We start from the raw sequence: 57,671 nt of genomic DNA on the forward strand, positions 1-57,671 counted from the left end.
CTTGCTGCAAATATTGATCCATTTGCTTTGATGTCGCCTGATCAATGACTGCATTCACTTGAGTCATTTGATTTTTTAGTTGCTGTTGTAATTCAATATTATTTTCAGATTGCACCGGTATATGTTGCTGAAAATTTTGAATAAAGTGATTCCCTGTCTGATCGTTATTACTTTCTATAACGATGGGTTCAGATGCAGTATTGGATGGGGCTATGAAATAACCCAATCCAAAACAGACGAGGCCAATCGCTATTGGCATCAAAAATTTCATCGTTTTTAATTACACGTTATTGTTTCAGTTACATTATTAGCGAGCGTTATTTTCAGACTTCCACTGGTAAATAAAGCCCCCTTATTCAGTTGTTCTTTGGTTAGATTACTACCTGACAACAATCTTAATCCTTCTGAGGTACAAATACCTGTCTGAGTATCATTCGTGAGCTTTAATACACAGCCAGCTGTTGTCACTTTATGGGTATTTGCTATAGGCTCAGCACATACTGCTGTAATCACGTTTGTAGATGGTGTTTTAAGATCACATGCTGAACAATCTTGACTCGCACCACCACACGCATTTGCTGCTTTTTCACTGCGACAAATATATGTCTGAGTACCAAAAGTAAATTCTTTTTCATATGAAGAATTAAAACTGCCACTACTTCCACCACCACATGCCGTTAATACAGCACTTGTCATTACGGTTAAAGCCATTACTATTTTTTTCATATTCATCGTCATACCTTATATTTTTTAAAATTTTTTAGCTATCGGTCAAATTATATTCGGTCGATTGTATTAGTTGCATTGCACAATTGATCAACAAAACTAAATCTGAGACGAAAAAAAACCTCAAACAATGTTTGAGGTTTTTTTGAATATGGTGGCGAGACCCAGGATCGAACTGGGGACACACGGATTTTCAATCCGTTGCTCTACCTACTGAGCTATCACGCCGATGCGGTGTATTAAGCCGTATCTCAGTTAATTAGTCAATCATATTTATAAAAATATTTTTTGTATGCATAAATTTTAGGCAAAAAAAATCCCTGATGGGATCAGGGATTGATAAACTGAAAATCAGTTTTGAATATGGTGGCGAGACCCAGGATCGAACTGGGGACACACGGATTTTCAATCCGTTGCTCTACCTACTGAGCTATCACGCCGATGGGGCGTATTAAACAATTTAAGCTGGATGCCGTCAAGCATAAGCATGGGCTTTTTTCTCAAATGTTTATTTTTAAATCAATATTTCACACTAATCGCTTACTTTTTGTCTTATTTACATTTAAATCTGAGTTAATTTAATTATTCAGCTGCGTCAATTTTACCAATGTGTGCTAAACAACGATGAATCGCGCCACAACCTGGCTCGAAGGTTTTTACACCTTTTTCTTCTTCCATACGTGTCGCTTCACTCACTAGACGTTCTGCAACACCGCGGCCTCGGTTAGCTGGATGTACTACGATATATTCCAAGGTTTTACTTTCACCTTGGCCGCTACACCAAATGGCACCAATCAATTTTGTATTAAATTCTGCAGTGTAAACTAAGGTATACTGAGCTAAGTTCTGCTCAAGTTGTTCAATGGCATCTGAACCGTCGCTAAATTCTGGGCTCGTGTCATACAGTCGCTCAAGCTGGCTGCGCACTTCATCATTTTCTAAAGAAGTATAGGCATGTACGGTAATAGGCATTGATAAACCCTCCTGAGCAATCTAATATGCGGTGACTTTTCGTCACGGCGAAAACATTTTTACATCAATCATTTTGACGTATTTGAGGAACGTGTCTATGACCGATCGTATCAGTGAAGTAGTAAGAAACACTAACGAAACCAAAATTCGAGTTCGCGTGAATCTTGATGGTTCTGGTCAAGGCACTTTAAACACTGGTGTTCCATTTTTAGATCATATGATTGATCAAATCAAGCGACATGGTCTGTTTGATATTGATATTCATTGTGATGGTGATCTTGAAATTGACGACCATCATACCGTAGAAGACTGCGGTATTACACTCGGACAGGCGTTTGCACAAGCACTTGGCAACAAAAAGGGCTTAAAACGCTACGGTCATTTTTATGCACCGCTTGATGAGTCGTTAAGCCGTGTTGTGGTTGACTTATCTGGTCGTCCAGGCCTATGGATGGATATTCCATTTACACGTGCTCGTATTGGTACATTTGACGTTGACTTATTCTCTGAGTTTTTCCAAGGCTTTGTGAACCACGCGTTAATGACGCTACACATTGATAACTTAAAAGGTAAAAACAGCCATCACCAAATTGAAAGTGTGTTTAAAGCATTTGCACGCGCACTTCGTATGGCATGTGAAATTGACCCTCGTGCAGAGAATACTGTCGCTTCAACCAAAGGAACATTGTAATGACCCGTATTGCCCTTCTTGACTATGGCATGGGAAATCTTCACTCAGCTGCAAAAGCACTCGAACACGTCGGTGCAACGGTTGATGTGACCAATGATCCAAAGCTGATTGCTCAAGCAGATAAAATTGTATTTCCTGGTGTAGGCGCAATGCGTGATTGCATGCAAGGGATGCATGAAGCGGGTATTGATGAAGTTGTTCGCAATGCTGCATTCAATAAGCCTGTACTCGCAATCTGTGTGGGTATGCAAGCCTTGATGCAACACTCTGAAGAAAATGGTGGTGCAGATGCACTCGGTATTTTTGAAGGTGTGGTAAAACGTTTTCCTGATGTAGACGGTTTAAAAGTTCCACACATGGGCTGGAACCAAGTACATCAAGCTGATCCAAGCCATCCAATGTGGAAAAACATTGAACAAGATGCACGTTTTTACTTTGTACATAGCTTCTATGTTGAACCGAAAGATCCAGCTATTGTTGCTGCTACCTGTGACTATGGTTTGCAATTCTGTACCGCAATTCACAAGGAAAACTTGTTTGCGACACAATTCCACCCAGAAAAAAGTCATACAGCGGGTCTACAATTGCTGAAAAACTTTGTGGAATGGGATATTTAAAGTTCCGTCCCATCCAAAAAAGCCCGCACCTTGCGGGCTTTTTTGTACTGTTTATTTTTCATCCTTTTATTTTCTACATATTCATTTTAGAATTTGCCTACTTATAAAAATACCAAAGCCTAGGAATAATAATGAATACCTTCACATCTGACTCACCTACCCAAGCCAGTGGTCGCTTTAGCCGTCGCGCTTATCTTGCTTGGAATCTACTCCTCGGCATTATTTTTATGCTGATTGCTGTTGTGGTCGCCCTACTCACTCCCGGCGCTCAAAATAGCCTTACTGAAGGAGCAATGTCGACGCCACTCATGATTATTTTCTTTATCATGTACGCCATTGCGATTTATTACAGCGTCATTTTCTTAATTCGACGTTTACATGACCGTGACCATTCTGGATGGCTTGCCCTACTAATATTAGTCCCTGTGCTGAATATTTTGTTTGCGCTCTATGTATTATTTGCCCCTGGTAATAGCGGTAGCAATACATTTGGACAACCACGCCCGACCAAAGGCTGGGAAACAGTGCTGGCAGTTTTGTATATTGTCGTGTTTGTTATTGGCATACTCGCTGCGATCATGGTTCCGTCTTACCAAGACTATGTGATCCGATCACAACAAGCTACGATTCAAGAATAATCCTTATATGTCGTGTATATCTGCATAAACAGCAACACATATTCTAAGACAAGCTCACTCAGGTGAGCTTTTTTATACTTTGCCTTTATAATCAACGCGCTTTTTATGTTCAGGATAAATCCTGCCATTTTCACATTTTTATGTCGTTTTTAGCTCATTAGTTGTGTCTAAAAATGAATGATAACAATACTTTTTAAGATAATTTAAGATCATTAAATATGAATAATTCACCCAATATAAACTCTGGCTGGAACCGTGACGGTCGGTTTAATCGCATGTCATTTATCGGTTGGAATACCTTTTATGGTCTGATGCTGACGTTAGTCATGCTGGTCATTGTTATTATGATGCCAAATACCATGAATGCCTTAATGGCTTATGCTGAAAATCCGATATTACAAGGCTTTGCACTTGGTTTTAATATTTTACTTTTAATTCCTTTGATGATTTTCTCAGCGCGTCGTTTACATGACTTCAATATGTCGGGCTGGTTTGCGCTTTTACAGCTGATCCCATTGCTCAATATTATTATATTTATTGCAATCATACTCATCCCGGGTACTGCAACTGCCAATCAATATGGCGAGCCACGTGAATCAAAAACATGGGAAGTGGTTTTGGCCTTTTTATTTTTAGGTCTATTCTTCTTAATATTGGTTAACCTACTCTTTACCCTTAAATATTTCTTTTAATTAACCTACTTCATTGATGTAAATATATACCGCTTTGAATCACCTTCAGCGCGGTATAAATGCATTTAGTATGTAAGTTTCACCCACAACAGCTTGATTGCTTTTCAGGTTTAAACTGACTAGGCTCAACAGATAAAATCTTGAACGAATACTCATGAACGATGCTGTACAACCGCAAATTTTGCCATCTAAAGAACAAATTAAAAGCTTTCCACTTTTTCAAAATTTAGCTTTCGAACAAATTCATGTAATTCACTGCTTAGAACAGTGTCTAACTTGGGCAGAACAACTAAATACAGCAGCCGTACTGGGTTTTGATTCTGAGTCAAAACCAATCTTCAATAAAGGCGAGGTTTCAACAGGGCCTCATTTAATTCAATTGGCAACTGCACAGTATGCGTGGCTATTTCAAATGAATGAAGAAACATGGACATTTTTAAAACCGATTTTTAGTAATCGCGATCAAATCAAAGTTGGCTTTGGCTTAAAAAATGATGCACATTTATTTCGTAAAAAAAGTGTTGAGCTTAATAGTGTCTTAGAACTTTCTAAGTGCTTTACATCTTTTGGTTTAACCCAGCCTGTAGGTTTAAAAAATGCCATGGCGTTGCTTTTTGCGGTCAATTTTCCGAAGTCTAAATCAGTCAGCACTTCTAATTGGGCCAAAAAACGCTTAAGCCCAGAACAAATTCGTTATGCAGCAGCAGATGCCTATGCACCAGTACTGGTATTCGAAGAATTATTACAACGTGGACTCTTGCCTAAAACCATTCCAAATACCTCTTTAAAGCTACGTATTAGACCCAACAAATCAAATAAACCATAATAAAAATAAGGATTTATTGCACCCACCAAATGTAATTGCCCTGTAACGGCAATTTGCACCAGCTTATTGCACTCACACTAATCTGAACTCAGTCGAGTTTTATTCTGCAATGCCGTATTTACGTTGTATTCGGACCAAGACAATTATATTTTGCTTTGCCATGAATCATGTATGGGTTAATAAAAATGTCCGCATGCACCATTTAAGTACAATTATATGATTGATTTTTATTAAATAAATTACATTAATATACACTTGTATTTAAATTCACATAATCTCTTGATCGCATTGAATTTTCCATCCTAATCACATGATTTTTCTTCTACTTTATATATTTTTATAATTTGTTTTCACGCTTCGCATTTTGCTAAAACAAGTCTGCCAAATAGATAACAACATTTTATTTTAAAGACTTGGAGAACCATCACATGCTGAACTTATTTACAGGAAAAATTAGCGGTGTATTAAGCCTGACTTTACAAGGTATTAGCAAAGCTGTCGGTTTAGTTTTAAATACAGTCTTGGATACTGTAGATACCGTTTTAGACACGGTCAGCCACTTAACAGCGCCTATAACTGAAGCACTGATTGAACTGCCAATTATTGGTAGCAGCATTGAAAAAGTCTTAACTATTGAAAACAATTTAGTGAGCACACTCGGTGATGGCCTGCATGCTGTGGCAGATCAATTGGCAACGGGTGACTTAATTGGAGGCGTACAAACAACGCTTAATGGTGTCACTGGCCTTGTGGGACAGACAGTAACAGAAGTCGCGGGCTTAGTAGATCATATTGCTGGTGTTGCAGCACCAATCACAGACAGTCTTGCTGACGTTCCAGTATTAGGAGGAATATTGAATGCTGTCGGCGAAACCACAGAGAATTTGACTGGCTTATTGGCGGAGACAGGCAATTATGTTGCCAGTATTGATCCCACTGAATTATTAACAGGGGTATTAAGTGATCCTTTAGGCAGTGTTGGTGGCGTCGTACACGATGTATCAGGTACCGTAGATGCTTTACTTGACGACCTTGCACCCATTACCTCAGTTGCATCTGAACTTCCAGTAGTCGGTGACATTGTCAATGTTGTAGGCGAAACCTCCACTGCTCTCAATCATGCCTTATATGACGTCGGTTCACTACTTCAATCGCTCAATACAGATTTGTTGCAAACCACAAGCTACACCTAACCGATCAGAAAGAAATATGCGCCTTTTGCGTGAATAAAAATAAAATCAAAGAATAACTTTCCATCCGCCTGACATCGTTCAGGCTTTTTTAATTGTGCAATTCTGATATTAGCCTTTAGTGAATCAGCGTTTATTTGATAAGATTAAGCACAAATTCATTCTTATTTTGATTGAGCAAGGAGCGAAAGCATGCTGATCATCCCTGCAATTGACCTGAAAGATGGCAAATGTGTCCGTTTAAAGCAAGGTCGTATGGAAGACGATACCGTATTTTCTGACGATCCAGTGGCAACTGCACAGCATTGGGTAAATGAAGGCGCGCGTCGCTTACATTTGGTTGACTTAAACGGTGCTTTCGCTGGTACACCAATTCATAAACCTGTAGTTGAAGCCATTGCGAAAGCTCAGCCTGAACTGCCAATTCAAATTGGTGGTGGTATCCGCTCACTCGAAACCATCGAACATTACTTAGATGCTGGCGTATCATTTGTCATCATTGGTACAAAAGCAGTAAAAGAACCTGAGTTTGTCGAAGAAGCATGTAAGAAATTTGCCGGTCATATCATTGTTGGTATCGATGCCATGAATGGCATGGTTGCAACGGATGGTTGGGCAAATGTGACAGATGTGAAAGCAACTGATCTTGCAAAACGTTTTGCCGATGCTGGCGTTTCAAGCATCGTTTATACCGATATTGCACGTGATGGCATGATGCAAGGTGTGAACATTGAACAAACTGTGAATTTGGCTACATATTCAGGTTTACCTGTGATTGCATCAGGTGGCGTAACTAACCTTGATGATGTCCGCAATTTAAAAGGCCAACCGGGTATTTTAGGGGCGATTACAGGTCGTGCAATTTATGAAGGCACATTAAACCTACGTGAAGCGCAAGCTTTGTGGGATGACCAAGCGTTCTAAGCATTGCTTATGTAAAAAAGAGGTCTTTTGACCTCTTTTTTATGCCAATAATTTAACTTTATACTCAATTTGAATGGCTTAGGCTTAATTCACGCAATTTCGCATAAAACGTACGACGGTCGAACCTGAATTGATATAACGATAATTTACATCACTGGCATAGACGTGACTTTGACCTGCACTGAATGTGACAGGTTGATTATTGAGATCCAAGGTTAATTGACCTTCAATCACAAAGATCATTTCATGCCAACCAGCCGGATCAGGTTCAGCACAATAAATTTCATTGGGTGCTAAAGACCATTCCCACATTTCTACATGCTGTTTAGCCTGACAGCTCGATAGAATTTTGGCATAACTCTGACTGGTTTGCCCTTGCCAAAGTTGCTCATGGATCCTTTCAGCAGGTTGTTCGGCAGCACGAACCAAGTCCACAAAACTGACTTCTAACGCATCTGCCAGCCAACCCAACTTCGCCAAACTAATATTGTCCTGACCCGACTCTAAACCTGCGATGGTACGTCGGCTCACGCCGGACAAATCAGCCAATTGTTGCTGCGTAAGATTCTTAGCATCTCGGTAATGTTTTAAATTAGATGCAACATGCTTTAGCACATGCGTTGAATTGGTCATCGGATCAATCTTTATGAGAATTGTGCAATATATTGCACATTTAATAAAAATAAGACAATATGTGCCTTAAATTTTTATCAGCTTTTCACTATGTTTCCCGCCACGCTCTCACAGAAAGCACCACAAATTGCGCTCATTTTAATTACTGTCATATGGGGTGCGAGCTTTATTACGGTTCAATATGGCTTAAATTTTAGTAGCCCAGTCTTGTTTGTTGGGCTGCGATTTGCTGCTGCCACGATTGCGGTGAGCCTGCTTTCCTTAAAATATCTGAAGCATTTTTCTAAACAGGATTTGATTGCTGGAGCGAGCATTGGTGCTGTTATTGCCATCGGCTATGCCACACAAACTGTAGGTTTACAGACGATTAGCAGTAGTGAATCAGCTTTTTTGACCGCGCTATATGTCCCTTTAGTACCATTTTTTATGTGGCTTTGTTTTAAAAACACCCCACATTTAATGACGTGGTTAGGTGCAAGCTGTGCTTTCGTCGGTTTAGTGTTTTTAACGGGTAATGGCTTTGGCGCACTCCATTTAAGTTTTGGCCAACTGATTACCCTATTCGGCTCAATTGCGATAGCATTTGAAATCATCTTGATCAGTTACTTTGCAAATCGTGTGAACCTACGCCGCGTAACCGTCTTGCAATTGGCATTTGCCTCTCTATTTTGTTTTTGCTTTGCCCCGATGATTGGTGAAACCACATTACCCGTTTTTGAATGGAAGTTAATCGCGGTTTTATGTGCTTTAGGACTAGCGAGTGCAGTTATTCAATTGGTCATGAACTGGGCGCAGCGCATAGTTGATCCTGCTCAAGCTGCGATTATTTATGCCGGTGAACCCGTTTGGGCTGCCATGATTGGACGGATTGCCGGTGAACGCTTAACTCCTTTGGCTTTACTTGGTGGCTTGTTTGTAGTGTTCGGCGTGATAGTTAGTGAATGGCGACCTAAGTGGTTAAAGCGTAAGTAGCTCAAATCTCTCACCTTTAAAATGAAAAAAGCGGCCCATCAGCCGCTTTTTTTGAATATACCGAAATTTTTTAATCATACATTGGACGGTTATCATTCACACGAATTAAACCTTTAATGGCACGGTAGACAATCCAAATCCATGACAAGCCAATCACCGCAACACAGAATGTACTCGCTCCTAAAGCAACACCAGCAAAGGCGTTGGCATTATTGCCGGTAAAGAATAGGAAAATAAATGGTACAAAAGCAATAATGTTCCAAATCAGATACCACCAAAACGTACGAATTTGCCAAGTAAAATGACTTTCAAAAATTGAACCACGGACATCACTACGTTTCACATAGTTAATAATCAATGCCAAAATAGCCAATAGCCCAGCAGAAAAAATCGCAACAATATAAAGAATGTACAAAATAATAGTTAATAGGCGGTTTGGATCTTTATCAATGGAATAGTTCATTTGACTCCCCGTCATTTTATTTTTAAGTCCATTTCACCTTAAATATGTAGCAAGTTAAAAGGTGAAATCAGCCATAAAATCAGTAATATATTAAAGACTATGGTACAGAAATAAATTTTACGAAACGGTTGTTTTTGTGTTTTATGTCGCAAACGTTGCTGCGCCAACCAGGCCGCAGGCCAGCCACCTAAAAATGAAAGGATGTGTAAGGTATTTTCTGGAACACGTCGGTTCCCCAACTGTGCAGCCTCTTTGTCTTGCGCATAAAACCAGTAACTAAGCGCATTCATAATACTGATGAATAACAGCACCATGCCACTGAGCACACCTGCAACACATAAGCCAGCCAGTGCCAAAATATAGATAACACAGACAATTTGCATCGGCGCAGCTTTACGCGGCATGTTGACGATATTTTTTTTCTGCGGACGTCGACTTGGCTGTGTTTGTGATGCCTTTAAATAATGCACTTGCTGTGCACGAAAGCGTCCACGCTCATCTAAAATCACCACGTAGTCCAAGGCACAGCCCACAATAGGACGTGGCCCTGGACGGGAAAAGTCTTTGATATGCAAAAATACGCGATCTTTGGTGCTGTCGTTGGGTTGAATAAAACCATAGCCTTTATCATCAAACCACTCTACTAAGCGCCCCTGATCACGCATACTTTTCCCTCACGTTATTTTTAAGTTTAAGCAGTTACAAATTTTAGTCGTTCAATCAACATATTACGCATTTCATCTGGGTTTTTCTGCAAAATATCATTTCCAGTACGCCCTTGCGCTGCATTTTTCTGTGCCACTTGTAAACGCATCATCCAGAAACGGCCTGCGGCCATCGCCAGATATAACTCAAGACATGACTTTTCATCTGCTGTTAATGGACGCACTGTTTCATAGGCATTTAAAAAGGCAATGGCTTTTTCTTCATTCAAATGTACATCTGGATATTCAGTACAGAAGTCATTTAAGGTAATGGCAATATCAAACAGCAACTCATCTTTGTTTAGTTCGTAAAAGTCTAAAATACCGTTGAGTTGATCACCGTCAAATAAAGTGTTGTCGCGGAACAAGTCAGAATGGATAAAACCTTTCGGACGGTTTGGATACATGGCTGTGAGCACATCATACAAACCTAAAAGATTATTCAACAACATGGTATCGGCGTCGTTCAAGCTTGGACGAATATCTCGTGATACCTGTAACCAATAGGCATGATCCCGATATTCAGCACGTTCTAAAGGAAAGTCTTGTAATGCCACATGCATTTTCGCTTGTGCAACTGCAATCGCTTCAGCTTGTGCCAACGTTGCTGGCATCGGGTGTTGACCCTGCATACGCGGCGCAATCTGAGCCGGTTTATCTTTTAAGCTATGAATCGCTTTACCTGAATGACTCAATGGCACAGGTACGGCTAAACCGGCTTGCCCCAAGTGCTCAAGTACCGGCACCAACTCGCCTGCACCCTGCTCATCCATTTCTTCAAACACGGTTAAAACATACTGACTGCCATTTTTACAGACAATAAAATAGTTGGTATTTTGAATACCCCCTTGAATCGGAATCAGGTCAATCACCTCCAATTGATAAGGCGCTGCAAAATCCTGAACTTCCTTTAAAGTCAAAGTGGTATAAACCGACATAGAAAACCTGCGAAAAAACTTACATATTTTTGATAGAATAACCGCTCCGACTACTAAGGTGTAGCATCTAAGTCGCGAAGTTTCATAATCGGCTGTTATTTTTGGAAAAAATTATGCTTGCTAAACGTATTATTCCTTGCCTCGACGTAGACAACGGTCGTGTAGTGAAAGGTGTTCAATTTCTTGATATTCGTGATGCAGGCGATCCAGTAGAAGTTGCTCGTCGATATAATGAACAAGGTGCAGATGAAATCACCTTCTTAGACATTACTGCTACTTCAAATGGCCGTGATACCACTTACCGTACGGTTGAGCGTATGGCGGAATCTGTGTTCGTTCCACTGACTGTCGGTGGCGGTGTCCGTAAAGTTGAAGATATCCGTTTATTGCTAAATGCTGGTGCGGACAAAGTGAGCATTAACTCTGCCGCTATTTATAACCCAGAATTCGTACAAGAAGCATCTCAACGTTTTGGTGCGCAGTGTATTGTGGTTGCCATTGATGCCAAGAAAACGGCTGAAAATAAATGGGAAATCTTTACCCATGGTGGCCGTAAAGAAACAGGTATTGATGCTATTGAGTGGGCTATAAAAATGGCTGACTTCGGTGCGGGTGAATTATTAGTAACCTCAATGGACGCAGATGGTACCAAAGCGGGCTATGATCTTGAACTGATGCGTAACATCAATGACCGTGTCACCATTCCTACTATTGCCTCAGGTGGTGTGGGTAACTTGCAACATTTAGCCGATGGTATTTTAAAAGGTGGTGCAGATGCGGTTCTGGCTGCTTCAATCTTCCACTTTGGGCAACACACCATTCCAGAAGCTAAGAAATACCTTTCAGAACAAGGGATTGAAATGCGTCTTTAATTGACCCTTGCTGTAAATCTGTGTAAAAAAGAGCGTCTATACGCTCTTTTTTTGATTCATCATGTACTTAGACACTGCACTATTTCTTGCGGGCTTAGGTAGCTTGCTGTTGTTTGGCCTAGTTGCTTATGGACTTAAAATAAGCCAAAACACGCAATCTATGATCATCTTGCTGATGATCTGCGGTTTTATGTATATGTATTTATTTGGCTTAGATCAATATCTTGAGTCAAACTATCAAAAAGCATTAGATACACCTCAACAAACAACTACATGCGCTGTATTTGTTCGACAAATTCAATTCAATATTAGTCGCAAACAGCAATCTGAAACAGCATTTCAATTCAAAACAGCACATTCTGAATTTTTAGAATTTAATGGTGATCCGATCGCCTTCCAACACATTCCGCAGTTGCAATATTTACAATCGGGTCATTCTTATTGTTTTCGTTATGCAAGCGACATTCATGATTGGAATGGACGCTTAATACTCACAGAATTACACCCTTCCCCAAATTAATCATAAAAAAAAGGAGCCTCAAGGACTCCCTATAAACCAAGAAAAACTACAGCACTTGGTTCGGTACTTAAACAACTAAAAAATATACATAGCAACATCATCCGGCCAGTCGTGTCTCGCCTTCTGATACTTCAAATATAAGCAACTTTGTCTAGTAAAGATTGACAATAGATTCATATTTTATTGACAAATCACGACAGTACAGCACATGAGTGCTAATCAATTTCACGATTTTTTAAACAATACTAGAAATGATTCAAACCGTTTCAACTTTTACTGCAGTCACAGTTTTGACCTGTTTTGCTTCTACCCACTTTGCAGGGAAAATACGCTCAACCACTTTATTTAAAGGTTGAGCAAGTATTGTAGGTAAAGCAATGCCCGAAGGGTTCTGTTCTTTTAAGTCAGCTGATGAAATTACTCGCGTCCCTAAAATGTAATCAAACCAAGGCTTAGTCACACACCAATTAGCATCCTGATTTGAGTTCATATGATGATCATAATGCCACGGTATTTTGCGTTTCGCCCATTCAGGTTCCAAATGTGCGCGGCGATGAATATAGTAATAATTGCCTGCACAATACAGAACAGACAAACTCATCCCTTTTGAAACAGGATAAAATAAAGGTACAAATACACCTGCAACAGCGACCAAGGACAATATTTCATTTTTGGTTCGCCAATTACTGATCCCTTCTACATAACCATAGTCTTCAAAATCGGTCTTACGCACTTCACGATGATGTTCCCAGTGGGATTTCATACTGTTGGGTACGGGACTATAGCGTGGTTGTCCCGCACGATGGGTACCATGTAATACATATTTATGCGCAACCCACTCAAAGGCATTGGCAACCACTAATCCTGCAATAAATCCTTTCCACATGGCTTTCATCTCCTCGTCTTCTTTTGACTATAGGCAATGAAAAAGTCTAGATATTGACCATTTTTTTCAATATTATTGACAAAACACGACAAAATTTAGAATTAGAAAAACATGCAACAGCTAAAGGACTACACTGGCTCGGTCTATGGTGGGCTTGGGCATTTACTCTATGCTTACCATCAAGCCAATGGCATTGCCATTACTGAAAAATTAAAAAATATCCAAAACTTAGAACGTTTTGAATATGTAGTATGGCGTGATTTATTAATGGAATTAGATCAGCAATTAAATAAGCCTGCATTGGGTTTAGAGATTGCCGAACTGGTTCAACCCAAACATATTGGCATTATTGCCTACATTGCCTTGTCATGTGAAAATCTCGGCGAAGCCATGTTGCGCTATCACGATTTTCACCGTTTGATTTTTGATGGTAGCCCTTTGCAGGTCGAGGTTCAAAATGATTATTTCTCTATTGGTTGGAATGATCTGCCTTTAAATATGGCCAATCAATTAACCGACGAAGTCGCCATTGCCCTCATGCTGCAATTTTTAAAACACTTCATGAGCTTTGAAGACATTTGTTTGCATGAAGTTCATTTTCATAATCCTGCACCTAAAAATGTCGCACAATATGAACAATATTTTCGCTGCAAGGTTCGCTTTTCCCAAGAAAAGTCCAAAGTCATTTTACCGATTCAAGAGCTTTCTCGCCCCTTTGCTCAAGGCGATCAGACCTTACAAAAGTTGCTGATGCAACAAGCTCAATCGCTGTTAGAAAAACTGCCGAATACCACGCAAATTGACCAACGTTTGCAGCAAGCCATATTAATGGGCTTACAAAAAAACTTATTTCAAATTGAACATATTGCACTACAACTGAATTTATCTGTACGTCAATTACAACGCCATTTACAACAACAAGGCACCACCTATCAACAACGTATGCAAGAAGTTCGCTGCATGATGGCAGAAGCGTTTCTGCGTGACCCACATTTAAGCTTACAAGAAATTGCGCTACTACTCGGCTATTCAGAACAAAGCGCATTTCAACGTGCATTTAAACAATGGCGAAGCCAAACACCACAGCAATGGCGACAGCAGCAGACTAGACCGCACATGCAATAATGTGACACAGTTATCATTTTTTCATTGAGATTTAGCTAAAAATCCGTTAAACCTATGCGCATTACGTTGCGTTAGAAACAGCTGCAGCAGCTTTTTATGTTTTTAAAAACATGAGAACGAAACAAAGATAAATGACAAAAACAATTGGAGTCAGCAATGAATAAATATTTAGCCGAATTAATCGGTACATTTTGGTTAGTGTTTGGTGGTTGTGGTAGTACGGTACTCGCGGCTGCATTCCCAGAACTGGGCATCGGCTTTGCAGGTGTATCCCTTGCCTTCGGTTTGACCGTGCTTACAGGTGCTTATACACTCGGTCATATCTCAGGTGGACACTTTAACCCTGCAGTCAGTATCGGCCTTTGAGCGGGTGGTCGCTTCGAAGCAAAAGAGCTTGCACCCTACATTATTTCTCAATTAATTGGTGCTACCTTAGCGGCATTTATTCTATACATTATTGTACAAGGCCAAGCAGGCTTCACAGGCGTTGGTGGCTTCGCAAGCAATGGCTTCGGTGAATTATCTCCAGGTAAATATTCAATGATGTCTGCCTTGGTGATTGAAATTGTACTGACTGCCATGTTCTTGATTGTCATTATGGGTGCAACAGATAAGCGAGCGCCTACAGGCTTTGCACCAATCGCGATTGGTCTTGCACTTACCCTCATTCACTTAATCAGTATTCCTGTGACTAACACCTCTGTGAACCCTGCACGTAGTATGGGCGTTGCATTCTTTGCAGAAACTGCTGCACTGTCTCAGGTTTGGTTATTCTGGGTTGCACCAATTGTGGGTGCTGTGATTGGTGCGGTCATTTATAAAGTGATGGCCAAAGAGTCTTAAAGTAAATTTACACTTTTTATAATGTCACGACACATCAAAAACGCTCACTTTCAGTGAGCTTTTTTTTCAATTAGGAATTCAATCTATTTAAATCTCTGACTTATAAAAATGGATTTTCCACTTCATTGTCATTTTCGCCTTGCTGTATTTTTTCAGGCAAGTCTGTCTGTGCTTCAAGAGCTGATACCACTTGATTAATAAACTGTTGTAAGGCTTTGGCCGCTTGCAAACCGGCCTGATCCTTGGTGAGTTGTAAATTACCGTAGAGGTTAATCCGGTCTTCACCATTTTCTAAGGTTAAATCATGAATCGAATGGGATTCACTGCCATTTTCATAGGGTTTAAACATCTAATTGTTGTCCTTATTATCGTGTTGCCACTTGAAATGTGCGTACCATGAAAGCGGATTAAGCCCACAGTTTTAGAAACTTGAATGTCCAATTTAGCGTTAACTTGGCATTGTATTCAAGTCTGAAGCATAAAAAGTCTGGTAGAAAATACACCGCTTTATTTCAAAATTTGCAGCAGATATTGCAATAATTCTTCAATCAACTGTTTCAAAATTGCATCTTGGCTGCTGTTGTTATTGGACGCATCACTACCCGTGTCTGAAGTTATACGGCCCCCACTCGATTTAAACTCTTTTTGCAGCGCTGTTATTTTATCGGGACTGACTTCATCGGCACACGAACTTTCAGCATCCCAATGTAAATATGCAATCTCTTGGTTCTGTTTGACTTGAGTTGCTTTCAATGGCAAACGATAGGTATTGCGCTTTTGGTCTTCAGTCAATTCAGGGAAGACATTAATACCCGTTAATTCCTCTAAGGCACAGATACTCATGATCTTGACTGTGGGAGCCGTATCTCTAAGGGTATTATCTGCATAATACACGCCAGCAACACCTTTTTTCGGCAAGTAGATGGCCTTGTAGGTTGCCGTAGGAACAATCACACCCTTACCGATCGTCTTCAGTTTTTTCGCGCTATAAACTGGCCCAGTCACAACGTAAACATCTTGCTTCTGTTTTGTGACCAATGCACGTGTTGCTTCTTCCAATTCACGCCATACTTGCTGATTATTTTTTGGCGCTTGTGGCACCATATTTGCCAATGAAAAACTATCTAATTGAGCCGCTTTGTTTGGCATATCGGCATTCGGGGCCATATGCCCACGGTCATAGCCTGTCGCTTTATAATCTGCAAGTGTCGCGCGGTATTCTGAAGGGACTCGAGTCTCTTCATGGAAATTATCTTCACGGGGAATTTTTTGGCTTAAGCGCACAGGTGTCAGTGATTCAGCGACCCAAAGCGGCGTTTTGGAAATGCCAGAATACATGACATTAAAGCCGTTAAAACACAGTGGAAAACTGTTTTTATGTAAACTGTCACGAACTAAATATGGCGGTACTTCACGATAAAACTGATCCAAACAAGCACTATTCGATGATGAAGACATCGAAACCAATTGTTGTATTTTTTCTTGTCCAAAGGCAATTGCGAAACTTCCTGTCGCCACCAACCCCAGCAGCACTTTTATGCCGTTCTGACCAAACAATTGAGACAAGGGATTTGATGAACTACTTTTCTTTTTTGCCATGGTTTACAACAATTACATCTAAAAAGGACTATTTTTCCGCAGCTTAACAAGGGTACGAATTTTAGTACACTTTTCTTTTTTAATTTGCTTAACAATTGAACAAATATTGCTTAACAAAGCAACAGTCGATGTAACGTTTTGTCGCAGTTGTACAAGCCTTTATAAGAGGTCGTTAAACAGTTCCGTATGTTTGATTGAATTTACACAGAAAAATATGACAAGGTAAAAATACGAAAAATTGCGATAAAAATATACGGAGTGATTATGCATTCTAAGATTTTAGGTTTAGGTTTGATTTCAGGTTTAATGAGTGCCGCCGCTTTTGCAGAGCCACCGATTCAACCAGGCGATACTTTAGAAAGCTTATCTAAAGTGAAAGTGGTGACCACAGTCAATGGTCAACCCGGTTCTATTGAAGAGCTAGTGGCAAGTGGTCAAATTAAACTTGCTGAAGCTGCTGACGTGACTGCATCCTCTGCTGACCAAACATTAAACCCTGATCAAGCGCAAGCAAACCAAATTGATCCGAATGCAACTGCCGTTGAACCTGCTCAAGCAGAACCAACAACAGCTGACGCCCAAAATAGTCTTCCTATAGAGGATCAGAACTTAACGGCTGTACCACAAACTGATGTAGCTCACCAAGAAGCTGCCATTGCCGCTAGTCAACAAGCTGAAGCTGTAGTCAATGAAGCGGCTCCTGAGTTAGCACAGCAACCAGCACCTGCTGCTACTGAAGCGAATGCAGCACCGATTATTGCCTCATCAGCAAATACTCCAGTAAATGCTGATGTTGAATCTGCTGCGTTACCAGAAGCTCCTCAAGCACAGCAAGATGCATTTATGGCTGCACCTGAAGCACCAAATGCAGCAACTACTGAGAGTGCAATTCAAGCTCAACCACAAACTGATGTAAGCGATGATGTCATTCAAGCGTCACCAGAAGCACCACAAGCAGATGAATCTATTCAAGCAGCACCTGAATCTGCTGATATCGATTCAACAGTGAATTAAGATCCGCTTTGATACTTTTAAAAATATTGCATTAAGCAATTTACCCTATTCATTCTGTTGCCTTGCTCGCATACTCCTCCCAGGAAAAGGCAACAGAATGAGTCCAATAAAAAAGCCAGGAAAACCTGGCTTTTTTATTACTCAAATCTAAATACAGATCAGATTTCGATTTGACTGCCTAACTCAACCACACGGTTGGTTGGAATTTGGTAGAAATCGCTGACTGGACTGGTATTACGTTGCATAGATATAAATAATTTTTCACGCCAAGGTGCCATGCCCTCGCCCAAGGTATGAATGATTCGATCACGCGAAATAAAGAAGCTAATTTGCATCAAGTCAAATTCAAAACCCAATTCCTCGTATGCGTGTTGTAATGCTGCAGGAATATTAGGTTGATCTTTAAAACCGTAATACATGGTAATGCGATAGAAGCGATCATCCAATTTTTCAGTTTGTACGCGTTCTGCTGCAGGCACATAAGGAACATCACGGGTATTTACAGTGACCATAATGTTGCGTTCATGCAGCACTTTGTTGTGCTTAATATTATGCAGCATGGCATGCGGTACAATATCTGGCGTCCCTGTTAAGAATACGGCATCACCCGGAACAAACTTGGTTTCTTCACCCATGCTTACACTACGAATGAACAAATCGATTGGTAATGCATCTTTACCTAGGCGTTTCAAGACCAATTCACGACCATCTTTCCAAGTCATTAAAATGGTAAACAATACCGCACCAATCAAGATTGGCACCCAACCACCCGCTGCAATTTTTAAAGATGTTGATGCTACGAAGATCAAATCAATCAATAAAAACGGTACTGCAAAAATAGCCACTTTCCATACCGGCCATCGCCATAAACCATATGCCAAAACCGATATCAAAATAGTACCGCATAACATTGTCATGGTCACAGCTACACCATAAGCACTGGCTAAGTTAGCACTATTTTCAAACAGCAAAATCAAAATCAGTACAGATATAAATAATGCCCAGTTAATGAAAGGCAAATAAATCTGACCACGTTCAACTTCAGACGTGTGACGTACAGTTAAGCGTGGTAAATAACGTAATTGAATCGCCTGATTGACCATTGAAAATACGCCAGTAATCACCGCCTGTGATGCAATCACCGCTGCTGCCGTTGCTAAGGCAATCATCGGATACAACGCCCACTCAGGGATGAGCATATAAAATGGATTGGCGAGTGCTTCTGGATCACGGAGTAAAAGCGCGCCTTGACCTGCATAGTTCAACAGCAAACACGGCATCACCACAATGAACCATGCCAATCGAATCGGTAAACGACCAAAATGCCCCATATCGGCATAAATAGCCTCACCACCGGTCATGGTCAAAATCACCGCACCCATTGTTAAGAACGCCACATAAGGCTGATGTACAATGAAATTAATTGCCCAATGTGGACTAATCATGGTCAAGACAAATGGCGTTTGAGAAATACTCCATAGACCAAAGCCACCAATTGATAAGAACCACAATAAGGTTAATGGGCCAAAGAATTTACCCATCGTTCCTGTACCATGGCGCTGCACAAGAAACAGACCCGCCAAAATACCAATCGATAAAGGTTGTAACCATTGATTGAACATTGGCGTTGCAATACTTAAGCCTTCGATAGCAGAAAGAACCGAAATAGCAGGTGTAATAATGCCGTCACCAAAAAACAATGATGCCCCAATAAAGCCAAGTGCAATCAAATAGATTTTTTTGTTTTCAGCAATACGTGTCGTTCGCAGATTTAAGGCCAACAGCGACATGATACCGCCTTCGCCATTGTTATCTGCACGCATGATAATGGTGACGTATTTAAAACTAATAGTCAGCATAATGCACCAGAAAATCAGGGACAGAATGCCTAGCACGGAAGCCTCGCTAATGGCTAAATGTGCTGTGAGGAAACATTGACGCAGTGCATATAATGGACTGGTACCAATGTCACCGAATACTACGCCCAAAGCTGCCAAGGTAATGGCGGGCAGTGCGGCCTTTTGTGCAGTACTTTGCATATTGTTGTCTTCAATTTAGACAGTATTTTTGCGAATCATAGCACCGGTCGTTGAGATTTTCTCTAAATCAATTGTTTCTCTTGGCAGAATTATGTTTTTTCGCTATTATCCACCGCGCATAAGGTGAAGTGTCCGAGTGGCTGAAGGAGCACGCCTGGAAAGTGTGTATACGTTTATAGCGTATCGAGGGTTCGAATCCCTCTTTCACCGCCAGTATTTAAGCTACATTCCAATGTAGTACGAAAAAGGTTTAAATCTGAATGATTTAAACCTTTTTTTATGACTAGGTATTCTTGAAAGCTGTGATTGAAAATTCATTATTATGTTCTGAGCTGAAGTTATTTTGAAAAAAATTCCGTCTAAATTATCCTTCGTACGCTTAATATTTTTCTTCATTATCTATTTCAATACATTGTTATGTCGCGTCTACTATATTTAAAAAGCGACATATATTTTTACAAATTGAAATTTTATAGCCTAAAGACAATTACTTAAGTCCATGTTAAAACAAAATTATCACACAATAAGGGAGACAATCAGACAAAATCTTAAGTACTCCTCCAACCTGTATGCATCATCGAAATGAAACGCTATTGCTTTAACCTTAACTTGATCCATCAAAACTTATAAAAAAGACTTTTCACATAAATCACTGCTATTCGGGAGAGAACATGGATAACAGCCAGAACTATGTTAAACAGATCAAGAATGCCAAACGTGGTGGCTACACCCCAACCATTGCTAAAGACATTAACAAACATAAAATTCAAAAAGCACAGCGACTGATAGACCAATGGCGCAAACTCGCCAATGAACTTCGCCCCCAGATGCAACTCGATATGGCCTATACCCTTGAGGAATGTGCGCAAGATTTAGATCAGATATTAAGAATGAAATAATACTGTTCTATTTTAATAATTCTTTTATATGCCCACTTCACCGTGGGCAATTCATTAAAACAGCTTTTTTAAATTCGCAGATCACCCTTTTAAATTTCGAAACTGTGAAAGGCTACCACCTAGCTTTCCTAAAGAAAGCTGTAAATAAAAAACTATTTGATTATTTTTTGGCTTGCGTGCAGTTCAAAAATCTGTAGAATGCATTCCACAACGCCGGCATAGCTCAGTTGGTAGAGCAACTGACTTGTAATCAGTAGGTCCACAGTTCGAATCCGTGTGCCGGCACCATTTCTTAGCCTCGCTTTTTAAGTGAGGCTTTGATGTTTCTAGAGCTTGTATTTTCTTATTCAGGCTTGCTCAAACTGATTTGTACATAACGTACTAATCCATCCTCATACAGTTTTTTACATAGTTTTGCCGTCATCTGAATCTTTAGTTGATCCAAACTTACTGTCGATGCATTTTCCTGTTGTTCAATATAAGCTGCAAATCCAGCCAAAACCTCTGCACTTAAATCTTCAATATTTAGCACTTCAAAACCAGATTGTTGGATTTGTGCTGTCAATTTTTGTTTTGAATTTAAATGTTTTAAATTCACATCAGCAGCTTTTAACAAACTTTGATATTTCAGTTTTTGAAATGAATTTAAATTCAAAAACGGATCAGACAACATTAAATAATGAAACGCAAAGCGCCCTTTTGAATTCAAAACCTTAAATACAGATAAAAGCAATGAATTCAGATCGCTATGATATGCAGCATCAATGCAAAGCACTGCATCCATACATGGCTGGGAATAAATATTTTTTAAATTCAAAAAAGATTCTGTCTGTATTTTTACTTTTGAATTTAAATTTTTTTTAATTTTTTCCACGCACGCGGACTGTAATTCTACTGCGGATAAGTTTTGAATTTGAAAATGTTCTAGCCAAAAAATAAGACTTGCTCCCTGTCCACAACCTAGGTCGAGCAGCGCGTCTTTTGAATCAAGTTGAATCGATTGTGCGAGGTGTTTTGCCAGTTGCTGACAAGCGTGCGGATAGGCGGAAGTTGCATCCGCCCAGTAGCCTAAATTGCTCCAAGCCAGCTCCGCTTCATCCCCAAGTAAGTGACTATTAATCGCATATTTATGTTGGGGAAGCTTTTGCTGAATTGCTTGAAGCCATTTCATTTTAATAACCGAGTTGTGGGGCAACCTCCACTTTAGGTTTTAAGCCCACAAACGGCAATGGTGCACCGAAGATTTCTGCAATATGCATCGCAGATGTCACCGCAGATTCTAAGATAGGTAATCCATCACATGACCAAGAGCCGCAGAAAAAGACTTTTCGATCTGTTGCCAAATGGCGTTGCTGCAATTCTTTGTTCAATGCAACCGTTTGTGAGTCCACCACAGCACGCGTTAACGTTACAGAAGAAATGATTTTTTTAGGATCAATCTCGGTCACGGGACGCCAAGTTTGGAACACAGGTGTTTTACCAACCAAACTCGGTTCAATCGAGTTGAGCCACACTGTAAATTGCTGACGGGTAAATTTACGATCCATCATATAGCTGAGTACTGCCCAATCTTTACGTTTTGGCGGCATCACCGTCTGATCGGTATGAATGACCAATTCACCTTGTTCAAATTTAAATTTTTTTAACAAAGCAATGTCATCTGCAAATTGCGCTGCATCCAAAAATTCTTCAATTTTTGTGGTTGGCGTTGCAACAACGACACGGTCGAAGATTTGATGATCTCCCGACGCATTTTCAACCAATACTTGCTCATTTTGCTGGCAAACTTTGGTAATTGCTGCACCGCTTTGAATATCAATGCCCTCAACCAGTTTATCGACCAGTGCTGGTGTTCCACCCTGAATACGAAGTAAAGCATCACCATCAGTTAATTGACGTAAGAAAATCAATAACGGTTTTGCTGGCCATTCACCAATTGTTTTTGGATTACAGGTACAAATGGTGTAAAGCACTGGCATCACCGCACCGTGCCAAAATACTTCTTCAATATCATTTTGATTTATAAATTCAGCCAAAGTGATGTCTTGTTCTTTCGATTTGAAAAAGCGTGTAATCGCAGCTTTCAGCTGTAACATACCTTTGACCAAGCGCCAGCCATACTGCTGTAAACCTTTACGGTTATTAATAATTGGGAAATTACCAATACGACTACGACTGGTGGTGAGCCATGTCTCTGTACGGTCTTCAAATAACCAACTACATGCCATATAAGTCCGGACAGGAAAGGTCTGAATACCCAAATGTGCAGCCAAACTCAGAGTGTTTTTCCATAAATGAGGATTCATCACACGTAATGGAGCATCAATGAGCCCACCTTCAAATTCAGTGCTGTGGCTGTCCATACCACGACCAGGCAGAGCTTCGAAAATTGTAATGTTATGCCCTGCATCTTTAAGAATTCTTGCGGTAGCTAGCCCAGCCATGCCACTACCGATGATTGCAATATCCAATCTGCTTGTCCATCTATAAAATACCGATAAAATTATGACTGATCAGCACTAAAAAATAGCTATTAAAAAATACCAGATTCGCTTTTTTTGTATGAATTTAAATATTGAGACAGCAGATGCATAATTACAAATAATTACACTCAAAAAACACCTATTTAAGCATCGGTTTTTTAAAATATTTTTTTAATAAATTTTAATTAACTTGTAAAACCAATCAATTAAATTAACCATTTTTATAACTTTTGGTTTACTTCAGTCCTCGATACCGCTAAGATGCGCAGCACAAGAAAGTGATAAATACATCACACTATATACAAAAATAAAATGATCTTAAAATCATGACAAGAAGAAACAATACAGCGTAAAAACAAAAAGCCTCTGAATATTCAGAGGCTTTTTTTTCTCTTTTTTGCTCAGAACAAACCTGATATTAAGCTTCTGTCGCCACTGCAATTTGACCAAACTTTCCTTGATTAAAATCATCAAAAGCTTGAATAATTTCAGCTTTACTGTTCATAACAAACGGGCCATAACCTTGAATGGGTTCATTCAATGGCTCGCCGCTTAACAATAAAAACTTACTGTCTTGAACAGCTTCCAACTGAATCGCTATATCGTCTTTAGCAAACATGACCATAGAGCTATCTAGCACTTTTTGACTTGCATTGACCAGCACCTCACCACTGAGTACGACCAAAATGGTGTTATGACCTTCAGGTACATGTAAAGTGGTTTCATCCGCAGCTTTCAGCTCACCATCCCACACATTTATTGCACTAAAAGTATGAGCAGGGCCAGTTTGACCTGAGGCTTCACCTGCAATGATGCGAATATGACCAGCATTGTCTTCAAGCTCTATCTGAGGAATATCCGCAGCACGTAGCGCTTGATAACGTGGTTGAGTCATTTTATCTTTGGCAGGTAAATTCACCCACAACTGCACCATTTCAAATAAACCACCTTGTTGGGCAAAGTGTGTCGAATGAAACTCCTCATGCACTACACCAGAGCCTGCAGTCATCCATTGCACATCACCAGTTTGAATGGTTCCGCCGCCACCGCTTGAATCTTTATGAGTCACCTCGCCACTATAGGCCAACGTCACCGTTTCAAAACCACGATGTGGGTGTGATCCTACCCCATGTTGTGCAGTAGTTGGGTCAAATGAATATGGTGCAGCATAATCCAAAAGCAGGAATGGGCTAATCGCCTGACCAAGACGATCATAAGAAAATAAGCTTTTAACAGGAAAGCCATCTCCTACCCAGTGCATTTGCTGGTTACGATACACACCAATAACTTTTTTCATCTTTTGCTCCTATATTCAGTGGATCTGATGAACATGTAGTTATTTTAGTTATTCCCTAGTCCAATCACCATCTATCAAACAATATTCAATATCTCATATTTAGAACAATTAATGATTTTAAATGCTTTTATTTAGCTCGAGCCATTGAAGTTGAATCGCCTATTCTTGCAAAAAAATTCATACACTTGCATATTATCCCAAATTTATGATTAAGCTTCTCATCACAGTCGGTTCTATTGTCCTGTTTTTGCCATTATTCTAATTTAGGCAACATCATCTTCACCCTGCAATTGGGGTGAAAAAAACAAATTTGAATGAGGAAAATATAATGGGCAAACCTTACGTACGTTTAGATAAGGACAACGCAGCAGTTCTTCTCGTTGACCATCAAACAGGTCTACTTTCATTGGTTCGTGATATCGACCCAGATAAATTTAAAAATAACGTGCTAGCACTTGCAGCCTTAGCTAAATATTTCAATCTTCCAACAATTTTAACTACAAGCTTTGAAGACGGTCCAAATGGCCCGCTTGTCCCTGAACTTGTAGACATGTTCCCAAATGCTCCTTTCATTGCTCGTCCTGGCCAAATCAACGCTTGGGACAACGAAGATTTTGTTAAAGCAGTAAAAGCAACGGGTAAAAAACAACTCATCATTGCAGGTGTCGTGACTGAAGTTTGTGTAGCTTTCCCTACACTTTCAGCACTTGCTGAAGACTTTGACGTATTCGTAATTACCGATGCGTCTGGTACGTTTAACCAGATGACACGTGATGCTGCATGGGATCGTATGTCACAAGCTGGCGCTCATTTGCTAACTTGGTTTGCTGCTGCGGGTGAATTACATCGCGATTGGCGTAATGACATTGACGGTTTAGGTGCATTGTTCGGTGCGCATATCCCTGATTACAAAAACTTGATCACAAGCTATGTAAAAAACACTGCAAAATAATTTATTTTGCCAATAAAAAAAGCGGTCTTCGGATCGCTTTTTCATATTAAGCCCCGCCACATTCACGTATGATTTGGGCATAACTTCCATTTTTGGATATAAATTTAGGTGATGTATGCACTCATTTGATGATTATTACTACTTTTATCTGGTGGTGAAACACGGTGGTTTTAGTGCTGCAAGCGAAGCATCAAATATAACTAAATCTAAACTCAGTCGACGCATTTTAGACCTCGAAGCAAAATACAATATTACGTTAATTCAGCGTTCTACACGACACTTTAAGGTCACGACATTAGGCCAAGAATTGTATGAAGAATGCATAAAAATAATTCAGCAAGTCGACTGTGCGCACAACGTGCTGTTAAAACAAAAAAGTGAACCTGAAGGATTGGTTAAAATTAGTTACCCACCTGTCATGATGGAACGTCAAATTCGCCCGTTACTTAATCAGTTCCTTAAAAATCATCCTAAAGTGCAAGTTGAGCTTGAACTATCTAGCCGTCGGGTTGATGTATTACATGACGATATTGATCTCGCCATTCGTACCAATTTTGCTGAAAATGAAGACTCTAGCATTATTGTACGTGACGTAATTAAAACCGTGCATTGTTTAGTGGTTAGCCCTGAGGTCTTACAAGGGCGTGTACTTGAGCATATTACCGAGTTAAGTGAATTTCCAAGTATTGTGTTAGGGACACAAAAAAATCGCCACCAATGGCATTTACATCATTTAGCGCAACAAGAACAAATTGAAATTTCACTCAACCCACGCATCAAAAGTAATGACTTGGCTGGTGCCTATTATGCTGTTTTAGATGGTTTAGGGATTGCCGACCTGCCTTATCTCACGGTCAAAGACGATATTGAAGCCGGACGCTTAATTCACCTTTTCCCCGAATGGTGCTCAAATGTCGGAACCATCCAGTTGGTCTACGCTTCACGTAAAGGGCAACGTTTAGTGATGGAACAATTAATTGAGTATTTGGTCGAAGGTATTCGTGAATATGGCCCTCAACATGATGGTTATTTAATTTAATCTTTCGTATGCATAAAAAAGCCAGAACAATGTCCTGGCTTTTTGTATTTCAGTCAAACTGAATCGATCTTAGATTTTACCAACCAAATCAATTGATGGTGCAAGTGTTGCTTCACCTTCTTTCCATTTCGCTGGACATACTTCACCTGGGTGAGCATGTACATATTGTGCCGCTTTTACTTTACGCATTAATTCAGATGCGTCACGACCAATACCGCCTGCGTTGATTTCAACGATTTGGATTTTACCTTCAGGATCGATAACAAAGGTACCACGATCTGCAAGGCCATCCGCTTCAATCAATACGTCAAAGTTTTTCGCTAAGGTCCAAGTTGGATCGCCAACCATTGGGTATTCGATTTTCTTAATTTCTTCAGAAGAATCGTGCCAAGCTTTATGTGTAAAGTGTGTATCTGTTGATACTGAGTAAATTTCTACGCCCATTTTTTGGAATTCAGCATAGTGATCAGCAAGATCGCCTAATTCTGTTGGACATACAAATGTGAAATCAGCAGGATAGAAGAATACAACAGACCATTTACCGTAGAAGTCTTTTTCTGAAACTTCAACAAATTGACCATCTTTGTAAGCTGTTGCGTTAAATGGTTTTACTTCAGTGTTAATTAAACTCATGTGATATTCCTCTAACTCATTTCAGGTTTGTTTCTCTGTTGAAGTTAGAATACGAAAAATATTATCATAGGTAAAACCGTACTTTTTTATAAAAACTATCGGTTTTTTAGATTCATTATTTATATTAACATTTCGAGTTTAATCGACGCTTCCAATCCATAATCTATTCACTCAATGCTGCACACAGTACTGGCTAACATTTAGATACACATAAAAAAGCCCTCAATATTGAGGGCTTTTTGGATGATGATTTACTGTTTTAAAAATTAAAATGGTAAGTCGTCATCTAAATCCGCTGCTGCAGGTGCTGGCGTTGGTGCAGGTTGTTGCTTCGGTGCAAAACCACTTGGGTTGTTATTGCCATAGCTGTTGCCTTGAGCAGGTTGGTTATTTCCATAACCACCTTGGTTGCCGTAGCCGCCTTGGTTTTGGTTATTGTTATAACCACCTTGTTGGTTGTTAAAACGTGGTTGGTTAAACTCACCGCCTTGACCTTGCTCGCCTTGTTGACGGTTGTTATCCAACATTTGCATCTGTTCACCACGAATTTCAGTGGTATAACGCTCTTGACCATTTTGATCAGTCCATTGGCGTGTACGTAATGAACCTTCAATATAAACTTTAGAACCTTTACGCAAATATTGCTGAGCAATTTCACCTAAACGGTTATGCAACACAATACGGTGCCATTCAGTTTGCTCTTTACGCTCACCCGTATTTTTATCAGTCCACGAATCACTTGTCGCGATTGAAAATTGGGTTAATGAACCACCATTTGCAAAAGTTTTAGTTTCTGGGTCTTTACCCAAAGTACCGACTAAAATGACTTTATTTACACCACGCATCAGACGTATTCTTCCTATTTATTTCTATTATTTACTTTATAAGAGTTATGCTTAAATGGCTACCTCTTTCCCTAACAAGTGCGTTAAATGTTGTCGCGCAGATTCATCAATTTGCTGCTTATCCACTTTTACGTAAGCCACTTGTTGGTCAGACATCACCACGACCTCTTCAATACCACGAATTGCCAAAAGCTGAGAAGTCCATTCATCTGTTTGTTTGTCATCCGGTAAGCTAAATACCATTGACGACAGATAACGCGGCTGTGCCAAACCAAAACTAATCAGCAACCATACAATCGCTAAGGCCGTTAAAATCCCCCAACCCATCGCTGTATTGTTTAGCACTAATAGTTGTCCACCAATCATCCCGCCAAAAAATGCACCGAGAAATTGACTACTCGCATTCACGCCCATTGCTGTTGCTTTCGACTGAATCGGTGCTGCTTTTGATAACCACGATGGCAACAATGCTTCCATCACATTAAAGGCAATGAAGAATAAGCCTAAACCGAGCAACAGAATATATTTCGATTCAAAACCAAATATTAAAATCCCTAAACCTAGGATAATGCCGCCAATTGCAGTTAAGAAAATGCCACGCATTTTGCGATATTTTTCCGCCAAAACAATACTTGGAAAAGCAAACAACAGACTCAAAATCAATAATGGCAAATACACCAAACCATGTGAGCTAAGCGGAATTTGGGCAAAATCAATTAACTGTGAAGGCACATAAATAAACATGGCAGTGAGTAATAAATGCAATGCAAAAACCGAGACATGTAAACGGTTAAGATCACCCATTTTCAACACTTGTTTAAGCTGTGCCACATAACCTTGCTGAAAGTTACGATGGTGACGGGTCACTTTTGGCACCAATAGCAACATTGAAATGGCAGCCAGTCCCATAATGGTTGTCACCCAAAATAGTCCTGAGATTCCCACTAAACCAGTGAGCCAAGGGCCTAAACTGAAGGCTACAGCAAAAGACACACCAATACTCATACCCATGGTTGCCATGGCTTTCATACGATTTTCTTCGCGGGTCACATCGGCAAGTAAAGCCATGACCACCGCTGAAACTGCACCACCGCCCGCAATTGCACGACCAATAATCACGCCATAAATGCTGTCCGACATGGCTGCAATTGCACCACCTAACGCAAACAGCAATAGCCCAATAACCACCAAAGGCTTACGACTATAGCGGTCCGCAATTAAACTAAATGGAATTTGTAAAATCGCTTGAGTTAAACCGTATACACCGACTGCAAGACCAATTAATGCAGGTGTCGCTCCTGCATACTCCTGTCCTGCTACAGAAAATACCGGAATAATCATGAACAGCCCCAGCATGCGCAAGGCAAATATGCTGCTCAAAGCAAAGGTTGAGCGTCGTTCAAGAGCATTCATCATAGCTGGTTAAAAATTCATTAATCTTGGAATGGGATTATAGGACATTCAGCGTGCAGCGAAGCAGGATTTTTATTTAAATTAAAGATGATCATCATCTAAAAAACAAAAAGCGCAGCCAGTGCTGCGCTTTTGTAAGCCTTTCAAGCTTGAGCAGGGATTAACCGCCCAATTGTTGTTGACGTTTTTTATATTGGATTGAGGCGATCACGGCCCAAACAATAAATGCCACGCCAATCAGACCAGTTACCACTTCAGGAACGTGTACACCTGTACCACTCGCTAACATGATGAATGCAAGTGCACCAATGGCATAATGCGCACCATGTTCAAGGAAGATATAAGCGTCCAAAGTACCTTTATCAACCAAGTAAATCGTCATTGAACGTACGAACATCGCACCAATTGCAAGACCTAACATGATGATCACAACGTCAGAGGTAATCGCAAAAGCACCAATTACACCATCAAAACTGAACGATGCATCCAGTACTTCAAGGTAAAGGAAGCCACCAAAGCCTGCTTTGATCACGCCCGTTGGCGCTCCATTCGCATCGTGACCAACCGCATTACCATTTTCATCAACTTCAGGTTCACCACCCAGTAAGTGACTCAATACTTGTACACCGATATAAATCACAATACCCCAGATACCTGCCATAACCACAGCAAGACGTGTTTCTTCAGCGATATTTGCCGCCATTACTAAAAGTGCAATGAGCGCAATAAATACCGACATGGCTGGAACGTTCGCAAGATTTGCCAAACGACGTTCTAACCAACGGAACCAATGAGTATCTTTACCTTCATCTAAGAAGAAGTTTAAGAACACCAATAAAAGGAAAGCGCCACCAAATGCAGCAATTTCAGCATGATGTGCCATCAACTTGGCAGAGTATTCAATTGGATTATTCAGTGCCAATTGCACCACTTCCATTGCGCCCATGTCTGCCGTTACAGCAACAATGACGATTGGGAAAATCAAACGCATACCGAATACAGCAATCACAATACCCACGGTCAAGAAAATCATTTTCCAGAAATGATCCCAACCACGGAGTACCGATGCATTCACCACAGCGTTATCAAATGATAATGATACTTCCATCACTGCCAAAATTGCAGTAATGGTCAAAGCCGTAAACATGGCCTGTAAGCCCGCATTTGGGCCATGCGTAAAGCCCCAATAAGCAGAAATAGCCAGACACACGATCGTAAAGAAGATAGAGAAACCAAAATGTTTCATCATGGTAGATCGACCTGTTTTTTCAAAATAAGAGTAAAACTAAAACTAAAGATAGAGTTGAGTTTTATGCCGCGATTATGACGCTTTTTATGAATGAAACCAAAAAAATCTTCGTTACATTTTGAATAAACACTCTAAGATGAAACATTCTATTCTGATGCCACCATATGGCATGCACATGCTTCATTGATTGAATTTGTAGGAAGATCCAATGCTTTTTTCGCAAGATGTTTGGCAACGTAATGCTGAACTGTATCAGCAGATTTTAAATTTACCGTTTAATCAGGAACTGGCTCAAGGCACATTAAGCCGAGATGCCTTCAGCCATTATGTGATTCAAGATGCCCACTATCTTTTGGCCTATGGTCGTGCCTTAGCTGTATGTGCCGCAAAAGCCTTTGAGGCAGATGATGTCATTCAGTTTTCTGAAGGGGCAAAAATTGCAATTGTGGTCGAGCGCAGCTTACACAATGACTTTATGCAAGGCTTTAACATCAGCAAAGAAGAATTTGAAAATACACCACTGACCCTTGCCTGCCACCATTACACTTCATTTTTAACCGCAACAGCCTGGTCAGAAAGCTATCCAGTCGTTCTGGCTTCGTTGTTGCCGTGTTTTTGGATTTATGCAGAAGTGGGTAAAGCCATTGTGAATCAATCAGTACCAAACAACCCTTATCAAGCATGGATCGACACCTATTCAGGTGAAGAATTTAATACTGCAGTGAACAATGTCATTCACACGATTGATAAAGTCGCAGCGACTTGTGATGCTGACACCTTAACCAAAATGCATAAAGCCTATACCGATGCCGCTAAATTAGAATGGATGTTTTGGGACAGTGCCTACCAACAACGGACTTGGCCTATTTAAAATAAAAGCTATACATATAACCGTCTTTACCCTAGGACGGTTATACAAACAGATAATAAATTTAAAGACTAAAATTAACTTTTAAAACGATACCACCCTAAGAAAATACCAACGCCAATCATTACTAAAAAAATAGCAAATTTGGCTTCGCGTGTTTCACTGCGAATACGGTGACGATCTTGTGTTTCTTCGGATTGGAATTGTGATTTCATTAAAGGATCAAGATTGGCAATGGCCTTTAAGTCTTTAGGTTTTTCACCTTCACCTAAGACGATATATAAACCTTTCACATCCATTTCATGCATTTGCCCCAGTTCAATATTAAGCTGCGTGGATTGTGCATTATATTCAGGCACCCAGTCTTCAACTCTGGCATAGACGTGTGCACGACTCACATCAAACACAGAGGCATCCTGAATCGTTTTACCAGTTTGATCCTGAATTAATTCTGCAAAATCTGAATATTGCGAAAATGCAAATTCTTTCTTATTCGCTAATCGGATTCCCTCGAAACCATATTCGTCAATTTTTTTGGCAGGATTATTTTTAAATAAAATACCTTGAGGCTGTACTTTAAAATCTAATACTGTGTCGTCAGGAACTTGATTGGTCTGCAACACCATATAAACCACCGACCACATTTGAGCATTAGGTGCAATAGCCGATGCCTTTACGCTATAACTTTGTCCCGCTTGTGGTTCAATAAACTGCTCAAAGCCAAGAATTTTGGTATCTTCAGCCCAAGCCATCACCCCTGTGCAGAGCCCCAACAAACAAATTAAAATTTTTACCCACATAAGTTGCTCTTGTATTATTTATAAAGTCATTTTTTTGGCCATTATAGTGATTTAATGTGTGATAAACATCACACTCATATTTAATAAACAATTGGAAAAAATGAATATTTTTTAATTTTTATGCTGTTTTATTAATCAAAGTTCCAAATACCATTACAGACATTTTTAAGCTTGAAAACTTTGCCAAGTATAAATCAAGACCGCTGCGGCAATTATCCAACTTACGGTTGCCACACTCAAACATGCCACGAGGCTTAAACGTGTAGCCAACACATAAACCATCAGCAAATAAATGAAATATGGAATCAGTGACCATATGCCAAAAAGTGCAGTTTTCTGTAAAGCCGCCGCTCCTTGATCACTGGCTACAATCACATGTGCAATCAAAGCAAAAGTCGGAAATAACGGAACTAAGCCAGCAATATAAAAAGCCTTACTTTTAGACAGCAGAGCAATCAGCACCACGACCAGCGCGCCCATTAAACTTTTTAAAAATAAAGACAACATGCTTATATTCCATTAGCAAAAACTCGCCTAGTCTACTCCTGACTTAGTGTTGAAATAACCTCAATAAGCACTTTCTGTTTAAAAAATCAAAGTCGCTATCGAATTAGTCTTCAAGTGGCTTTTCGCATTGTCCGTTTATTTACACCAAAGACTACTGGTAAAGCGCGCTTTTTGCTCCAAAGCCATTTGTTTAAATTGCGCTTGAACTGTTTGATCATCATCCGTCATTAGGTGTTGGTTGGCATCCACCAGAGCCAATACATAATCATATTGTTTCGGTATTTTGTCGCAAGCTAGATGCTTTTTTTCTGTATCCGTCTTGGCTTGTCCTAATTCAGCAATATATAAATCGATTTTTTCATTTTCAAGATTCAGCGCGGTCGTTGCTTCTTGCAGGGTGTTGTACTTTTCGACTTTCAGGTGGCTTGTTTCCGTACACGCACCCAATAAAAATGTAGCGACCAATACGGCAACACAGCCTGTTACTTTTACTAAAACTGTCATCTTTCGAATTGTCCTGTCTTGATTACACCTGAATGCGCGCTGGCATTTCCGTGATCAATCAAATTTTGTTTCGGCCTTTTTCTCACAAAGACATGCATAAATCTAGGTTTAATTTACACTTGAACAATTTTCATGCGCTATCATATACAAGTTTTTCGATGAAACTTTTCAGGACCCTTGCATGAGCCAAAGTCATATCCGTATTCGAGGCGCACGTACCCATAACTTAAAAAATGTGTCACTCGATATTCCACGCGACAAGTTTGTGGTAATTACGGGACTTTCCGGTTCAGGTAAGTCCTCTTTAGCCTTTGATACCTTATATGCCGAAGGCCAACGCCGCTATGTGGAATCGCTGTCTGCTTATGCGCGTCAGTTCTTATCACAAATGGAAAAACCGGAAGTCGATTCGATTGAAGGCTTGAGTCCCGCAATTGCCATCGAACAAAAATCGACGAGTCATAACCCGCGTTCTACGGTCGGCACAATCACCGAGATTTATGACTATTTACGTCTGCTATATGCACGTGTCGGCACACCGTATTGCCCTGAACATGACTTACCGATGGTGGCTCAAACCGTGTCGGAAATGGTTGATGCAGTTAAAGAGCTAGAAGAAGGTACAGCACTGATGCTGCTCGCACCTGTAGTACGTGACCGTAAAGGTGAATACACCAACCTGTTTGAGCAATTACAAGGTCAAGGTTTTGTCCGTGCCCGTGTCGATGGTGAAGTCATTGATATTGATACCCCACCTGAACTAGATAAAAAGAAAAAGCACACCATTGAAGTCGTCGTTGACCGATTCAAAGTCCGTGATGACTTAGGTAATCGTATTGCCGAAAGTTTTGAAACTGCACTGCGTTTAGGTGGCGATATTGCCATTTTGTCGTGGATGAAAGGTGAAAAAGAAGACCGTGTGTTCTCCGCGAAACACTCTTGTCCTGAATGTGACCGTGCTGTCGGTGAACTTGAGCCACGCCTATTTTCATTCAACAACCCCTTTGGTGCCTGCCCTGTTTGTGATGGCTTAGGAACCCGCAGCCATTTTAGTGCCGAAAAACTCATTCCAAGTCCAGATGTATCAATTAGCCAAGGTGCGATTCGCGGCTGGGATCGTCAGCGTCCGTATTACTACAGCATGATTCAAAAGGTTGCCGATCATTTTGGCTATTCTTTAGAAACGCCGTGGAATGAACTCGATGCCGAGACCAAAAAGAAATTCCTTTATGGTACGGGTAAAGAAAAAGTTGACCTCAGTTATATTGATGAACGTGGTCGCTCACACAAACGTGTGCAAGCGTTTGAAGGTATTTTGCCTCACCTAGAACGTCGTTACCGTGAAACGGAATCGAACTATGTCCGTGAGGATTTGGCGCAGTATTTATCCAATGCTGCCTGTGATGCCTGCGATGGTTCACGTCTGAATGAAATCTCACGTAATGTGAAAATTTTGGACAAGACCATCGCACAGATCACCAAAATGTCGATCGGCGATGCTGAAAGCTACTATCAAGACCTCAACTTAAGCGGTGCCAAAGGCGAAATCGCTGATAAGATTTTCAAAGAGATTCGTGAACGTCTGCATTTTTTAGTTTCAGTGGGTTTGAACTACTTAAGTTTGTCACGTTCTGCCGAAACCCTATCCGGTGGTGAAGCTCAGCGTATTCGTTTGGCTTCGCAAATTGGCGCGGGCCTGATGGGCGTAATGTACGTGCTGGATGAACCCTCTATTGGTTTGCATCAGCGTGATAATGACCGCCTATTGGAAACCCTAGTACGCTTGCGTGACTTAGGTAATACCGTACTAGTTGTAGAACATGATGAAGATGCGATCCGTGCCGCCGACCATATTATTGATATTGGCCCAGGTGCAGGTGTGCATGGTGGTCATGTGATTGCCGAAGGGACTTATGATGAAATTTTGGCAAATCCAGATTCATTAACTGGTCAATATCTATCAGGAAAGCTCAGTATTGATGTGCCGAAAACACGCACACAACCGCCAAAACCTGAAGAACAAATCAAGTTGATGGGTGCTGCGGGTCATAACCTGAAAAGTGTCGATTTGACTATTCCTCTAGGTGTAATGACTTGTGTAACAGGTGTGTCCGGTTCAGGTAAATCAACGCTAATTAACCGTACTTTGTTACCGCTTGCAGCGACTCAATTGAATGGTGCAACCACATTAACGGCTGAGAAATTTGATTCGATTGATGGCTTACAATTCCTTGATAAAGTCGTCGATATTGACCAAAGCCCGATTGGTCGTACGCCACGTTCAAACCCTGCAACATATACCGGTTTATTTACCCCTATTCGTGAACTTTTTGCGCAAACACCTGAAGCCAAAGCACGTGGTTATGCGGCAGGTCGTTTCTCGTTTAACGTGAAAGGTGGTCGCTGTGAAGCCTGCGAAGGTGACGGCATGATTAAAGTCGCAATGCATTTCTTACCTGATATGTACGTGCCTTGTGATGCCTGCCACGGCAAACGCTATAACCGTGAAACTTTAGAGGTTGGCTATAAAGGTCGTAACATTTCAGATGTGTTAGAAATGACAGTAGAAGATGCAATGCATTTCTTTGACGCTATTCCTGTGATTCACCGTCGTTTGGAAACCTTGAACCAAGTTGGCTTGGGTTATATCCGTTTAGGTCAATCTGCAACCACGCTTTCGGGTGGTGAAGCGCAGCGTGTCAAATTGGCTCGTGAGTTGGCGAAGCGCGATACAGGCAAAACCTTGTATGTGCTTGATGAACCAACAACTGGTCTGCACTTCCATGACATTGCCAAGTTACTCGATATCCTGCATGAGCTTCGCAACAAGGGTAATACCATTGTGGTGATTGAGCATAATTTGGATGTGATTAAAACTGCCGATTGGGTGATTGATTTAGGCCCTGAAGGTGGTGCTGGCGGCGGTATGATTATTGCCGAAGGTACGCCAGAGCAAGTGGCGAAGAATAAAGTATCGCATACAGCGAAGTTCTTAAAGCCGATGTTGAAGTAATTCAATCCTCCCCAACCCTCCTTTAATAAAGGAGGGAGTATTCCATTATTAATTCAGTGGAGTTCCCCCCCTCTTTTTCCTTGCGCCATATATGGCTCAGGGTTAGGGGGAGATTTAGTTCTCTAGTCGAGTTATCAGATAATCCATATAATTTTTATAAAATTCAGATTCTTTTCCTTTTTCTTCATAGATTTCAGTGATCATTGTTCTAAAAGAAGCTTTAAAATTTGAGGCAGTAGGCCTTTCGAGTATTTTTTTTACTATATAGCTACTATTAATATCATTAAATCTTTCATCTTGGAGGATTTGAATAAATAACAGTTCTTTCCATTGTTGTTTATTCGCTTTTTCTACGGATAACTCATCCTCACTACTTCCAGCGCCATTAACAAATATTTTAAAAACAGCATCAACTAGAATTGGTAAATGTTCAGAACTCAACTCAAATTTTTCAATATAATCTTCAAAAACGGGTCTAATTTCACCTAATTGATTTATACCTATAAATGATCTTCTATTTCTAATCATTTGTTCATGTATCCACTCACATGTAATACATTCTAATTCGATCGCTTGATCGGAATGCCCAAATAGCTCTAGAAGTTTAATTGCAAAACTTATATTTCCTAAATTTTCTAAGCCTATTACTTTTTTTGTTATTTCAAATAAATCTTTAGGAAAATTTTCATCTGCTTGCAACTTCCAAAATTTCTTAGTTATTGCATGAAAACTTTTTGTATAGTCATTATTTTTTTCGGATATCAATTCAGAACTAGCTAACTCTTTTAATAAACCGAAATCCAGTTCATCTACTTGATCAAACCATTTTTTGAACTCACTAAGCCATACATCAGAATGTATAAAATTGTACGAAATATTCTGTAATGCTTTATATGTTTTAACTTTCCTCTCAGACCAATCTTTTTGATTATCTTCGAGAACCAATTGGATATCTTCCCATTGAAAATCATATTTAACACCAAAATCAGAAATGAAATAACCTTGTAGAATTCTAGTTAGAATAATTAGTTTAGTGGAATCGGCCACCACTTTAGGTAGTTGATCTAGAAACTGGCTATACAATTTTATGACTTTTTGAAAAAATCTAAAATTATGAATCTCTAACTCTTCAGCAAATTTAATCATCAAATTAACTAAATCATCATCTATATCTTTTGTATTTGCACGAATCAAAGGTTCAACAGATGTAATTTTTATGGTTTCATCAATCAACTTTTCTTTATATTCAGCATATTTTTTCTTATTCTCTCCTTCAGCTTTATCTTCATCTAAAATCAAAACGACCTGACAATTTCTTTCTAGTTTAAGCTGATTTGCCAAGCCCATGACATCTTTTATATCAAGCTTGTTTGACATACGTTCAAAGTCATCAAAGCAGATAATCGCATCTTTAACTTGAGCATATAACACGGATTCAAAAATTCGTGCAGAAGAACTAATTCCATATTCGCTGCTCGTTAGCTTAACCTCTCTTAAAGCTGTAAGTCCCTTTTTGATGAATGTAGGTATTTCAAAGTTCTTTGTGGACTCTTGATTAAAGTAATTACTACTCATATTTGTGGATATAGCAGCTTTAAGATCAGATAAATTTTCTATACCAAACAAAGAAACATAAGCATATTTTTTATCAAAAAAACTCTTATGTTTAAGCCTTACGGACAGTGGTAAATACTTCCTTTCCTGTTCTTTGATTGATTGAGCTTTTAAAAAACTATTCCAGAAGAAAGTTTTCCCAACTCCCCAAGACCCCGTAATCGAAATTGCTATTCCTATATTTTCATTTTTTCTAAAAATTTCTTCTAACCGTTGTTTTTGAGACTGATTCATTTTCTTGAAATATTAAAGACTTGTATACTTTATATCTTCAAAAAATCATAAATTCAATCACATAACTTTCGACATGAATGTCGCCTGTTTGACTGGGGCAGCACGGATGTGCCCTCAGGCAAACAAAAGCATTTTGCTTACTTTTGTGCTTTCAAAAGTAAGATAAATCCTATGCAATGAAAAATAACTCAAAACTCAAAACTCAAAATTCAAAAAATTAACGTAAATAATGAAACACACCTAACTTATCCAACACATCCAACGTCAACTGCTTACGCTCCGCCACATCATCCCCTGCAGCCATCTGCATATTCAAACTAAACGCTGTAATCTTGCCATGACCATCATCTACCCAACCGGTATACCACCCAACTTGCGGCTCTACATCCATACCCCAACCACTTTTGGCATATAACTTTGCATCCCCACGGCTTTCAATATAAAGCATGTCTTTGACTTGCTTCTGTACAACAACATCAAAAGGCAAGGTCTGTGTCGCAAGCTGATACGCAAATTGAGCTTCTTGTTCAGGCGTAATCTTCAACGGCCCGACTAACCAAAAATTATCCACCTGTTTACCAATATTGGCATTGCCAAAACCTAACCGTTTAACTTCCTGTTGCATTAAAGCCAAGCCAATTCGTCTTGCCAGTTCCTGATAAACAGGTACAGCGGAGGCCTGCATCGCCTCGCCCAATGTCAGGTCTTTTTCCCAAGTGGGAAACGCACGCTTTTCGCCATTCCATTTAAATATTTCGTTCGTGGTCACTTTAGCATGCTGTAGACCAATTAAAGCATTCAACATTTTAAATGTAGACGCTGGAATATATTCTGTTTGAGCACGTTTTAAATCATTACCATATTGCCGCCAAGTTGAACCATCAAAGGTCACAAACACGGCCTGCGTCTGTGCTTCATTGAACAAAGTAGTAATCTCTTGTACCCGAATATCGGCTTGATTATTTATAACTGTAGACGAAGCGGAATGTGCTGATTTCATAACACTCACCTGCTTAGTACAGCCATATAGCCCGAAAAAAAGCACAAATAGAACTGATATTTTTTTCATGTGATTATTTTTCAATTTTGGATTCAGTTAAAATTATAAAATGTGAAGTAAGCCAATACTGTTTCTTTTTATCCTCAATCGCACTTATCATATCTCGGTCAATCATCGGTATAGATGACACATATTTATATTTTTCTCATTCAACAAGAATAATCAACAATGAATAAATTTCTACTTTGTTTTGGTCTTTTAATCTGCCCGATCGCAAGTTTTGCCGATGGCTACCTCAATGAATATATGGTGCTGTTTGTTTCTCAAGAAGATCCAGATCTTAGTCCTTGGAAAGACCTCCCACAATGTATTGCACACAGCACGCCAACCGCACAAAAAGGTATTTTTGAAAACCAATATACCTATGCAAATGGTGATGCCCTCACTACGATATTCTTAAGCTCAGATAAAATTAAAAATGGCGAGTGTGAACATCTCATTCATTTTCCTGATGATATTAAAGGCTCAGGTGTATTTGAAAGTTATTACCCTAATGGCAAAAAACGTAGTCAGATTGAATATCAAGATGGGTACTATCAAGGAAAAATACAGTTTTGGTTTGCCAACGGTTTGAAGGAACAAGAAAGCGCAATCATCAATGGTGAGTCTGAGGGTGATTACAAGATATGGCATCCCAATGGGCAAATTGCGCTATCCATGAAATATAAAAATGGAATTGAAAGTGGTATACGCCAGCGCTGGTATCAAAATGGTAATCCTTGGACCTACGCAACATTCCAAAACAATAAATTGATTGGCGATTTAAAAATGTGGTTTGAAAATGGAAAATTGGAACGTCAAGGGTCTTACCGCGATGGTGTGCGCCATAATATTTATAAAATTTGGTATAGCGATGGGCAACCAGAAGCAGTCTTGCAATACAATTTAGGTAAGATCAGTTCTGCACAATGTTGGAATAAAACAGGCACTTCATTTTCAGGGCAAGCCTGTTCAAATCGTTATAAAGACGAACAATAGACTTTACATTGAGTAAGCAAAATATAGTGATTAAGACGATACTTGGTCACGACCCGCAGCTTTTGCTCTAAACAGTGCTTGATCTGCGCGCTCTAATAAACTGATCCAACTGGTTGCACCAACCGTAACACCAATACTCACGGTAATCGCCAAATGTGGAACTTCGCTGGCAATACTTAGCGGTGCTTGTTGAATGTCTAGCCGAATGATTTCTGCAATTTCTTGGGCTTTATCTAATTCAATGCCCTCAATAAGCACCAAAAACTCATCGCCGCCATAACGTACAACCAAATCCGAAGATCTTACATGTTGACGCAGTTGATTCGCGACATGTTGGATCACAACATCACCAACGATATGCCCATATTGATCATTCACCTGCTTAAAGTGGTCGATATCAATAATAATTAAAGTTGTTTGTTTAAACTGCGAGGGTTGAGACTCACGGAACTTAATGTATTCATCCAGTGCAAAACGATTAGCTACACCTGTTAAAGAGTCTGAATTGGCAATATGTTTCAGTTGAAACTCTAAGGCATCACGCTGCTGCAACATATTTTCAATACGATGAATTGCATCAAATAAGCTTAAAAAATCATTTTGTACTATCTTCTGATTGACCTCATTCAATGCGACGGGCGGCTGTGGATGTCTAGCCAATTTAAACAACTGATAACGTGCACGAATGAGTGGCTCAAACACCCATTTTTTTGCATAAATCATAGTCATCACGGCAGTCAGCAGTGAAACCAATGATAAAAATAGCGTGAAAAACAATTTATCGCGTGCATTATTTTTTTGATCGTCCGCAACTTTTAAACTGTAATCTAGAATATAACTCTGTAATTTGACTACGGTCACGAATTTATCCACCATCGCATCTGTCAATTGAGTACCATCTAAACTGTAGGGTTCCTGCTGTGTGCTTTGCTGTACTAATCCAGCAATAATGGGTAAACCCTTGTCAAGAAATTCAGTTTTTACCGCATTATGCAGTTGGCTAAACTCATTGGTTTTATCATGTTCTGATTGCACCACATGAATCAGTTCCCATAAATAACGCGCTTGGCGCTGAGTCTGTAAAGTATGTGCTAAATTTCCTTCAGGAATTGGCTGTTGAAAAGATACAGCCGCCATAATATTTGAAGCAACACGACCAGCTTGATCTCGCAGCTCCGCAAGCAATAAAATTAGGGTGTAATAATTCGATACTTGCGTATCTTTACCATGTGAATAATTAACTAATTTTTGTAGGGCGATGTAGCTTTGGTCCCAGGCCTGAAACATGCTAATGATGGCATGATCAAGCTGTTCTGCATGACGCTGCTCCCTAGGCAAAGCAATATAAGCATCCACAGTACGGCGACCTTTATTGAGATAAGGTGCAAGATTTGACTCTAATTGTTGAGCAATCGGAGTAAAGCCTTTCTGCTTTAAAGTGTTTACCGTGTTGCGATACTGCTGGTCTACCCCTTCCCGATATTGTTTTAATTCTACAATTTTTTCTTCACGCTGCTTGCCATGACTCGACATAGCACTATTAGCCGGTGCGCGCTCACGTGAAATTTGATTGGAAAGGTCGGCCACCATTTTAAGCATTTGAATTTCTTTCAATGCTTCAGCGCTTTTCACATAATTTTGATAACTACTGACAATGAGCGGCACACTGATAAAAACAATGGACAACACAATGACCAGCATGGCGATCTGTAGCCGACGGCTAATATGCTCAGTTCTTAAGGTTTCCATCTAATTTATGCCCCACTGCTGCATACCCCATAAAATGCCGTAGAATTGATTCATCCTCATCGACATTTTTCGCTATAAAATATAATAAAAATTTATAAAAACTATAATGAATATATCTAAGTCTAAATCTTATACAAAAGTGAATAATCTGTCACATTCTTCCGCAAAGATATTTGAAAAATAATGACTTTATCAGTTGAATGAAAAAAATGCGTATTTTTTTCTAAATAGTTCCTTATAAAATATTTACATGCGCAATAAATTGGTGCACAATGCACCGCATTAGGGCACGCTAAAGTCATTCCTCAGCAGAATATTTTAGTTTCCCGAAGATTTTGGCTAAAAAATCCTGATTTTTCTATAAAATCAGGATTTTTTTTGCCTATTACTCAGAGCTGAGAACAATCAATCTTGAAAATAAGCATCATTTTGGTGCATTTTTTAATATAATCATTCATCTTTATTTTTTACTTTATCTTTCAATAAAAATTTTTAAACAAAAAAAAGCCCAACCTTGGGGAAAGCTGGGCGAATAAAAAACAAACTATGGAGAATCAGGGTCAAAGTCACACTTTTAAGCTGTGTTCTGACTCGATTAACAAATTATGCTGTATTAAAAACCTGATGTAAAGCCTAGTAATCCACTAAGGTATGAATTACGCCTCATTTAAATAATTTTTATGTGACCAATACATCAAATACCCAAAAGAAATGTATATTTATTATGCAATAAAACTGATTTTGCCTAACTTATCAGCGCTTATTTATCAATTCAGTCGCTTAAATAGGCTCAAAAGCGTTATTATTCACACTATTTTTAAATGTTTTTTTGAATTAAATAAATATTTATAATTGTTTTTTCAAATCAAAAAATGACTGATTTTTTCAAGTGCCTACCAATTTTTAGTTTTTTTCTTTTCTTATTTAATTGTTCTCAATGATATTTTTAGTATGACTACGCAGTTAGAGTAAAAGCTGCATTTTTTATTATGAAAATTTGCTTTGATTCAAGCCTTGAATAATAATCTTTAAGATCATTGACTTAATAAATTGTTACAATACAATGCACAATGTTTAATCCATTTGTAACAACTGGTAGAAAATCATGAAAAAACTCGGTTTAGCCACTGCTTTATTATTAGCGATGACCGGTGCTCAAGCTTACCAATTCGAAGTACAAGGTCAAGCAGAATACATCGACACAACTGCAAACGACAAAGACTTTACTGGTGGTGTTCAAGGTACTTACTACCTTAAAAACGTTGACTCTACAAAAGGTCCTTTAGCTGAAGCTGCGTTCCTTAACCAAGCATCTAACGTTTCTGTAGCGTATAACTACGGCGAAGTTGGTTCTAAAGGCACTGACGTTGTTGCTCATAACTTTGGCGCTAAAGCTGAAGCTTATGTTCCAACTAAAGTTGTTCCTGTATACGCTAGCGCTTCTTACAGCCACACTATCCTTGACAGCAAAAATGCAAACAACACTGACAACAACGGTGACCGTTATGCATTAGAAATCGGTGCGCTTCCAACTCAAAACTTCTTAGTTGCTGTTGGTTACACTAGCGTTGCTGATCAAGCTGCTGTTGATGCGTTCAACGTAATGGGCAACGGTGTTGCTAAAGCTGCTGCTGAAGCTACAACAATTGGTCAAGACCAAGATGCAATCACTGCACGTACTAAATACGTTGGTGCAATTGACGATACAAATATGGCAATCGGTTTCGAATCTGGCATCATCTACGGTGATGACACAGCATTCCAATTAAAAACTGATCTTTTTGTAACGCCTAAATTAAGCGTTGGTGCTTCTTACGCTGAATCTAGCTTTGCTGGTACTCCAGACTCAGCTTGGGGTGCAAACGTAAACTACTTCATCACTCCTGCTGTTGCAGTTGGTGCGAGCTACGTAAATGCTAACTATGAAGCTGAGAAAGGCCAAGTATTAAACTTCGGCGACACTCAAACTGTGGGCGTAAATGCTAAATTCCGTTTCTAATTCCATTTAGAAGCTGAAATAAAAAAGGACGCAATTGCGTCCTTTTTTGTGTCTTACATTATTCTTGATCTTTGGATTTATGATGATTGGGTACATGGGCAATATATTGTAAAGCGATTAGCCTCGATACAATTAAAGCCAGATACATCACACCACAAAACATTTGCAGCATGGCCAATACTCGCGCAGGAGCACTCATTGGCATTAAATCAGACAAGCCTGTAGCCGACTGTAAACTAAAACTCAAAAATAATAGATCAAGCCAAGACTGTAAGCCGGGCTCCGCTGGATTCACGAAACTATCGGGATAAATTAATTGGCAAATGCTATATAAAAATGCAAAAGCCCATGCAATTAAGGTAAAGACAGCACCCGCTGCAAACAACTCATCTTTGGTCAAATATCGGTCTGCAAACATATAGCGTAATACCCCATAAGCCGCACTCAAATACGCACAGGCTTCAAAAGCATGGGCAATAATCTGAATATTCGGGTCGTTTACCCCAAACATAATCAGGGTCGAAAATAGCACCGCACATCCGACAAAACTCAGCCCCAAAATCGTAAACATCGGCGTTTGTCGAATGACTTTAGCAATAATCAATAAAACCAATACGCCCAAGACCCATAATAAAGCACGGAATGATGGACTCTCACGGGTAAAAGCTGTGAGTACCAAAATCAGAAATTGTGTGAGTAACAACCAGGCCGAAGGCAATAAGCGAAACCCTTTCCAAAAATCTACCAATCCTTGCATTGTTCATTTTCTCAATATGCTTTGGGCGAATATTCAAATTGTTCTTATCACGAAATTTATGCTTAATCTCGAGGCCAAACATTTATTCTAAATTAGCATGAACATCTATTTTTTCTGCAAATATTTGTTGATGTCATCACATTCATTTCTCTCCTATCCTAAGTATTTGCGCTTACAAATACGGTCATAAAAGGTGATGTAAATTTAAGCACAAAGGTACAAAGTAAAAAATGCGTTGTATGGGAAGAACAATAATGAATATTCGTATATTTTTACTTGCGTGATGCTGTGCGTTTTTCATTTCAGCCTGTAGCCAAAAGGACACACCACTCGATGGCCATGAAAATTATATTGGTACATGGCAGAACGCCCAAAGTGAATTAATCATTCGCCCATCGGGTAATGTGAATTACAAGCATCAGGAACATACTGAGAAAAGCATCGCCAATCAAACCTTCAATGATGCCAAACAATCCAATTTCAAAGCTCCAATCACAAGTTTTAATGCGCAAAGCTTTCGTATCGGGCAAGATCAACTCAGCCATGAATTTAAGATTGACCAAGCACCTTATCAAGATGAACAAGGTCATTGGAAAATGACACTCAATGGTGAAAGCTACACCCGTCAATAGCAAAGATGTTGAAAATACTTGGGCATAAAAAAGCCCCTCTACAGGGGCTTTTTAAGATGTTCAGATTAGTGATCTGAAGCACCTGAGATACCAATACCAGTTTGTGAACGTACATACTGCGCATCGAATGCTTTACGTTCTGCTTGTGCTTGTGCTGAGTTATCAGTCACAGAGAACAACCAGCAGCAGATGAACGCTAATGGCATTGCAAAGATTGCTGGACCATTGAATGGGTTAATTGGTGTTTCAGAAATTGCGAATGTATCTACCCAAACTGCTTTAGACAATACAATCAGTACAACTGCTGTTAATAGACCAACTAGACCACCAATCACTGCACCGCGAGTGGTTAAACCTTTCCAGAACATTGACAATACAAGTACTGGGAAGTTTGCACACGCTGCTACAGAGAACGCCAAACCAACCATGAACGCTACGTTTTGTTTCTCGAACAAGATACCTAAAATCATCGCAAAGATCGCAAGACCTAAAGTTGCAATTTTAGACATACGTAGTTCTGATTCAGGTGTTGTTTGACCTTTCTTGAATACGTTTGCATACAAGTCATGTGAGATTGCAGAAGCACCTGAAAGTGTCAGACCCGCAACTACCGCAAGAATTGTTGCGAATGCTACTGCTGAAATGAAGCCCATGAACAAGTCACCGCCTAACGCATCAGACAAGTGCACCGCAGCCATGTTGTTACCACCTACAAGCTCAAGCTTGCCAGTCACTGCCATTTTCGCTACATCAAGGAATTGTGGGTTGTTCGATACATAAAGGATCGCACCAAAACCGATGATGAAAGTTAATAGGTAGAAGTAACCAATGAAACCTGTTGCCACAACCACTGATTTACGCGCTTCTTTTGCATCTTTTACCGTGAAGAAACGCATCAAGATATGTGGCAGACCTGCTGTACCAAACATCAATGCAAGACCAAGAGAAATCGCATCAATCGGGTTTGCTGCAAGTTTACCTGGACCCATAATGTTGGTTGCTTCAGCTAAAGTTACATCATGCACTTTAGAGAATACTTCAATCGATTGAGAGAACATTTCAGAGAAACTGAAGCCCACACCTTTCATCACCATGAATGCCATGAAAGTCGCACCAGACAATAGCATTACAGCTTTAATGATCTGTACCCAAGTTGTCGCCAACATACCACCGAAGATTACGTAAGCCATCATCAGAAGGCCAACAATCACCACAGCGATGTTGTAGTTCAAACCGAAGAGGAGTTTGATCAACTGACCCGCACCCACCATCTGAGCGATTAGGTAGAATGCAACCACTACGAGTGAACTGATCGCTGCCAAAGTACGTACTGGTTTTTCAGCCAAACGGAATGAAACCACGTCCGATAAGTTGAATTTACCCAAGTTACGAAGACGTTCAGCCACCAAGAACAATACGATTGGCCAACCCACCATGAAGCCCAATGAATACAGTAGACCGTCAAAGCCTGAACTGAATACCATTGCGGAAATACCCAAGAACGATGCTGCTGACATATAGTCACCGGCAATCGCGAGACCATTTTGGAAACCCGAAATACCCCCACCCGCTGTATAGAAGTCAGCAGTGTTGGTGGTTTGCTTCGCAGCCCATTTGGTAATCAGTAAGGTAAAGCCCACAAAGATGGCAAACATGATAATTGCATGCCAGTTGGTTGCTTGTTGCTCTGCAGCACCTAAATCAGGTCCTGCCATTGCCATGCTCGACATGAGCAATGCTGGTGCTGCCAGCGCTTGTGCTTTCAATGAATTCCATTTCATCTTAGTGCGGTCCTTTTTCATGAGCGATTGCTTCAACTTCACGCATTGCTTCTTGGTTTAATGCATCCAACTTGTTGTTCGCGATATATGAATACACACCACAAAGCACAAATGACAGAACGATAATGCTCAGACCTAATGGCATCCCAATCGTTGTTACACCACCGCTTACGGATTGCATCAAAAACTCTTTGTTGTAGCCTACAAGCAGCATGAAGCCGACATAAACCACTAACATGATGATCGTCAAAGTCCAGCTTAGCTTACTTTTACGGCTCACCATTTCCTTAAATTTTGGATTCTGTAGAATTTGTTCTACCTGTCTCTCATCCATAATGTTCTCCTTACGCCGAACCTTGGCGTCAATTTTTTAATTCGAATTATTTCGAAGCTAAACTTACCAATGTTCCTTATTGTTTGTAATTTAGACTTTGGTCGTTAAATTTTGAGCAATTACCTTTATAAACGGATGGATGCGGTATTATTAACGCAGGATTAATATGCTGTAGGCTCTATGAATAGTTGGCTCATTGTCGGGGTGCTGGCCCTTTACATCGCATTACTTTTTGTTTGTGCATTCTTTGGTGAAAAGCATGCCAGCAGGCTCAGTACCCGCGGCAGAATGTTACTGTTCAGTCTGACTTTAGGGGTTTACTGTTCCTCTTGGACCTTTTATGGCGCAACTGGTGCCGCGGTTCGTGAAGGCATTATTTTTCTACCGATTTACTTAGGCCCCTTACTGTTCGTCGCTTTAGGCTATGACATTTGGCGCCGTCTCGGTCGTGTACGTCAGCATCATGCCATTTCATCCATTGCCGACTTTGTTGCAGCCCGTTATGGTAAAAGTGGTCCCTTGGCCTCTTTGGTGACCATTCTTGCCGTCATTGCCATTATTCCTTACTTGGCCTTACAGCTTCGCGCCATTGCGCTAAGTGCTACGGTTATTTTAGAGCCGACAGCTGGATTGACAGAAACCACCAATAGCGTGTTGTTCCTCACCGGTATTTTGGCCATTTTGGCCATGATGTTTGGCACACGACAAATTGCCAATACCGAGCAACATGGCGGCCTCATGCTTGCCGTGGCTTTCGAATCTTTTGTTAAGCTTTTTGCTTTATTGGCAGTTGCGCTGTTCTTTGTATTTGAATCACCTGAAAATATGGCACAAATCAGCCATGACATTAGCAGTACATTTAAAGATGTGCAGCTCAAAGGCGTGCCTGAAAGTTTTTGGGTTCAAACATTATTGGCGGCGCTTGCGATCATCTGCCTACCCCGACAATTCCATGTCGCGGTGGTAGAACTCCGTGATGAAAAACATATTCGTGGTGCGCGTCGTTGGTTTGCCGTTTATCTGATTTTAACCATTGTGGCAATTATTCCAATTGCCAGTTGGGCGCTCCATGCAGCACCAGCGTATTTGGCTATTCCAGATGTCGCAGTACTATCGTTACCCTTAAGTTATAACCAAGACTGGTTGACCTTATTGGCATTTTTAGGGGGCTTTTCAGCCTCTACAGGTATGCTATTAGTCTCATCCGTTGCACTCTCAATCATGCTTAGTAATGACTTGATTATGCCTGCACTGTGGCGTACTAAGCTGTTATCTCGTCATGATAAGCGCTTGCCCTTAGTTCTAAAATTCACACGCCGAATTTGTATTTTAGCTGTGATGTTACTGGGCTTCTTGTTTTTCCATTTCTTTAATGACATTGACCAACTTTCAGTTTTTGGCCTGTTAGCGTTTAGTGCGGTGGCGCAATTCGCCCCTGCCCTCATCGGTGGCTTATATTGGCGTGGTGGTAGTAAACAAGGGGTTTATGCGGGTTTAATTACAGGTTTTGGCATGTGGGCATATACGCTGTTATTACCAACGGTATTACGTAGTCTACCTGCACAATTTCAAGATTTTACCAACCAACTTTTAATGTATGGCCCTTTTGGTCTGAGTTGGTTGCGTCCAGAAGCGCTCCTAGGCTTTGAATCTTTTGATGCACTGACACATGGTGTGGTTTGGGCATTAGGTCTCAACATCACTTTGTACATTTGGATATCACGTGTGTTCCGTCCAAGCGTGGCAGAACAAATTCAAGCAGAAAGTTTCTTTTACTATGAAACCAAACCGCTGCCAACACAAAGTGCAAACAATGACATCAGTTATATTCATCACGATGTTGCACGTTTAAAAGTAGGTGACTTAATTACCCTTGCCAAACGTATTACAGGTGATGGTCCAACCACGCGTGCCTTCACTCAATTTTGTGCACAAAACAATGTGGTGCTGAATGAAAATAGCAGTGCCAACGGTATGTGGTGGCGTTTTACCGAACAATATTTAGCGGGAACCATTGGTGCAGCCTCGGCACGTACTCTACTCACCACTGCAATGGTGAATAATGGTTTGGCTCTTGGACAAGTCGCAAATATTCTTGACCAAGCCTCGCAGTGGCAACGTTTTAACCAAAACCTGATCATGACCATGATCGACCATATGACCCAAGGGGTATCAGTTGTCGATGAAAATATGTGTTTGGTTGCTTGGAATAATCAGTACCTCAAACTATTCGATTATCCAAAAGATATTGTTTATGTAGGATGTCCTATCTCAGACTTGATTCGTTATAACGCAGAACGTGGTGAATGTGGTCCAGGTTCGGTTGAAGAACATGTTCGTAAGCGCATGCACTGGATGCAAGTCGGAAGTGCGCATGAGTTCGAGCGTATCCGTAAAGATGGCCGCGTGATTCAAATGCGCGGTAACCCCATTGAAGGTGGCGGCTTCGTAACCACTTTTGCTGACATTACCGCTTTCCGTGAAAACGAAGCCTTACTTGAAGGCCGTGTACAAGATCGTACCCAACAATTGGCCAATGCACTGTCAGAACAACAATTGGCACGTGAACAGGCCGATAAAGCCAACATGTCAAAAAGCCGCTTTATTGCTGCTGCTAGTCACGATTTATTACAACCAATGCATGCAGCGCGTCTGTTCAGCACTGCTTTAGAACAAAGTGTACAAAACGATGATGACCGTAAAACCTTGCAGCAGCTAGACCGTGCACTGCATGGTGCAGAAAGTATGCTCTCTGCCCTGTTGGATATTGCCCGACTCGAAGGAGGGACAATTCAACCGAAACGCCAGCCTTATCCATTACACGATTTGCTCAGTGACCTTGAACTACAATTTAAGTCGATTGCAGCACAGCGTAATATTAAACTCAGCGTACATGACGCTCAGTTCTGGATTGATACTGATCCGCAGTGGATTCGACGCATCATTCAAAACTTTGTCAGTAATGCTTTGCGCTACACAGCACGTGGTCGCGTCGTTGTCGGCGTTCTGCGCTCAGCACGTCCGGGGCACATTCGGATTGGCGTTTGGGATACTGGTCCAGGCATTGCCGAAGAACAACGGATTAAATTATTCCAAGAATTTGAGCGCTGTGGACATACCTCGCCATGGGGTGAACAAGGTTTAGGGCTAGGACTTGCGATCGTGCAACGGATGACCAGCTTGCTCGATTACCCTGTACATGTCTACTCAGAACTCGGTCATGGCTCTTGCTTTATGATTGAAGTGCCCGTGGTAGCTGCACCTAAAGTCGTGGCTGCTCCAACTCAGGCTGTACCGCTCAAAACCAAGGCCTACAAAATTCTTTGCTTGGACAATGATGAAACCATTTTGGAAGGTATGTCGACCTTACTGACCAAATGGGGTTATCAAGTGTTTAAAGCAACAGAACCTGAACAAGCGATGGAATTAATCAAACAGGAAAATATTCAGGTTTGGTTGGTCGATCAGCACTTAAACAATAATAAAATTGGCCTCGATTTTATTGTTGAGAACCGTCAAGAAAATGTACCTGTTGCATTGATCACAGCAGATTCGGATCCTGAACTGCCACAGCGCTTAAAAGATTTGAATATTGTCTTGCTGAAAAAACCTTTGAAACCAGCATCATTGCGTTCTTGGTTATCCGGCTTGAAAATTTCCAAGTAAAGACGCTAGATAGTTATGTGAAAAATGGCCCATTTCAGTCACATGAAATGGGCTTTTCTTTACCAAGAATTTACTTTCAATTACTCAAATGGCGAAAGATCATTGCTCACAGGCAAAATATTTCAAAATCAGCCCAAATTCACGCATATATATTGACCAAAATCATCAATTTTCGAATGCCTATGGCAAAAAATAACCAATCTATAAGTGAACACTTGTACACTTAGTTACAATTTAAAATATCATTGATAAATAAGTAGTTTTAATACTAAAAAAATAAAATTAAAACTTTAGTCGTATATTTATACAGCAGTCTTCGATCTAAAAATGATCATAAGAAATTGATCAGTTTCTAACATCTTTAATGAGCCTTCACCCACTCCATTTGAGAAGCTGATCGATCACTCAATAAGGAGTCTATTGTGAATATTTCTAAAGTTGTTCCACATGGTTTCGATCAAAACCTACAATTTCATCGTCAATATGGTGTTAATTCAATTTTGCCAGAAATTGATTGGTCGACTTTGTTCAAATTCAGTAAGCTCGACGAGACACAAATCGCCGCACTCGAAACCTTATACCGCAGCGCTGTTCCCCTCGCCCTGCAAGTTTTTGATGAACTAAATTTTGACGTGTTCGCACACAACGCCTATAAGCCGCAAGGACTTGGATTGTTCGATCGTTTGGCTGAGCAAGAAGAGCTTCTGTTACAAAGTCTAGAGGCTGAGAGTAATTGCTTAAGTGAAGCAACCCGTCATCAAATTTGGAGCATGTTACTGCGTGGTGGTGCCGTCTTGGTCTTTAAAGCATGGCTCGGTAAAGTCAAAACTGATCAAAACCAACTCGACAAAACCCAATTTGATGAATTGTCAGATTTGCTCTTTATTAAAACCTCACCATTTGAATTGGCACAGCGTCTAGGTGTACATGCCAACTCAAATCAAGATCATATTTTCTTAATGTATGACAACGACGTCTATTTAGATCGATTCAATAGCTTAGAAACAGCGGCGCTGTTTGTTGATCTTGGTGTCTATGATGCGGCATTTTTAAGTCTACGTGATGATCGTGTAGCTGATTATTTAAAATCACGTGGCTATGTGTCTGATGAACAAATTGATGAATTACAGTGTGCACTAAACCCACTGTACTGTACTGATCTCACTCCAAAACAAGACTATATCGCTTAAACCTTGTAATCGATCTCTTTGATCTAGATTCTGTTTGATATAAATGCATCAGCATAAAAAAGACCTCCAAATGGAGGTCTTTTTTATTGCATTGAATCTTGTTAGATTTTTTTCTCATCAATATTTAATGCATTAATGGCTAGAACTGCTTGCGTACGGTTTTGCACACCTAGTTTACGGAAAATTGCAGTGACATGTGCTTTGATGGTTGCTTCTGACACATCAAGTTCATAAGCAATTTGTTTATTCAATAGACCTTCAGCCACCATCATCAATACACGGAATTGTTGTGGTGTGAGTGACTGAATACGTTCAGCCAATGCTGTTTCATCTGCTGCGCGTGGGTCAAAGTTCATGTTGGCTGGTAAATTTGGCGGCAACCAAATTTCACCTTCAAGCACTTGACGAATGGCTTCACCAATATGACTCGGATGTGCCGATTTCGGGATATAGCCCATTGCACCGTGCGCAATAGCACGTTGAATAATTGAAGATTCTTCATGTGCAGAAACCACAATAATTGGAATCGACGGGAACTGAGCACGAATATGCACGAGTGCTGAAAAGCCTGAAGCACCTGGAAGGTTAAGATCAAGCAAAACAAGATCTGGCTCAGGGCCATTTTCAAGTCGTTCATAGCATTCATTGACTGCTGCAGTCTCATGAATTTGCGCCTGAGGCAAACTATAACGAACCGCCTGAATTAAAGCATGACGAAACAGCGGGTGATCATCAACGATTAAAATATTCATAAGCAAGGTGGAGAGATCTTGTGCACAATGACCCTATTCTAACCACACATGCTATGTGATGGATATGCAAGAACTTAATTTTTTGCATTTAATATGTAGAAATTCTGCACAAAATGCGCAATTCTTCTCATTTTCTATAAATCTTTAAATCTAATCACATTTTCATATAAATTTTATCAAGCAACTAAAAAAGCTTATCTAAAAGCAATATATGTTGATATTTCAACAATTTATTTTTTTTATTCCAACTAATTTAGTCCTATTCAGCGCATATCTTAAAATCAGATAACTTTTCTGATTTTGGTTATTTTACAGCTATACCCCCCATCGGGATTAATAAAAGGCATTCCGAGAAACCATCCTTTTAGGTTTAAAAAATGTCTAATTTAAATGTACAAAAACCCCTGAATATTGTTGCTGTGTCAGGTGGTCTAAACAACCCGTCAAAAACTGAAGCATTGGTTCAAGCCATTATTGATGAACTTGGTGATGCAACACCTATCAATGTACATTTCATTAAGTTTAGCGAAATTGGCAATCTATTGGGTGGTGCAATTTACCGCAACCAATTGCCACAACGTGTACAAGATGACTTAGCTGCGGTAGAAGCTGCTGATGCGTTAATTGTAGGTACACCCGTTTACCGTGCATCGTTCACTGGTTTATTTAAGCATTTCTTTGACTTTGTTGAACAAACAGCCTTGGTTGACGTACCTGTTTTACTCGCAGCTTCAGGTGGTTCTGAGCGTCATGCATTGGTACTTGAACATCAACTACGTCCACTATTTAGCTTCTTCCAAGCACAAACACTACCAATTGGTGTGTATGCAACTGATAAAGACTTCACACCTGAATACACCATTCACAGTGAATTATTACGTGACCGTATTACCCTTGCAGTTGCACGTGCTTTACCAATTTTGGAATGGGCTCCTGCAAAAGGTCAACGTGCTGAAGTCGTAAAAGAAAAATCACAACAAGCTAACCAAAACTTGGGCATTAATAAACAAATCGAACAAGAAGAAGTGCTGCCATCTGCTGCTGTACCTAATTTAGATGCGGCTGAAGCACGCCTACACAGCAAAAAACCACCACAAACACAAGTCGCTTAATGCAGCGTTAGCACTTATATCCAGAGGGTTTGCAAAATGTCAGTACAAGATAAAAACATAACATTTGCGTATTGGGTACCAAACGTGAGCGGTGGTTTGGTGGTTAGTAATATCGAACAACGTACCGATTGGAGCTATGACTACAACCTCCGTCTTGCCCAAGCAGCAGAAAAAAGTGGCTTCGAATATGCCTTGACGCAAATTCGTTTCACCGCTGGTTATAATGCCGAAAATCAGCATGAATCAGTCAGCTTCAGTCATGGTATTTTAGCCAAAACAGAAAAACTCAAAGTGATTGCTGCTATTTTGCCAGGCCCTTGGAAACCGGCTTTGGCCGCGAAACAATTGGCCACGATTGACCATCTAAGCAATGGCCGAATTGCCATTAATGTCGTGAGTGGTTGGTTCCACGGTGAATTTGATGCCATCGGTGAAGAATGGCCGGAGCATGACCAACGTTATGCACGTTCTGAAGAATTTATCCGTAGCTTAAAAGGCGTTTGGACTCAAAATAACTTTAATTTTGATGGTAAGTATTACCAGTTTAAAGACTACACGCTGTCGCCTAAACCCATCCAAAAACCACATATTGAGATTTTCCAAGGCGGAAGTTCACGTGCAGCACGAGATATGGCTTCACGTGTATCAGATTGGTATTTCACCAATGGCAACACACCAGCCGAACTAAAAAAACAAATTGATGATATTCGTGAAAAAGCCAAGGCCAATAATCATCAGGTCAAAATTGGTGTGAATGCTTTTGTGATCGCCCGTGATACTGAAGAAGAAGCACAAGCGGTACTCCAAGAAATCATTGCCAAAGCCAATATCCAAGCGGTGAATTCATTTGGTGATGCGACACGTGAAGCAGGTGCTGCCACGGCTGAAGGCGAAGGTAACTGGGCAAAATCAACTTTTGAAGATTTAGTTCAGTATAACGATGGTTTTAAAACCAACTTAATTGGCACACCACAGCAAATTGCTGAACGCATTGTCGAATTAAAAAGTGTAGGTGTCGATTTGGTTCTTTCTGGCTTCTTACACTTTATTGAAGAAGTTGAATATTTCGGTGAAAAAGTGTTGCCACTGGTTCGTGAACTTGAAGCACAACAGCAGCAAGTTGTGTCAGCAAAATCAGCTTAAAACTGATTCTGTACAAGTCCATACAATCAGCATAATAACGATAGAATGGTAACTCCAATTTCATCCCCCAAGGCTCGGCTTGGGGGATTTTTTATGCGGATGGATAAAAGATAAGATCGGCACGCATAGAAATGACATCAAAACATGAGCAATGAATAGTGCGCGCTTCAGATAAAAATCGAAATTTAAAAATTATTTTTGAGCCTGGAAATGTGCTACAGCTTGATGACTTCAACTTAATCACCTTCAAAGTAATCTTGACTAGAATCACCGCCATATCAAATTAAGCAAAAATCTCCATATCATGCGATGTACTAACGTTTGCCTTATCCCAAAGCAAAGCATAAAAACAACTTCTTTGCGTTTATAACTCATTTAGATTTTTATACACTGTTCAATCTTATGCTGCATCCACAAAGGTAGAGCTATGCAATTGGTTTGGTTTCGCCAAGATTTACGACTGCAAGATCACACTGCACTTTGGCATGCTCGACAATCTGGTCCAACGGTTGCGTTCATAGCACTATCCCCACAGCAGTGGGCACTTCATGACGATGCTGCAATAAAAATTGATTGCTACTTAAGGCAACTTCATATTTTGCGTCAGCAATTGGACACGTTGAATATTCCGCTCATCATCCAACATATTCCGCTATGGTCTGGCATTGCCCATACACTCGGTGAAATTTGTATGGAACTAAAAATTAAACAAGTACATGCACATGTTGAATTGGGTGTGAATGAACTACGACGCGATGCGCAGGTTCAACAACAATTAGAACAGCAAGGGATCTCGGTACAGCTTTATCATGATCGAACCCTCTTTCCAGTCGGTAGCATTCGAAATCAATCCAATAAACCTTATCAAGTCTTTGGCGCATTTAAGAAAAGTTGCTATGAACGACTCAGCATCAGTATACCGAGTTGCTACCCAGCCATTGATGCGCAAACCGCTTTAGCCAAGCATGCCCTGTGGCAAACACCCTTCACTCTAGATGATTTTTATTCGGCGAAGATCAGTGCTGAACAGCAAACGCTTTGGCCAATGAGTGAAGCCCATGCACAGCATTGCTTAGATGAATTTATGGCTCATGGTCTAACCCATTATGCGGATGAGCGTGACTTTCCTACGCTGAACAGTACCAGTCGCATTGGGTTATATTTGAACCTTGGAATTTTATCGATTCGTCAATGCCTACAAGCCTTATTTCGTGAGCAAAACGGCTACTTTCATTTAGAAGGCAAAGGACAACAAACGTGGCTAGATGAATTACTTTGGCGAGAGTTTTATCAACATATTTTGTTTGATTTTCCGCGTGTTTCTAAACATCAGCCCTTTCAAATCAAGACAGCACACATAGCTTGGCGTGATGCCCCGCAAGATCTAGAGGCCTGGCAGCAAGGTCAAACAGGTATTCCTATTGTCGATGCTGGCATGCGGCAACTTTTAGCAACGGGTTGGATGCATAACCGTGTTCGTATGATTTGCGCCATGTTCCTGAGTAAAAATTTACTGATTGATTGGCGACTGGGTGAGCAATGGTTTATGCAACATTTAGTCGATGGTGATTTGGCTGCCAATAATGGTGGTTGGCAATGGTGTGCTTCTACAGGTACGGATGCTGTGCCCTATTTCCGTATTTTTAATCCGATCAGCCAATCGCAAAAGTTTGATGCGCACGGTGATTATCTACGCCAGTGGTTACCTGAATTGGCGCATCTTGATGCCAAACAAATTCATGAGCCTTATGCTAAAAATCTGCAATTAGACTTAAATTACCCGAAACCTATCGTAGATTTAAAACAATCACGCTTACGTGCGATTGAGATATTTAAAGCGTTGGGCTGAAATTTTTACATTGCACAGACTGAACAATATTATGCATATTTTCAGCGTAGTGAAAGATAGCCCTCGCTCAATTTAGTCCTTACAATAAGCAAAAACAGAGTAGAGTTCTCCATGTATACAGGCATCGTGCAAGGTTTAGAAAAAGTCTTAGAAGTTCGTCAAGGCAATGGCTTCACGACTTTGGTGATTTCCAATAATCAGAATTTTTTCCACGATGTTTTTATTGGTGCAAGCGTGGCAATTAATGGCGTGTGCTTAACAGCGACACAGATTGATCTTGGCGCAAATCAAGTACATTTTGATGTGTCTGACCTGACCAATCGCTTAACCACATTAAAACTACTCAGCGCAGGTGATGAGGTGAATATTGAACGCTCTGCCAAAGTTGGTGCTGAAAATGGTGGGCATAATTTGTATGGACATATTGAAGGTACG

General features: G+C 40.2%; 54 protein-coding genes, 4 tRNA genes and 1 pseudogene (2 of these 59 running past the window's edge). 29 read left to right on the forward strand and 30 right to left on the reverse strand.

Annotation, left to right across the window (positions count from 1 at the left end; genetic code table 11):
• The 5 genes from A9J31_RS00525 to A9J31_RS00545 all read right to left on the reverse strand — a co-directional run.
• Window positions 1-259: the 5' end (the start) of a hypothetical protein gene (locus A9J31_RS00525; protein WP_150922972.1), read on the reverse strand. It extends 443 nt beyond the left edge of the window; 259 of the gene's 702 nt are visible here — the first part of the coding sequence; it begins with the start codon at window positions 257-259; the stop codon falls past the left edge of the window.
• Between the two features lie 17 nt (window positions 260-276).
• Complete coding sequence (locus A9J31_RS00530) at window positions 277-732, reverse strand: hypothetical protein (protein ID WP_067761461.1); 456 nt, start codon at window positions 730-732, stop codon at window positions 277-279.
• A gap of 146 nt (window positions 733-878) precedes the next feature.
• Window positions 879-954: transfer RNA gene (locus A9J31_RS00535), tRNA-Phe, on the reverse strand.
• A 136-nt stretch (window positions 955-1,090) separates the two neighbouring features.
• Window positions 1,091-1,166, reverse strand: a tRNA-Phe gene (locus tag A9J31_RS00540).
• 142 nt (window positions 1,167-1,308) lie between these two features.
• Complete coding sequence (locus A9J31_RS00545; protein WP_067761464.1) at window positions 1,309-1,698, reverse strand: GNAT family N-acetyltransferase; 390 nt, start codon at window positions 1,696-1,698, stop codon at window positions 1,309-1,311.
• A 97-nt stretch (window positions 1,699-1,795) separates the two neighbouring features.
• Here A9J31_RS00545 and hisB point away from each other — a divergent pair, with 97 nt between their 5' ends.
• The 7 genes from hisB to hisA all read left to right on the forward strand — a co-directional run bounded on the left by hisB (window position 1,796) and on the right by hisA (window position 7,276).
• The gene (hisB, locus tag A9J31_RS00550) at window positions 1,796-2,389 is read left to right on the forward strand and encodes an imidazoleglycerol-phosphate dehydratase HisB (RefSeq protein WP_067761467.1); all 594 of its coding nucleotides are present in this window, start codon (window positions 1,796-1,798) and stop codon (window positions 2,387-2,389) included.
• Window positions 2,389-3,006 carry an imidazole glycerol phosphate synthase subunit HisH gene (gene hisH / locus A9J31_RS00555; RefSeq protein WP_067761470.1) on the forward strand — a complete coding sequence of 206 codons (618 nt, stop codon included), beginning with the start codon at window positions 2,389-2,391 and terminating at the stop codon, window positions 3,004-3,006. Before hisB ends, hisH begins: the two co-directional genes overlap by 1 nt.
• A gap of 131 nt (window positions 3,007-3,137) precedes the next feature.
• Window positions 3,138-3,644 carry a DUF805 domain-containing protein gene (locus tag A9J31_RS00560; RefSeq protein WP_067761474.1) on the forward strand — a complete coding sequence of 169 codons (507 nt, stop codon included), beginning with the start codon at window positions 3,138-3,140 and terminating at the stop codon, window positions 3,642-3,644.
• 218 nt (window positions 3,645-3,862) lie between these two features.
• Window positions 3,863-4,336, forward strand: a complete 474-nt coding sequence (locus A9J31_RS00565; protein ID WP_067761477.1) for a DUF805 domain-containing protein — start codon at window positions 3,863-3,865, stop codon at window positions 4,334-4,336.
• A 154-nt stretch (window positions 4,337-4,490) separates the two neighbouring features.
• Window positions 4,491-5,162, forward strand: a complete 672-nt coding sequence (locus A9J31_RS00570; protein ID WP_067761480.1) for a 3'-5' exonuclease — start codon at window positions 4,491-4,493, stop codon at window positions 5,160-5,162.
• Between the two features lie 428 nt (window positions 5,163-5,590).
• Window positions 5,591-6,355 carry a hypothetical protein gene (locus tag A9J31_RS00575; RefSeq protein ID WP_067761483.1) on the forward strand — a complete coding sequence of 255 codons (765 nt, stop codon included), beginning with the start codon at window positions 5,591-5,593 and terminating at the stop codon, window positions 6,353-6,355.
• A 189-nt stretch (window positions 6,356-6,544) separates the two neighbouring features.
• Complete coding sequence (gene hisA, locus A9J31_RS00580; protein WP_067761486.1) at window positions 6,545-7,276, forward strand: 1-(5-phosphoribosyl)-5-[(5-phosphoribosylamino)methylideneamino]imidazole-4-carboxamide isomerase; 732 nt, start codon at window positions 6,545-6,547, stop codon at window positions 7,274-7,276.
• A gap of 84 nt (window positions 7,277-7,360) precedes the next feature.
• Here hisA and A9J31_RS00585 read toward each other — a convergent pair whose 3' ends face one another.
• Window positions 7,361-7,909 (reverse strand): helix-turn-helix domain-containing protein, encoded by a 549-nt coding sequence (locus A9J31_RS00585; RefSeq protein ID WP_067761488.1) that lies wholly within the window; start codon window positions 7,907-7,909, stop codon window positions 7,361-7,363.
• Between the two features lie 90 nt (window positions 7,910-7,999).
• Here A9J31_RS00585 and A9J31_RS00590 point away from each other — a divergent pair, with 90 nt between their 5' ends.
• Window positions 8,000-8,881, forward strand: a complete 882-nt coding sequence (locus A9J31_RS00590; RefSeq protein WP_067761490.1) for a DMT family transporter — start codon at window positions 8,000-8,002, stop codon at window positions 8,879-8,881.
• A gap of 70 nt (window positions 8,882-8,951) precedes the next feature.
• On the opposite strand, the gene A9J31_RS00595 is transcribed toward A9J31_RS00590, so the two are convergent.
• From A9J31_RS00595 to A9J31_RS00605, 3 genes are read right to left on the reverse strand one after another with little or no spacing between them, the layout of a single operon-like run.
• Window positions 8,952-9,344 (reverse strand): DUF4870 family protein, encoded by a 393-nt coding sequence (locus tag A9J31_RS00595; RefSeq protein WP_067761492.1) that lies wholly within the window; start codon window positions 9,342-9,344, stop codon window positions 8,952-8,954.
• Between the two features lie 38 nt (window positions 9,345-9,382).
• On the reverse strand, window positions 9,383-10,009 hold the full coding sequence (locus A9J31_RS00600; RefSeq protein ID WP_067761494.1) for a DUF1294 domain-containing protein: 627 nt from the start codon (window positions 10,007-10,009) through the stop codon (window positions 9,383-9,385).
• A gap of 26 nt (window positions 10,010-10,035) precedes the next feature.
• Window positions 10,036-10,986, reverse strand: coding sequence for a homoserine kinase (locus A9J31_RS00605; protein ID WP_067761496.1), 951 nt, complete (start codon window positions 10,984-10,986; stop codon window positions 10,036-10,038).
• Between the two features lie 113 nt (window positions 10,987-11,099).
• Here A9J31_RS00605 and hisF point away from each other — a divergent pair, with 113 nt between their 5' ends.
• On the forward strand, window positions 11,100-11,858 hold the full coding sequence (gene hisF, locus A9J31_RS00610) for an imidazole glycerol phosphate synthase subunit HisF (RefSeq protein WP_067761500.1): 759 nt from the start codon (window positions 11,100-11,102) through the stop codon (window positions 11,856-11,858).
• 61 nt (window positions 11,859-11,919) lie between these two features.
• Complete coding sequence (locus tag A9J31_RS15745; protein ID WP_067761501.1) at window positions 11,920-12,378, forward strand: hypothetical protein; 459 nt, start codon at window positions 11,920-11,922, stop codon at window positions 12,376-12,378.
• Between the two features lie 256 nt (window positions 12,379-12,634).
• Here the strand turns inward: A9J31_RS15745 and A9J31_RS00620 are convergent, their stop codons facing one another.
• Complete coding sequence (locus A9J31_RS00620) at window positions 12,635-13,264, reverse strand: hypothetical protein (RefSeq protein WP_067761824.1); 630 nt, start codon at window positions 13,262-13,264, stop codon at window positions 12,635-12,637.
• A 111-nt stretch (window positions 13,265-13,375) separates the two neighbouring features.
• On the opposite strand from A9J31_RS00620, the gene A9J31_RS00625 reads away from it, so the two are divergent.
• Both A9J31_RS00625 and aqpZ read left to right on the forward strand, forming a co-directional pair.
• Complete coding sequence (locus A9J31_RS00625) at window positions 13,376-14,389, forward strand: AraC family transcriptional regulator (protein ID WP_067761503.1); 1,014 nt, start codon at window positions 13,376-13,378, stop codon at window positions 14,387-14,389.
• A gap of 156 nt (window positions 14,390-14,545) precedes the next feature.
• Window positions 14,546-15,232: pseudogene (gene aqpZ / locus A9J31_RS00630) on the forward strand (aquaporin Z).
• A gap of 100 nt (window positions 15,233-15,332) precedes the next feature.
• Here aqpZ and A9J31_RS00635 read toward each other — a convergent pair.
• Window positions 15,333-15,581, reverse strand: coding sequence for a hypothetical protein (locus A9J31_RS00635; RefSeq protein WP_067761505.1), 249 nt, complete (start codon window positions 15,579-15,581; stop codon window positions 15,333-15,335).
• 158 nt (window positions 15,582-15,739) lie between these two features.
• Window positions 15,740-16,831 carry a DNA/RNA non-specific endonuclease gene (locus tag A9J31_RS00640; RefSeq protein ID WP_067761507.1) on the reverse strand — a complete coding sequence of 364 codons (1,092 nt, stop codon included), beginning with the start codon at window positions 16,829-16,831 and terminating at the stop codon, window positions 15,740-15,742.
• Window positions 16,832-17,095: 264 nt separating this feature from the next.
• On the opposite strand from A9J31_RS00640, the gene A9J31_RS00645 reads away from it, so the two are divergent.
• Window positions 17,096-17,845 (forward strand): hypothetical protein, encoded by a 750-nt coding sequence (locus A9J31_RS00645; RefSeq protein ID WP_067761509.1) that lies wholly within the window; start codon window positions 17,096-17,098, stop codon window positions 17,843-17,845.
• A gap of 158 nt (window positions 17,846-18,003) precedes the next feature.
• On the opposite strand, the gene A9J31_RS00650 is transcribed toward A9J31_RS00645, so the two are convergent.
• Complete coding sequence (locus A9J31_RS00650; RefSeq protein ID WP_067761512.1) at window positions 18,004-19,884, reverse strand: potassium transporter Kup; 1,881 nt, start codon at window positions 19,882-19,884, stop codon at window positions 18,004-18,006.
• A 122-nt stretch (window positions 19,885-20,006) separates the two neighbouring features.
• Here A9J31_RS00650 and A9J31_RS00655 point away from each other — a divergent pair.
• The 3 genes from A9J31_RS00655 to A9J31_RS00665 all read left to right on the forward strand — a co-directional run bounded on the left by A9J31_RS00655 (window position 20,007) and on the right by A9J31_RS00665 (window position 21,071).
• Window positions 20,007-20,097 (forward strand) — tRNA-Ser (locus tag A9J31_RS00655).
• A gap of 458 nt (window positions 20,098-20,555) precedes the next feature.
• Window positions 20,556-20,783 (forward strand): hypothetical protein, encoded by a 228-nt coding sequence (locus A9J31_RS00660; RefSeq protein ID WP_067761514.1) that lies wholly within the window; start codon window positions 20,556-20,558, stop codon window positions 20,781-20,783.
• Window positions 20,784-20,995: 212 nt separating this feature from the next.
• Window positions 20,996-21,071 (forward strand) — tRNA-Thr (locus A9J31_RS00665).
• Window positions 21,072-21,126: 55 nt separating this feature from the next.
• Here the strand turns inward: A9J31_RS00665 and A9J31_RS00670 are convergent.
• The 3 genes from A9J31_RS00670 to A9J31_RS00680 all read right to left on the reverse strand — a co-directional run bounded on the left by A9J31_RS00670 (window position 21,127) and on the right by A9J31_RS00680 (window position 24,563).
• Entirely contained in the window at window positions 21,127-21,954 is an 828-nt protein-coding gene (locus A9J31_RS00670; RefSeq protein ID WP_067761516.1) for an SAM-dependent methyltransferase, read from the reverse strand.
• 1 nt (window position 21,955) lies between these two features.
• Window positions 21,956-23,254, reverse strand: coding sequence for an FAD-dependent oxidoreductase (locus A9J31_RS00675; RefSeq protein WP_067761518.1), 1,299 nt, complete (start codon window positions 23,252-23,254; stop codon window positions 21,956-21,958).
• Between the two features lie 430 nt (window positions 23,255-23,684).
• A complete protein-coding gene (locus A9J31_RS00680; RefSeq protein WP_067761520.1) occupies window positions 23,685-24,563 on the reverse strand; it encodes a pirin family protein in 879 nt (292 codons plus the stop codon).
• Between the two features lie 328 nt (window positions 24,564-24,891).
• Between A9J31_RS00680 and ycaC the strand changes: the two genes are divergently transcribed.
• Both ycaC and A9J31_RS00690 read left to right on the forward strand, forming a co-directional pair.
• Window positions 24,892-25,515 carry an isochorismate family cysteine hydrolase YcaC gene (gene ycaC / locus A9J31_RS00685; protein ID WP_067761522.1) on the forward strand — a complete coding sequence of 208 codons (624 nt, stop codon included), beginning with the start codon at window positions 24,892-24,894 and terminating at the stop codon, window positions 25,513-25,515.
• 115 nt (window positions 25,516-25,630) lie between these two features.
• On the forward strand, window positions 25,631-26,554 hold the full coding sequence (locus A9J31_RS00690) for a LysR substrate-binding domain-containing protein (RefSeq protein WP_067761524.1): 924 nt from the start codon (window positions 25,631-25,633) through the stop codon (window positions 26,552-26,554).
• A gap of 69 nt (window positions 26,555-26,623) precedes the next feature.
• Here A9J31_RS00690 and ahpC read toward each other — a convergent pair whose 3' ends face one another.
• The 4 genes from ahpC to A9J31_RS00710 form a co-directional block, all read right to left on the reverse strand.
• A complete protein-coding gene (ahpC, locus tag A9J31_RS00695) occupies window positions 26,624-27,187 on the reverse strand; it encodes an alkyl hydroperoxide reductase subunit C (RefSeq protein ID WP_067761526.1) in 564 nt (187 codons plus the stop codon).
• Window positions 27,188-27,453: 266 nt separating this feature from the next.
• The gene (gene ssb, locus A9J31_RS00700) at window positions 27,454-28,032 is read right to left on the reverse strand and encodes a single-stranded DNA-binding protein (protein ID WP_067761528.1); all 579 of its coding nucleotides are present in this window, start codon (window positions 28,030-28,032) and stop codon (window positions 27,454-27,456) included.
• A gap of 51 nt (window positions 28,033-28,083) precedes the next feature.
• Window positions 28,084-29,448 (reverse strand): MFS transporter, encoded by a 1,365-nt coding sequence (locus A9J31_RS00705; protein WP_067761530.1) that lies wholly within the window; start codon window positions 29,446-29,448, stop codon window positions 28,084-28,086.
• A 157-nt stretch (window positions 29,449-29,605) separates the two neighbouring features.
• Window positions 29,606-30,694: a DUF475 domain-containing protein gene (locus A9J31_RS00710; protein WP_067761532.1), complete on the reverse strand. Its 1,089-nt coding sequence runs from the start codon at window positions 30,692-30,694 to the stop codon at window positions 29,606-29,608.
• A 208-nt stretch (window positions 30,695-30,902) separates the two neighbouring features.
• Here A9J31_RS00710 and tenA point away from each other — a divergent pair, with 208 nt between their 5' ends.
• On the forward strand, window positions 30,903-31,565 hold the full coding sequence (gene tenA / locus A9J31_RS00715; RefSeq protein WP_067761534.1) for a thiaminase II: 663 nt from the start codon (window positions 30,903-30,905) through the stop codon (window positions 31,563-31,565).
• 74 nt (window positions 31,566-31,639) lie between these two features.
• Here the strand turns inward: tenA and A9J31_RS00720 are convergent, their stop codons facing one another.
• The 3 genes from A9J31_RS00720 to A9J31_RS00730 form a co-directional block, all read right to left on the reverse strand.
• On the reverse strand, window positions 31,640-32,362 hold the full coding sequence (locus A9J31_RS00720) for a hypothetical protein (protein WP_067761536.1): 723 nt from the start codon (window positions 32,360-32,362) through the stop codon (window positions 31,640-31,642).
• Between the two features lie 165 nt (window positions 32,363-32,527).
• Window positions 32,528-32,869: a GlpM family protein gene (locus tag A9J31_RS00725; RefSeq protein ID WP_067761538.1), complete on the reverse strand. Its 342-nt coding sequence runs from the start codon at window positions 32,867-32,869 to the stop codon at window positions 32,528-32,530.
• 135 nt (window positions 32,870-33,004) lie between these two features.
• Window positions 33,005-33,373: a hypothetical protein gene (locus tag A9J31_RS00730; protein WP_067761540.1), complete on the reverse strand. Its 369-nt coding sequence runs from the start codon at window positions 33,371-33,373 to the stop codon at window positions 33,005-33,007.
• Between the two features lie 181 nt (window positions 33,374-33,554).
• Between A9J31_RS00730 and uvrA the strand changes: the two genes are divergently transcribed.
• A complete protein-coding gene (gene uvrA / locus A9J31_RS00735) occupies window positions 33,555-36,386 on the forward strand; it encodes an excinuclease ABC subunit UvrA (RefSeq protein WP_067761542.1) in 2,832 nt (943 codons plus the stop codon).
• A gap of 114 nt (window positions 36,387-36,500) precedes the next feature.
• On the opposite strand, the gene A9J31_RS00740 is transcribed toward uvrA, so the two are convergent.
• Window positions 36,501-38,234 carry a P-loop NTPase fold protein gene (locus A9J31_RS00740; RefSeq protein ID WP_067761544.1) on the reverse strand — a complete coding sequence of 578 codons (1,734 nt, stop codon included), beginning with the start codon at window positions 38,232-38,234 and terminating at the stop codon, window positions 36,501-36,503.
• A 217-nt stretch (window positions 38,235-38,451) separates the two neighbouring features.
• A complete protein-coding gene (blaOXA, locus tag A9J31_RS00745) occupies window positions 38,452-39,234 on the reverse strand; it encodes a class D beta-lactamase (protein WP_081410224.1) in 783 nt (260 codons plus the stop codon).
• A gap of 228 nt (window positions 39,235-39,462) precedes the next feature.
• On the opposite strand from blaOXA, the gene A9J31_RS00750 reads away from it, so the two are divergent.
• On the forward strand, window positions 39,463-40,272 hold the full coding sequence (locus tag A9J31_RS00750) for a toxin-antitoxin system YwqK family antitoxin (protein ID WP_067761548.1): 810 nt from the start codon (window positions 39,463-39,465) through the stop codon (window positions 40,270-40,272).
• 30 nt (window positions 40,273-40,302) lie between these two features.
• Here A9J31_RS00750 and A9J31_RS00755 read toward each other — a convergent pair whose 3' ends face one another.
• Entirely contained in the window at window positions 40,303-42,021 is a 1,719-nt protein-coding gene (locus A9J31_RS00755; protein WP_067761550.1) for a GGDEF domain-containing protein, read from the reverse strand.
• Between the two features lie 1,105 nt (window positions 42,022-43,126).
• Here A9J31_RS00755 and omp33-36 point away from each other — a divergent pair.
• On the forward strand, window positions 43,127-44,020 hold the full coding sequence (omp33-36, locus tag A9J31_RS00760; RefSeq protein ID WP_067761553.1) for a porin Omp33-36: 894 nt from the start codon (window positions 43,127-43,129) through the stop codon (window positions 44,018-44,020).
• A 58-nt stretch (window positions 44,021-44,078) separates the two neighbouring features.
• Here omp33-36 and A9J31_RS00765 read toward each other — a convergent pair whose 3' ends face one another.
• The gene (locus A9J31_RS00765; RefSeq protein WP_067761555.1) at window positions 44,079-44,777 is read right to left on the reverse strand and encodes an ion channel; all 699 of its coding nucleotides are present in this window, start codon (window positions 44,775-44,777) and stop codon (window positions 44,079-44,081) included.
• A 404-nt stretch (window positions 44,778-45,181) separates the two neighbouring features.
• Between A9J31_RS00765 and A9J31_RS00770 the strand changes: the two genes are divergently transcribed.
• Window positions 45,182-45,409 (forward strand): hypothetical protein, encoded by a 228-nt coding sequence (locus tag A9J31_RS00770; RefSeq protein WP_081410225.1) that lies wholly within the window; start codon window positions 45,182-45,184, stop codon window positions 45,407-45,409.
• A gap of 65 nt (window positions 45,410-45,474) precedes the next feature.
• Here the strand turns inward: A9J31_RS00770 and A9J31_RS00775 are convergent, their stop codons facing one another.
• Both A9J31_RS00775 and A9J31_RS00780 read right to left on the reverse strand, forming a co-directional pair.
• Window positions 45,475-47,190, reverse strand: coding sequence for a cation acetate symporter (locus tag A9J31_RS00775; RefSeq protein ID WP_067761559.1), 1,716 nt, complete (start codon window positions 47,188-47,190; stop codon window positions 45,475-45,477).
• 1 nt (window position 47,191) lies between these two features.
• Window positions 47,192-47,524, reverse strand: a complete 333-nt coding sequence (locus tag A9J31_RS00780; RefSeq protein WP_067761561.1) for a DUF485 domain-containing protein — start codon at window positions 47,522-47,524, stop codon at window positions 47,192-47,194.
• 180 nt (window positions 47,525-47,704) lie between these two features.
• Here A9J31_RS00780 and A9J31_RS00785 point away from each other — a divergent pair, with 180 nt between their 5' ends.
• Together A9J31_RS00785 and A9J31_RS00790 are read left to right on the forward strand one after the other, a co-directional pair.
• Complete coding sequence (locus A9J31_RS00785; protein WP_067761563.1) at window positions 47,705-51,190, forward strand: hybrid sensor histidine kinase/response regulator; 3,486 nt, start codon at window positions 47,705-47,707, stop codon at window positions 51,188-51,190.
• Between the two features lie 422 nt (window positions 51,191-51,612).
• Complete coding sequence (locus tag A9J31_RS00790) at window positions 51,613-52,380, forward strand: hypothetical protein (RefSeq protein WP_067761565.1); 768 nt, start codon at window positions 51,613-51,615, stop codon at window positions 52,378-52,380.
• Window positions 52,381-52,481: 101 nt separating this feature from the next.
• Here the strand turns inward: A9J31_RS00790 and A9J31_RS00795 are convergent, their stop codons facing one another.
• Window positions 52,482-53,132, reverse strand: a complete 651-nt coding sequence (locus A9J31_RS00795; RefSeq protein ID WP_067761567.1) for a response regulator — start codon at window positions 53,130-53,132, stop codon at window positions 52,482-52,484.
• A gap of 377 nt (window positions 53,133-53,509) precedes the next feature.
• On the opposite strand from A9J31_RS00795, the gene msuE reads away from it, so the two are divergent.
• The 4 genes from msuE to A9J31_RS00815 form a co-directional block, all read left to right on the forward strand.
• Window positions 53,510-54,244, forward strand: coding sequence for an FMN reductase (gene msuE / locus A9J31_RS00800; protein WP_067761569.1), 735 nt, complete (start codon window positions 53,510-53,512; stop codon window positions 54,242-54,244).
• A gap of 36 nt (window positions 54,245-54,280) precedes the next feature.
• Window positions 54,281-55,387: a dimethylsulfone monooxygenase SfnG gene (gene sfnG, locus A9J31_RS00805; protein WP_067761571.1), complete on the forward strand. Its 1,107-nt coding sequence runs from the start codon at window positions 54,281-54,283 to the stop codon at window positions 55,385-55,387.
• 427 nt (window positions 55,388-55,814) lie between these two features.
• Entirely contained in the window at window positions 55,815-57,236 is a 1,422-nt protein-coding gene (locus A9J31_RS00810; RefSeq protein ID WP_067761573.1) for a cryptochrome/photolyase family protein, read from the forward strand.
• Between the two features lie 111 nt (window positions 57,237-57,347).
• Window positions 57,348-57,671 carry the 5' portion of a riboflavin synthase gene (locus A9J31_RS00815; RefSeq protein ID WP_067761575.1) on the forward strand. 291 nt of this gene lie beyond the right edge of the window, so the window shows 324 of its 615 coding nt (coding positions 1-324); its start codon is at window positions 57,348-57,350; its stop codon lies beyond the right edge, outside the window.

This window comes from Acinetobacter gandensis (assembly GCF_001678755.1).
Lineage (GTDB): Bacteria > Pseudomonadota > Gammaproteobacteria > Pseudomonadales > Moraxellaceae > Acinetobacter > Acinetobacter gandensis.

What these genes read in the sequence shown, in the direction of transcription:
- A9J31_RS00640 (WP_067761507.1), bottom strand. Translation starts at nt 16,831, where the DNA reads ATGGCAAAAAAGAAAAGTAGTTCATCAAATCCCTTGTCTCAATTGTTT.
- A9J31_RS00560 (WP_067761474.1), top strand. Translation starts at nt 3,138, where the DNA reads ATGAATACCTTCACATCTGACTCACCTACCCAAGCCAGTGGTCGCTTT.
- A9J31_RS00650 (WP_067761512.1), bottom strand. Translation starts at nt 19,884, where the DNA reads ATGCAAAGTACTGCACAAAAGGCCGCACTGCCCGCCATTACCTTGGCA.
- uvrA (WP_067761542.1), top strand. Translation starts at nt 33,555, where the DNA reads ATGAGCCAAAGTCATATCCGTATTCGAGGCGCACGTACCCATAACTTA.
- A9J31_RS00765 (WP_067761555.1), bottom strand. Translation starts at nt 44,777, where the DNA reads ATGCAAGGATTGGTAGATTTTTGGAAAGGGTTTCGCTTATTGCCTTCG.
- A9J31_RS00590 (WP_067761490.1), top strand. Translation starts at nt 8,000, where the DNA reads ATGTTTCCCGCCACGCTCTCACAGAAAGCACCACAAATTGCGCTCATT.
- A9J31_RS00705 (WP_067761530.1), bottom strand. Translation starts at nt 29,448, where the DNA reads ATGATGAATGCTCTTGAACGACGCTCAACCTTTGCTTTGAGCAGCATA.
- hisF (WP_067761500.1), top strand. Translation starts at nt 11,100, where the DNA reads ATGCTTGCTAAACGTATTATTCCTTGCCTCGACGTAGACAACGGTCGT.
- A9J31_RS00720 (WP_067761536.1), bottom strand. Translation starts at nt 32,362, where the DNA reads ATGTGGGTAAAAATTTTAATTTGTTTGTTGGGGCTCTGCACAGGGGTG.
- A9J31_RS00660 (WP_067761514.1), top strand. Translation starts at nt 20,556, where the DNA reads ATGGATAACAGCCAGAACTATGTTAAACAGATCAAGAATGCCAAACGT.
- A9J31_RS00530 (WP_067761461.1), bottom strand. Translation starts at nt 732, where the DNA reads ATGAATATGAAAAAAATAGTAATGGCTTTAACCGTAATGACAAGTGCT.
- A9J31_RS00545 (WP_067761464.1), bottom strand. Translation starts at nt 1,698, where the DNA reads ATGCCTATTACCGTACATGCCTATACTTCTTTAGAAAATGATGAAGTG.
- A9J31_RS00600 (WP_067761494.1), bottom strand. Translation starts at nt 10,009, where the DNA reads ATGCGTGATCAGGGGCGCTTAGTAGAGTGGTTTGATGATAAAGGCTAT.
- A9J31_RS00605 (WP_067761496.1), bottom strand. Translation starts at nt 10,986, where the DNA reads ATGTCGGTTTATACCACTTTGACTTTAAAGGAAGTTCAGGATTTTGCA.
- A9J31_RS00585 (WP_067761488.1), bottom strand. Translation starts at nt 7,909, where the DNA reads ATGACCAATTCAACGCATGTGCTAAAGCATGTTGCATCTAATTTAAAA.
- A9J31_RS00635 (WP_067761505.1), bottom strand. Translation starts at nt 15,581, where the DNA reads ATGTTTAAACCCTATGAAAATGGCAGTGAATCCCATTCGATTCATGAT.
- A9J31_RS00755 (WP_067761550.1), bottom strand. Translation starts at nt 42,021, where the DNA reads ATGGAAACCTTAAGAACTGAGCATATTAGCCGTCGGCTACAGATCGCC.
- A9J31_RS00725 (WP_067761538.1), bottom strand. Translation starts at nt 32,869, where the DNA reads ATGTTGTCTTTATTTTTAAAAAGTTTAATGGGCGCGCTGGTCGTGGTG.
- A9J31_RS00795 (WP_067761567.1), bottom strand. Translation starts at nt 53,132, where the DNA reads ATGAATATTTTAATCGTTGATGATCACCCGCTGTTTCGTCATGCTTTA.
- A9J31_RS00645 (WP_067761509.1), top strand. Translation starts at nt 17,096, where the DNA reads ATGCATTCTAAGATTTTAGGTTTAGGTTTGATTTCAGGTTTAATGAGT.
- hisH (WP_067761470.1), top strand. Translation starts at nt 2,389, where the DNA reads ATGACCCGTATTGCCCTTCTTGACTATGGCATGGGAAATCTTCACTCA.
- A9J31_RS00690 (WP_067761524.1), top strand. Translation starts at nt 25,631, where the DNA reads ATGCACTCATTTGATGATTATTACTACTTTTATCTGGTGGTGAAACAC.
- A9J31_RS00620 (WP_067761824.1), bottom strand. Translation starts at nt 13,264, where the DNA reads ATGTGGAAAGGATTTATTGCAGGATTAGTGGTTGCCAATGCCTTTGAG.
- ycaC (WP_067761522.1), top strand. Translation starts at nt 24,892, where the DNA reads ATGGGCAAACCTTACGTACGTTTAGATAAGGACAACGCAGCAGTTCTT.
- A9J31_RS00780 (WP_067761561.1), bottom strand. Translation starts at nt 47,524, where the DNA reads ATGGATGAGAGACAGGTAGAACAAATTCTACAGAATCCAAAATTTAAG.
- tenA (WP_067761534.1), top strand. Translation starts at nt 30,903, where the DNA reads ATGCTTTTTTCGCAAGATGTTTGGCAACGTAATGCTGAACTGTATCAG.
- ssb (WP_067761528.1), bottom strand. Translation starts at nt 28,032, where the DNA reads ATGCGTGGTGTAAATAAAGTCATTTTAGTCGGTACTTTGGGTAAAGAC.
- A9J31_RS15745 (WP_067761501.1), top strand. Translation starts at nt 11,920, where the DNA reads ATGTACTTAGACACTGCACTATTTCTTGCGGGCTTAGGTAGCTTGCTG.
- msuE (WP_067761569.1), top strand. Translation starts at nt 53,510, where the DNA reads ATGTCTAATTTAAATGTACAAAAACCCCTGAATATTGTTGCTGTGTCA.
- A9J31_RS00730 (WP_067761540.1), bottom strand. Translation starts at nt 33,373, where the DNA reads ATGACAGTTTTAGTAAAAGTAACAGGCTGTGTTGCCGTATTGGTCGCT.
- blaOXA (WP_081410224.1), bottom strand. Translation starts at nt 39,234, where the DNA reads ATGAAATCAGCACATTCCGCTTCGTCTACAGTTATAAATAATCAAGCC.
- A9J31_RS00710 (WP_067761532.1), bottom strand. Translation starts at nt 30,694, where the DNA reads ATGATGAAACATTTTGGTTTCTCTATCTTCTTTACGATCGTGTGTCTG.
- A9J31_RS00680 (WP_067761520.1), bottom strand. Translation starts at nt 24,563, where the DNA reads ATGAAAAAAGTTATTGGTGTGTATCGTAACCAGCAAATGCACTGGGTA.
- A9J31_RS00570 (WP_067761480.1), top strand. Translation starts at nt 4,491, where the DNA reads ATGAACGATGCTGTACAACCGCAAATTTTGCCATCTAAAGAACAAATT.
- hisB (WP_067761467.1), top strand. Translation starts at nt 1,796, where the DNA reads ATGACCGATCGTATCAGTGAAGTAGTAAGAAACACTAACGAAACCAAA.
- A9J31_RS00740 (WP_067761544.1), bottom strand. Translation starts at nt 38,234, where the DNA reads ATGAATCAGTCTCAAAAACAACGGTTAGAAGAAATTTTTAGAAAAAAT.
- A9J31_RS00575 (WP_067761483.1), top strand. Translation starts at nt 5,591, where the DNA reads ATGCTGAACTTATTTACAGGAAAAATTAGCGGTGTATTAAGCCTGACT.
- A9J31_RS00670 (WP_067761516.1), bottom strand. Translation starts at nt 21,954, where the DNA reads ATGAAATGGCTTCAAGCAATTCAGCAAAAGCTTCCCCAACATAAATAT.
- A9J31_RS00595 (WP_067761492.1), bottom strand. Translation starts at nt 9,344, where the DNA reads ATGAACTATTCCATTGATAAAGATCCAAACCGCCTATTAACTATTATT.
- A9J31_RS00810 (WP_067761573.1), top strand. Translation starts at nt 55,815, where the DNA reads ATGCAATTGGTTTGGTTTCGCCAAGATTTACGACTGCAAGATCACACT.
- omp33-36 (WP_067761553.1), top strand. Translation starts at nt 43,127, where the DNA reads ATGAAAAAACTCGGTTTAGCCACTGCTTTATTATTAGCGATGACCGGT.
- A9J31_RS00750 (WP_067761548.1), top strand. Translation starts at nt 39,463, where the DNA reads ATGAATAAATTTCTACTTTGTTTTGGTCTTTTAATCTGCCCGATCGCA.
- ahpC (WP_067761526.1), bottom strand. Translation starts at nt 27,187, where the DNA reads ATGAGTTTAATTAACACTGAAGTAAAACCATTTAACGCAACAGCTTAC.
- A9J31_RS00775 (WP_067761559.1), bottom strand. Translation starts at nt 47,190, where the DNA reads ATGAAATGGAATTCATTGAAAGCACAAGCGCTGGCAGCACCAGCATTG.
- sfnG (WP_067761571.1), top strand. Translation starts at nt 54,281, where the DNA reads ATGTCAGTACAAGATAAAAACATAACATTTGCGTATTGGGTACCAAAC.
- A9J31_RS00625 (WP_067761503.1), top strand. Translation starts at nt 13,376, where the DNA reads ATGCAACAGCTAAAGGACTACACTGGCTCGGTCTATGGTGGGCTTGGG.
- A9J31_RS00785 (WP_067761563.1), top strand. Translation starts at nt 47,705, where the DNA reads ATGAATAGTTGGCTCATTGTCGGGGTGCTGGCCCTTTACATCGCATTA.
- A9J31_RS00565 (WP_067761477.1), top strand. Translation starts at nt 3,863, where the DNA reads ATGAATAATTCACCCAATATAAACTCTGGCTGGAACCGTGACGGTCGG.
- hisA (WP_067761486.1), top strand. Translation starts at nt 6,545, where the DNA reads ATGCTGATCATCCCTGCAATTGACCTGAAAGATGGCAAATGTGTCCGT.